Source organism: Arthrobacter sp. NPDC055138 (genome assembly GCF_053607305.1).
The window spans coordinates 1-56,714 of record NZ_JBSGTH010000005.1 but is presented as its reverse complement, the minus strand read 5'-3'; the positions used below and the strand labels follow the sequence as shown (position 1 = coordinate 56,714).

At 67.1% G+C, this 56,714-nt stretch carries 51 protein-coding genes and 2 tRNA genes (1 of these 53 running past the window's edge); 20 read left to right on the top strand and 33 right to left on the bottom strand.

All coding sequences use genetic code 11. The annotated features are described in order from the left end of the window. A protein-coding gene (locus ACWF5H_RS13360) for a TetR/AcrR family transcriptional regulator (protein ID WP_452037440.1) crosses the window boundary here: on the top strand, positions 1-106 show its 3' end. 560 nt of this gene lie to the left of the window's left edge; the window shows 106 of its 666 coding nt (coding positions 561-666); the start codon falls outside the window, past its left edge; its stop codon occupies positions 104-106. Positions 107-110: 4 nt separating this feature from the next. On the opposite strand, the gene ACWF5H_RS13355 is transcribed toward ACWF5H_RS13360, so the two are convergent. Together ACWF5H_RS13355 and ACWF5H_RS13350 are read right to left on the bottom strand one after the other, a co-directional pair. Continuing rightward, positions 111-1,067, bottom strand: coding sequence for an AraC-like ligand-binding domain-containing protein (locus ACWF5H_RS13355; protein WP_452037769.1), 957 nt, complete (start codon positions 1,065-1,067; stop codon positions 111-113). 168 nt (positions 1,068-1,235) lie between these two features. Further along, positions 1,236-1,832 carry a TetR/AcrR family transcriptional regulator gene (locus ACWF5H_RS13350; RefSeq protein WP_452037438.1) on the bottom strand — a complete coding sequence of 199 codons (597 nt, stop codon included), beginning with the start codon at positions 1,830-1,832 and terminating at the stop codon, positions 1,236-1,238. A gap of 152 nt (positions 1,833-1,984) precedes the next feature. On the opposite strand from ACWF5H_RS13350, the gene ACWF5H_RS13345 reads away from it, so the two are divergent. From ACWF5H_RS13345 to ACWF5H_RS13335, 3 genes are all read left to right on the top strand, one after another. Next, positions 1,985-3,901: a primary-amine oxidase gene (locus ACWF5H_RS13345; RefSeq protein WP_452037436.1), complete on the top strand. Its 1,917-nt coding sequence runs from the start codon at positions 1,985-1,987 to the stop codon at positions 3,899-3,901. Between the two features lie 15 nt (positions 3,902-3,916). Next, a complete protein-coding gene (locus ACWF5H_RS13340; RefSeq protein ID WP_452037434.1) occupies positions 3,917-4,453 on the top strand; it encodes a hypothetical protein in 537 nt (178 codons plus the stop codon). A 122-nt stretch (positions 4,454-4,575) separates the two neighbouring features. Further along, entirely contained in the window at positions 4,576-6,048 is a 1,473-nt protein-coding gene (locus ACWF5H_RS13335; RefSeq protein WP_452037768.1) for an MFS transporter, read from the top strand. A gap of 1 nt (position 6,049) precedes the next feature. Here the strand turns inward: ACWF5H_RS13335 and ACWF5H_RS13330 are convergent, their stop codons facing one another. The 11 genes from ACWF5H_RS13330 to ACWF5H_RS13280 all read right to left on the bottom strand — a co-directional run bounded on the left by ACWF5H_RS13330 (position 6,050) and on the right by ACWF5H_RS13280 (position 18,011). Continuing rightward, positions 6,050-6,898, bottom strand: coding sequence for a Rieske 2Fe-2S domain-containing protein (locus ACWF5H_RS13330; RefSeq protein ID WP_452037432.1), 849 nt, complete (start codon positions 6,896-6,898; stop codon positions 6,050-6,052). Positions 6,899-7,081: 183 nt separating this feature from the next. Then, complete coding sequence (gene hpaD / locus ACWF5H_RS13325; protein WP_364650218.1) at positions 7,082-8,179, bottom strand: 3,4-dihydroxyphenylacetate 2,3-dioxygenase; 1,098 nt, start codon at positions 8,177-8,179, stop codon at positions 7,082-7,084. Positions 8,180-8,210: 31 nt separating this feature from the next. Next, positions 8,211-9,740 (bottom strand): 5-carboxymethyl-2-hydroxymuconate semialdehyde dehydrogenase, encoded by a 1,530-nt coding sequence (gene hpaE / locus ACWF5H_RS13320; RefSeq protein ID WP_452037430.1) that lies wholly within the window; start codon positions 9,738-9,740, stop codon positions 8,211-8,213. Between the two features lie 47 nt (positions 9,741-9,787). Beyond that, on the bottom strand, positions 9,788-10,477 hold the full coding sequence (locus tag ACWF5H_RS13315; RefSeq protein WP_364650224.1) for a GntR family transcriptional regulator: 690 nt from the start codon (positions 10,475-10,477) through the stop codon (positions 9,788-9,790). Then, entirely contained in the window at positions 10,453-11,925 is a 1,473-nt protein-coding gene (locus ACWF5H_RS13310; RefSeq protein ID WP_452037766.1) for a fumarylacetoacetate hydrolase family protein, read from the bottom strand. The genes ACWF5H_RS13315 and ACWF5H_RS13310 overlap by 25 nt, the downstream gene beginning before the upstream one ends. A gap of 166 nt (positions 11,926-12,091) precedes the next feature. After that, on the bottom strand, positions 12,092-13,135 hold the full coding sequence (locus tag ACWF5H_RS13305) for a serine/threonine-protein kinase (RefSeq protein ID WP_452037428.1): 1,044 nt from the start codon (positions 13,133-13,135) through the stop codon (positions 12,092-12,094). A gap of 88 nt (positions 13,136-13,223) precedes the next feature. Then, a complete protein-coding gene (locus tag ACWF5H_RS13300; protein ID WP_364650233.1) occupies positions 13,224-14,030 on the bottom strand; it encodes an alpha/beta fold hydrolase in 807 nt (268 codons plus the stop codon). Between the two features lie 2 nt (positions 14,031-14,032). After that, entirely contained in the window at positions 14,033-14,365 is a 333-nt protein-coding gene (locus tag ACWF5H_RS13295) for a biotin/lipoyl-containing protein (protein ID WP_353917098.1), read from the bottom strand. Continuing rightward, positions 14,358-15,326: an alpha-ketoacid dehydrogenase subunit beta gene (locus ACWF5H_RS13290; RefSeq protein ID WP_452037765.1), complete on the bottom strand. Its 969-nt coding sequence runs from the start codon at positions 15,324-15,326 to the stop codon at positions 14,358-14,360. Before ACWF5H_RS13290 ends, ACWF5H_RS13295 begins: the two co-directional genes overlap by 8 nt. Before the next feature lie 118 nt (positions 15,327-15,444). Next, positions 15,445-16,491 carry a thiamine pyrophosphate-dependent enzyme gene (locus tag ACWF5H_RS13285; RefSeq protein WP_452037425.1) on the bottom strand — a complete coding sequence of 349 codons (1,047 nt, stop codon included), beginning with the start codon at positions 16,489-16,491 and terminating at the stop codon, positions 15,445-15,447. 185 nt (positions 16,492-16,676) lie between these two features. After that, positions 16,677-18,011, bottom strand: a complete 1,335-nt coding sequence (locus ACWF5H_RS13280) for an amino acid permease (RefSeq protein ID WP_452037423.1) — start codon at positions 18,009-18,011, stop codon at positions 16,677-16,679. Between the two features lie 174 nt (positions 18,012-18,185). Here ACWF5H_RS13280 and ACWF5H_RS13275 point away from each other — a divergent pair, with 174 nt between their 5' ends. After that, entirely contained in the window at positions 18,186-18,659 is a 474-nt protein-coding gene (locus ACWF5H_RS13275) for an Lrp/AsnC family transcriptional regulator (RefSeq protein ID WP_353917095.1), read from the top strand. Here ACWF5H_RS13275 and ACWF5H_RS13270 read toward each other — a convergent pair. Together ACWF5H_RS13270 and ACWF5H_RS13265 are read right to left on the bottom strand one after the other, a co-directional pair. Continuing rightward, entirely contained in the window at positions 18,634-19,185 is a 552-nt protein-coding gene (locus tag ACWF5H_RS13270; RefSeq protein WP_452037421.1) for a hypothetical protein, read from the bottom strand. The two genes, ACWF5H_RS13275 and ACWF5H_RS13270, sit on opposite strands and share 26 nt — an antisense overlap. Before the next feature lie 9 nt (positions 19,186-19,194). Further along, the gene (locus tag ACWF5H_RS13265; protein WP_452037420.1) at positions 19,195-20,004 is read right to left on the bottom strand and encodes a formylglycine-generating enzyme family protein; all 810 of its coding nucleotides are present in this window, start codon (positions 20,002-20,004) and stop codon (positions 19,195-19,197) included. A gap of 191 nt (positions 20,005-20,195) precedes the next feature. Between ACWF5H_RS13265 and ACWF5H_RS13260 the strand changes: the two genes are divergently transcribed. The 6 genes from ACWF5H_RS13260 (at position 20,196) to ACWF5H_RS13235 (ending at position 27,024) form a co-directional block, all read left to right on the top strand. Continuing rightward, on the top strand, positions 20,196-20,903 hold the full coding sequence (locus ACWF5H_RS13260; RefSeq protein WP_452037418.1) for an NUDIX hydrolase: 708 nt from the start codon (positions 20,196-20,198) through the stop codon (positions 20,901-20,903). A gap of 67 nt (positions 20,904-20,970) precedes the next feature. Further along, entirely contained in the window at positions 20,971-22,299 is a 1,329-nt protein-coding gene (nadA, locus tag ACWF5H_RS13255; protein ID WP_452037416.1) for a quinolinate synthase NadA, read from the top strand. Beyond that, positions 22,296-23,948, top strand: a complete 1,653-nt coding sequence (nadB, locus tag ACWF5H_RS13250) for an L-aspartate oxidase (protein WP_452037415.1) — start codon at positions 22,296-22,298, stop codon at positions 23,946-23,948. Before nadA ends, nadB begins: the two co-directional genes overlap by 4 nt. Beyond that, on the top strand, positions 23,945-24,883 hold the full coding sequence (nadC, locus tag ACWF5H_RS13245) for a carboxylating nicotinate-nucleotide diphosphorylase (RefSeq protein WP_452037413.1): 939 nt from the start codon (positions 23,945-23,947) through the stop codon (positions 24,881-24,883). Before nadB ends, nadC begins: the two co-directional genes overlap by 4 nt. Continuing rightward, positions 24,880-26,022: a cysteine desulfurase family protein gene (locus ACWF5H_RS13240; protein WP_452037411.1), complete on the top strand. Its 1,143-nt coding sequence runs from the start codon at positions 24,880-24,882 to the stop codon at positions 26,020-26,022. Before nadC ends, ACWF5H_RS13240 begins: the two co-directional genes overlap by 4 nt. Before the next feature lie 222 nt (positions 26,023-26,244). Then, positions 26,245-27,024 carry a hypothetical protein gene (locus tag ACWF5H_RS13235; protein ID WP_452037410.1) on the top strand — a complete coding sequence of 260 codons (780 nt, stop codon included), beginning with the start codon at positions 26,245-26,247 and terminating at the stop codon, positions 27,022-27,024. Between the two features lie 361 nt (positions 27,025-27,385). Here the strand turns inward: ACWF5H_RS13235 and ACWF5H_RS13230 are convergent, their stop codons facing one another. The 6 genes from ACWF5H_RS13230 to ACWF5H_RS13205 all read right to left on the bottom strand — a co-directional run bounded on the left by ACWF5H_RS13230 (position 27,386) and on the right by ACWF5H_RS13205 (position 36,998). Next, a complete protein-coding gene (locus tag ACWF5H_RS13230) occupies positions 27,386-27,844 on the bottom strand; it encodes a MarR family winged helix-turn-helix transcriptional regulator (protein WP_364650268.1) in 459 nt (152 codons plus the stop codon). Then, entirely contained in the window at positions 27,837-28,946 is a 1,110-nt protein-coding gene (locus ACWF5H_RS13225; protein ID WP_452037409.1) for an LLM class flavin-dependent oxidoreductase, read from the bottom strand. The genes ACWF5H_RS13230 and ACWF5H_RS13225 overlap by 8 nt, the downstream gene beginning before the upstream one ends. A 172-nt stretch (positions 28,947-29,118) precedes the next feature. Then, positions 29,119-30,261 carry an FUSC family protein gene (locus tag ACWF5H_RS13220; RefSeq protein WP_452037407.1) on the bottom strand — a complete coding sequence of 381 codons (1,143 nt, stop codon included), beginning with the start codon at positions 30,259-30,261 and terminating at the stop codon, positions 29,119-29,121. A 38-nt stretch (positions 30,262-30,299) separates the two neighbouring features. After that, a complete protein-coding gene (locus tag ACWF5H_RS13215) occupies positions 30,300-33,605 on the bottom strand; it encodes an efflux RND transporter permease subunit (RefSeq protein WP_452037405.1) in 3,306 nt (1,101 codons plus the stop codon). 48 nt (positions 33,606-33,653) lie between these two features. Beyond that, entirely contained in the window at positions 33,654-35,147 is a 1,494-nt protein-coding gene (locus tag ACWF5H_RS13210; RefSeq protein ID WP_452037404.1) for a malate:quinone oxidoreductase, read from the bottom strand. 174 nt (positions 35,148-35,321) lie between these two features. Further along, complete coding sequence (locus ACWF5H_RS13205; protein WP_452037402.1) at positions 35,322-36,998, bottom strand: ABC transporter substrate-binding protein; 1,677 nt, start codon at positions 36,996-36,998, stop codon at positions 35,322-35,324. 127 nt (positions 36,999-37,125) lie between these two features. Between ACWF5H_RS13205 and ACWF5H_RS13200 the strand changes: the two genes are divergently transcribed. Both ACWF5H_RS13200 and ACWF5H_RS13195 read left to right on the top strand, forming a co-directional pair. Beyond that, positions 37,126-38,862 carry a dipeptide ABC transporter ATP-binding protein gene (locus tag ACWF5H_RS13200; protein WP_452037401.1) on the top strand — a complete coding sequence of 579 codons (1,737 nt, stop codon included), beginning with the start codon at positions 37,126-37,128 and terminating at the stop codon, positions 38,860-38,862. Further along, the gene (locus ACWF5H_RS13195; RefSeq protein ID WP_452037399.1) at positions 38,852-39,160 is read left to right on the top strand and encodes a hypothetical protein; all 309 of its coding nucleotides are present in this window, start codon (positions 38,852-38,854) and stop codon (positions 39,158-39,160) included. Before ACWF5H_RS13200 ends, ACWF5H_RS13195 begins: the two co-directional genes overlap by 11 nt. Before the next feature lie 35 nt (positions 39,161-39,195). On the opposite strand, the gene ACWF5H_RS13190 is transcribed toward ACWF5H_RS13195, so the two are convergent. The 5 genes from ACWF5H_RS13190 to bcp all read right to left on the bottom strand — a co-directional run bounded on the left by ACWF5H_RS13190 (position 39,196) and on the right by bcp (position 43,887). Then, positions 39,196-40,143: an ABC transporter permease gene (locus tag ACWF5H_RS13190; protein ID WP_452037397.1), complete on the bottom strand. Its 948-nt coding sequence runs from the start codon at positions 40,141-40,143 to the stop codon at positions 39,196-39,198. Next, positions 40,143-41,144, bottom strand: a complete 1,002-nt coding sequence (locus ACWF5H_RS13185) for an ABC transporter permease (protein ID WP_127511529.1) — start codon at positions 41,142-41,144, stop codon at positions 40,143-40,145. Before ACWF5H_RS13185 ends, ACWF5H_RS13190 begins: the two co-directional genes overlap by 1 nt. Before the next feature lie 94 nt (positions 41,145-41,238). After that, positions 41,239-42,933: an ABC transporter substrate-binding protein gene (locus ACWF5H_RS13180; RefSeq protein WP_364650293.1), complete on the bottom strand. Its 1,695-nt coding sequence runs from the start codon at positions 42,931-42,933 to the stop codon at positions 41,239-41,241. Between the two features lie 297 nt (positions 42,934-43,230). Then, positions 43,231-43,315 (bottom strand) — tRNA-Leu (locus ACWF5H_RS13175). A gap of 98 nt (positions 43,316-43,413) precedes the next feature. Next, on the bottom strand, positions 43,414-43,887 hold the full coding sequence (gene bcp / locus ACWF5H_RS13170) for a thioredoxin-dependent thiol peroxidase (RefSeq protein ID WP_452037394.1): 474 nt from the start codon (positions 43,885-43,887) through the stop codon (positions 43,414-43,416). Positions 43,888-44,000: 113 nt separating this feature from the next. Here bcp and ACWF5H_RS13165 point away from each other — a divergent pair, with 113 nt between their 5' ends. Further along, positions 44,001-44,459, top strand: a complete 459-nt coding sequence (locus ACWF5H_RS13165; protein ID WP_452037393.1) for a MarR family winged helix-turn-helix transcriptional regulator — start codon at positions 44,001-44,003, stop codon at positions 44,457-44,459. Positions 44,460-44,508: 49 nt separating this feature from the next. On the opposite strand, the gene ACWF5H_RS13160 is transcribed toward ACWF5H_RS13165, so the two are convergent. The 6 genes from ACWF5H_RS13160 to ACWF5H_RS13135 form a co-directional block, all read right to left on the bottom strand. Then, positions 44,509-45,492 carry an NAD(P)H-dependent flavin oxidoreductase gene (locus ACWF5H_RS13160; protein ID WP_452037392.1) on the bottom strand — a complete coding sequence of 328 codons (984 nt, stop codon included), beginning with the start codon at positions 45,490-45,492 and terminating at the stop codon, positions 44,509-44,511. A gap of 272 nt (positions 45,493-45,764) precedes the next feature. Beyond that, a tRNA-Lys gene (locus ACWF5H_RS13155) sits at positions 45,765-45,837 on the bottom strand. Positions 45,838-45,948: 111 nt separating this feature from the next. Then, on the bottom strand, positions 45,949-47,028 hold the full coding sequence (locus ACWF5H_RS13150) for a PQQ-dependent sugar dehydrogenase (protein ID WP_452037391.1): 1,080 nt from the start codon (positions 47,026-47,028) through the stop codon (positions 45,949-45,951). A gap of 3 nt (positions 47,029-47,031) precedes the next feature. Beyond that, complete coding sequence (locus tag ACWF5H_RS13145; protein ID WP_452037389.1) at positions 47,032-47,712, bottom strand: hypothetical protein; 681 nt, start codon at positions 47,710-47,712, stop codon at positions 47,032-47,034. A gap of 171 nt (positions 47,713-47,883) precedes the next feature. After that, positions 47,884-48,312, bottom strand: a complete 429-nt coding sequence (locus ACWF5H_RS13140; RefSeq protein ID WP_452037388.1) for a hypothetical protein — start codon at positions 48,310-48,312, stop codon at positions 47,884-47,886. A gap of 147 nt (positions 48,313-48,459) precedes the next feature. Beyond that, positions 48,460-48,615, bottom strand: a complete 156-nt coding sequence (locus ACWF5H_RS13135) for a hypothetical protein (RefSeq protein WP_452037387.1) — start codon at positions 48,613-48,615, stop codon at positions 48,460-48,462. A gap of 72 nt (positions 48,616-48,687) precedes the next feature. On the opposite strand from ACWF5H_RS13135, the gene ACWF5H_RS13130 reads away from it, so the two are divergent. After that, the gene (locus ACWF5H_RS13130; protein ID WP_452037386.1) at positions 48,688-49,605 is read left to right on the top strand and encodes a LysR family transcriptional regulator; all 918 of its coding nucleotides are present in this window, start codon (positions 48,688-48,690) and stop codon (positions 49,603-49,605) included. 13 nt (positions 49,606-49,618) lie between these two features. Next, positions 49,619-50,218: a nucleotidyltransferase family protein gene (locus ACWF5H_RS13125; protein ID WP_452037385.1), complete on the top strand. Its 600-nt coding sequence runs from the start codon at positions 49,619-49,621 to the stop codon at positions 50,216-50,218. Between the two features lie 108 nt (positions 50,219-50,326). Here ACWF5H_RS13125 and ACWF5H_RS13120 read toward each other — a convergent pair whose 3' ends face one another. Continuing rightward, entirely contained in the window at positions 50,327-50,803 is a 477-nt protein-coding gene (locus ACWF5H_RS13120; RefSeq protein ID WP_452037384.1) for a nucleoside deaminase, read from the bottom strand. Positions 50,804-50,936: 133 nt separating this feature from the next. Here ACWF5H_RS13120 and ilvD point away from each other — a divergent pair, with 133 nt between their 5' ends. The 4 genes from ilvD to ilvC all read left to right on the top strand — a co-directional run bounded on the left by ilvD (position 50,937) and on the right by ilvC (position 56,518). After that, entirely contained in the window at positions 50,937-52,640 is a 1,704-nt protein-coding gene (gene ilvD, locus ACWF5H_RS13115; protein ID WP_452037382.1) for a dihydroxy-acid dehydratase, read from the top strand. 398 nt (positions 52,641-53,038) lie between these two features. Next, entirely contained in the window at positions 53,039-54,940 is a 1,902-nt protein-coding gene (locus ACWF5H_RS13110; RefSeq protein ID WP_452037380.1) for an acetolactate synthase large subunit, read from the top strand. A gap of 2 nt (positions 54,941-54,942) precedes the next feature. After that, positions 54,943-55,455, top strand: coding sequence for an acetolactate synthase small subunit (gene ilvN / locus ACWF5H_RS13105; RefSeq protein ID WP_136786644.1), 513 nt, complete (start codon positions 54,943-54,945; stop codon positions 55,453-55,455). Between the two features lie 37 nt (positions 55,456-55,492). Then, positions 55,493-56,518: a ketol-acid reductoisomerase gene (ilvC, locus tag ACWF5H_RS13100; RefSeq protein ID WP_127511544.1), complete on the top strand. Its 1,026-nt coding sequence runs from the start codon at positions 55,493-55,495 to the stop codon at positions 56,516-56,518. The last annotated feature ends 196 nt before the right edge of the window (positions 56,519-56,714 follow it).

Here is a 56,714-nt window from a genome sequence, read left to right as displayed (position 1 = left end):
CGGCGCCATCCGTGAAGCCGGAATCGACGCTTCCCGTGAACCAGCAACAGCGTCCCGGAACCTCACAGCGTTCCGTCAGCTTCTGCTTGCCATCGCCGGCCGCTGACTGGCTAGCCGCGCCGGTATGTGCTCGGCGGGACGCCGAAGGCGCTGCGAAAGACCCGGCTGAAATGGGCTGCATCGGTGAAGCCCCAGCGGGTGGCGATGGCGCCGACGGCGCGGTCGGCCTGCAGCGGATCGCGCAGGTCGCGGCGGCAGCGTTCGAGCCGGCGGGCGCGGATCCACCCGGCTACTGTGGTGCCGGCGTCGTGGAAAATGCTGTGCAGGTGCCGGGTGGAGATGAAGTGAGCTGCGGCGATGGCTGCCGGAGACAATTCCGGGTCGCCCAGATTCGCTTCGATGTGCTGGCGGATCCGTGCCAGCAATTCGCCATGGTGGCCGCGCTGGGGCGGGCCGTCCCCGCTGTGCAGTTCGCTGTCGAACAGGGTTGCCAGCAGGTCTACGGCGTTATGCGCCAGACGGTGGCCGCTGGGGCCCGAGAGCAGCTCGAGGTTGTCCGCCAGCTGCACCATGAACGGGCTGATCATCCGGCCGATGCCGGCATCCCCGGCCATCCGGACGGCCGTCAGCGCGGCCACCGAATCGGCCGGTAGATCCAGAGCGTCGTGCGGGAACATCAAGACCAGGGTGCGGAAGTCGTCGTCGAACTCCAAGGTGTAGGGCCGGTGGGTGTCGTAGACGGCCAGATCGCCCGGGCGCAGGGCCGCCTCGCGGTTGTCCTGGATGAGGATGCCGGTGCCGGAGAGTTGCAGGTTGAGCTTGTAGTAAAGGCGGTCGGACCGGGTGATCAGCGCCGGCGTGCGCAGCACCTTGTGGCTGTTCGCGGTCACTTCCACCACCGACAGTTCGTCGAGGACGCGGGATCGCAGGCGGCCGCGGAAACCGGTGGGGGAGCTGGTCCGGGCCTGCAGGGGTACGAAGGACTCGGAAATCAACGTGTTCCACTCGGAGAATGAGTGGGCTTCGGCAACCTGCACGGCGGACGACGCGGAGCCATTGGAGTCAATGGCGGTGCCGGATTGGCTGTGGGTGCTGCGCTCGGGATAGGTAATCGTCACGGTGGCCCCTTCGCTTGGAACCTGGATGCGGTGTGTCTCGCGACACATTCCCCATACCTTAGCGCCTGCGCAGCCGCCTTGTCATCTATTTTCCACAACCGGCGAAAAAAGAAGCGATCAGGAATCGGCCGCGACCATTCGGAGCCAGCTGTCCAGATGTTCGGTCAATTGTTCGGGGGAGTGGTGGTCCGGGGTGAGGGAGGCGGTGATCTGCGCACCGAGCAGGAAGGACATGAGCTGCCCTGCCAGGACGTCGTCGCTGGCCTGGCTGTGGACTTCGCCGGCCTCCCGCGCCTCGGCGAGGAAGCGCATGAAGTCCACGCGCCAGCGTTCCATCGAGTTGGCGTGCAGCGCGGCCTTGTCCGGGTCGGTGAGGGCCTTTTGCCAGAAGGGGATGACCAGTCGGGCCTCGCTGATGGTCACGTCCGTCACGGGGAGGACTTCCATGCAGTAGCGGCGCAGGGCGTCCAGGCCGCTGTGCCCGCGGATGGAGTCGGCCACCCGGCGGTTTGTCTGATCGAAAACGTAGCCGAAGGCAAAAGCCAGCAGATCGTCCTTGGTGGGGAAGTAGGGCTTGAGGGCGCCGTTGGCAAAGCCTGCTTCCGCGGCAATTTCCCGCATGGTGGCGCCGTCGATGCCGTGCCGGGCGACGATCCGCCAGGTGGCCTGGACCAGTTCGATCCTGCGTTGGTCGTGGTCGACGATCTTCGGCACCGGCCGCCTCCTGATAAAACGTGTGTAGAAAAAACCCTTGCCATAGAATCCTACTGAGGGTTATTCTCTACGAACATAGAAAAAAGAACGTGGTGTCGATCACAGATGCACTCCGGCCCGCGTTTCCTCTAGTCGTTCGTGAAAGGGCCGCTATGACCACCGCTGCTGCCGCCACTGTTTCCTCCTACGCTTTGGCCTCCGCCGAAGAAGTCACCGCTGTCCGCACCATCCTGGCCGAGGCGGGACTGGCGGGGGAGAACACCCGGTTCGCCTACCTCGGACTGCTGGACCCGCCGCGCCGCGGCGGCGGAGCGACCGAAGACCGGCGTTTCCGGGCTTTCCTGCTCGATGTCACCGGTGCCGCGCCGAAGGACGTGACCGTCTCCGTTACTTCCCGCAAGGTCCTGACGGTGGCCGACCTGGACACCTCGGTGACCGGTGAACTGCCGGTGCTGGAGGAGGAGTTCGAGGTTGTTGAAGCGATCCTCTCCACCGATGAGCGCTGGCTGAAGGCCATTGACGACCGCGGCCTGGAGATCGACAAGGTGCGGGTCGCTCCGCTCTCTGCCGGCGTGTTCGAGTATCCGGAAGAGAAGGGCAGACGGATCCTGCGCGGCCTGGCGTTCTACCAGAACTTCCCCGAGGACAGTGCCTGGGCGCACCCGATCGACGGACTTGTGGCCTACGTGGACATCGTGAACAAGACCGTGGACCAGGTGCTGGACTTCGGCGCGATGCCTGTCCCGGCCGAGCATGGAAACTACACGGATCCGGAGCTCACCGGCGAGCTCCGCACCACGCAGAAGCCCATCGAGATCACCCAGCCCGAGGGCCCCAGCTTCACGGTCACCGGCGGCAACCACATTGAGTGGGAGAAGTGGTCCTTCGACGTCGGCTTCGACGTCCGCGAGGGCGTGGTGCTGCACAACATTGGCTTCCAGGACGGGGACCGCACCCGCTCCATCATCAAGCGTGCCTCCATCGCGGAAATGGTGGTTCCTTACGGCGACCCGTCGCCGGTGCGCTCCTGGCAGAACTACTTCGACACCGGCGAATACCTGGTGGGCCAGTACGCCAACTCGCTGGAACTTGGCTGCGACTGCCTCGGCGAGATCACCTACCTCTCGCCCGTGATCGCCGACGGCTTCGGCAACCCGCGCGAGATCCGCAACGGCATCTGCATGCACGAAGAGGACTACTCCATCCTGGCCAAGCACTCCGACCTGTGGACCGGGATCAACTACACCCGCCGCAACCGGCGCATGGTGGTCTCCTTCTTCACCACCATCGGCAACTATGACTACGGCTTCTACTGGTACCTCTACCTGGACGGCACCATCGAGTTCGAGGCCAAGGCCACCGGCATCGTGTTCACCAGTGCCTACCCGGGCAAGGGCTACGGGTACGCCTCCGAAATGGCCCCGGGCCTGGGCGCGCCGTTCCACCAGCACCTGTTCTCCGCCCGGTTGGACATGGCGCTGGACGGCTTCACCAACCGGGTCGAGGAAGAAGAAGCCGTGCGGGTTCCCCTCGGCAAGGGCAACGAGCGAGGCAACGCCTTCAGCCGCCGTCGCACGCTGCTGGCGACCGAGTCCGAGGGCGTCCGCGAAGCCAACATGCAAGCCGGCCGGACCTGGCACATCTCCAACCCGGAATCCACCAACCGGCTGGGCGAGCCGGTGGCCTACAAACTGCTGCCGCAGGGCCAGCCCATGCTGCTGGCCGACCCGGAGTCGTCGGTGGCCAAACGTGCCGCCTTCGCCGCCAAGGACCTCTGGGTCACCCAGTACGCCGAGGATGAGCGCTACCCGACCGGCGACTTCGTGAACCAGCATGCCGGCGGCGCCGGGCTGCCGGCCTACGTGGCGCAGGACCGCAAGATTGACGGCGAGGACATTGTGCTCTGGCATACCTTCGGCCTGACCCACTACCCGCGGGTGGAGGACTGGCCTATTATGCCGGTAGACACGGCCGGATTCAGGCTCCGTCCGGATGGTTTCTTCGACCGCAGCCCCGTGCTGGACGTGCCGGCAAGCGCGCCTGCCACCGGCGGGCACTGCCACCGCTGACCAGGGGGTGTGGAGATGACCGCGGTTGCGCAGCTGAGATCCACGGCACCGCACGACGGCGGGGCATGGCTTGTGCCGCTGGCCCGGCTGTGCGCCGTGGTCGCCTTCCTATCCATCGCCGCCCACCTGTGGATGGCCTGGCAGCATCAGGACACGCCGTGGCAGGGCCTGCTGATGCTGGCCATGGCCGCGTTCTGCCTGCCGTGCGCAGTGAAAACCTGGCGCCACGGCGGGGCCGGACCTGCCCGTATGCTGATGTTCGCGGCACTGGCCATGGCAGCCTTCCACACCCTGCTGCTCACCGGGGCCGGCTCGCATGCCGGCGGCCATGCCGGGGCCCACGCCGGGCACGGCATGGCGGCAGTCGCTGGCAGCACGGTGATGGCCGGAGGCCACGCCGGGACCGCCGTGGGGTCCGCGCCGCTGACACCAGCCCTTCCGCACACCGAAATGATGCTGGGCGTCATTTTGCTGGAGTTGGTGGCGGCCATGTCCGCAGCCATCTACCTGCACCGGCTGCGCCAGCGTCAGCAGAAGCTTACGCCTGCCTGACGTTTTCGCCCGTGTGGCGGCACCAAGGTCCCCCGGCGTTTGGCAGCGTCGTGCTCCCGGCGTATGAATAAGGGGTGACCCCAGACTCCGACTCCGTTCCAGAGAACCGTCCCGCCGCCAGCATTACGGTCGGCCCGGACGGTCCTGACGGCGCCGAAGAAGGCTTCGTTCCGGATCCCGGCCGTTGGCGGATCCTGACCGTGCTGCTGGTGGCCATCTTCATGTCGCTGGTGAGCGTCAGCATCGTCAACGTGGTGTTGCCGTCCATTCAGGTCGGGCTGGGGGCCTCCGACTCGGACCTGCAGTGGGTGCTTTCCGGTTACGCCTTGACCTTCGGTGTGGTGCTGGTGGCCGCCGGGCGGGCGGGCGACATCCTGGGCCGCGGGCCGTTGTTCATCGCGGGCGTCGCGCTCTTCACGCTCTCCTCGGTGGCCGCCGGACTGGCGCCCGACCCGCTCAGCCTGAACATCACCCGCTTTCTGCAAGGGCTGGGTTCCGGGCTGTTGAATCCGCAGGCCGTGGGCATGATCCAGCAGTACTTCCGCGGCGCCGAACGCGGCCGGGCCTACGGCGCACTCGGCAGTGTGATTGGCATTTCGGTGGCCATCGGGCCGTTGCTCGGCGGGATGATCATTGAGCTTGTCGGCGTGCAGGAGGGGTGGCGCTGGACGTTCCTGGTGAATGTCCCGGTCGGGATCCTGGCCATCGTGCTGGCTTTGATGTGGTTCAAGCCGCAGCGCGCCGGCGCCCGCTCCGAAACCGCCACTGCCGATCGGGACCTGGATCCGCTCGGCGCGGTGCTCCTGGGCCTGGCGGTGCTGGCGCTGCTGCTGCCTTTCGTGGAACGCGGGACCGGGCCCTGGATCTGGCTGCTGCTCCCCGGCGGCGCGGCACTGCTGGCGTTGTGGGCGTGGTGGGAACATGCCTACCGAGGCCGCGGCCGGAGCCCGATGGTGGACCTGCGGATCTTCCGCACGCACAGCTTTTCGAATGGCTCCGTGATCGCCGGCCTGTACTTCATGGGCGTGACCAGCGTGTGGGTGCTGGTGGCGCTCTATATCCAGCAAGGGCTGGGCGGTACCGCGCTCGAGGCCGGGCTGATCGGTCTGCCCGCCGCCCTGCTCGGCGCGTACGCTTCGCACTGGTCCGGCAGGCGAGTGCTGGAGCAAGGGCGGCAGTCGATCGTCGTCGGAATCCTCTGCGCGCTGCTGGGGCTGGGCCTGACCATCGCCGTCATCCAACTGGAGGCGGCCGGCGTGCTCAGCATCTGGTGGATGCTGCTGACGTTGTCCTTCATCGGTATGGCACAGGGACTGATCATCACCCCCAACCAGACGCTGACTCTGGCCGAGGTGCCGTTGGAGTATTCCGGCAGCGCCGGGGGAGTGCTGCAGACGTCGCAGCGGATTGGCACCGCGGTGGGCATCGCGGTGATCACCGCCGTCGCCTTTTCCGTCCAGGCTCAGGCGGGCTGGACCGCCGCGATCACCACGGGACTCTGTGTCACTGCTGTCTCCGTGATGGCCACGCTGGTAATTGCCGTCTCGGACGCCCGCCGCGGCTCGAGGGTGGCCCTGCTGCGCTCCGGCAGCTGATTCAGCGCCGGCGGACTTCGATGTTTCCCTCGCGGACGCGGGTCTCGTAGGCAGGTTGCTCGGAACTGGCAGGGCCTCTGACGACGCTGCCGTCCGCCAGGCGGAACGTGCTGCCGTGCCAGGGGCAGGTGATGCATCCGTCGTCCACCGTTCCCTCGTCCAGCGGCCCGCCCATGTGGCTGCAGACGCTGTCCAGGGCCCGGACCGTGCCGCCGCTTCGGTACAGGACCAGCGACAGGTCGCCGACCTGCGCCGGCTGCGGCGTGCCATCGGCCAGGTCGCTCGCGGCCATCACGCCCGTCCAGTCGGCCGGCCCCTCCCGCCACGCCGTGTGGTTGACGTTCACCCCGCGTGAATAGCTCAGGTGGCCGCCCAGATAGCCGCCGGACATCAACAGGCCGAACCCGCCCAAGGCGATCACTTTGGCGATTCCGCGGCGGCCGCAGCGGCGGGCCACCAATGATGCAGTGAAGCAGACCAGTGCCGACGCGTTGGCGGCGGCATGCACGAGTCCCACGCGGCGGTCCTCGCCCTGAGTGTCCGACCAGTCGTTGAGCCCGGCCCAGGCAGTGGGCGCGGCCGTCAGGATTCCGGCCGTGACCAGCAGATCGGCGGCGGGTTCGGCGCGGCGGCCGCCCACCGTGTCCAGCAGCGTGGCCATGGTCCATGCGCCGATGGGCAGGTCGGTCATCAGCGGGTGCAGCGGATGCCCCAGATAGCTGCCGCTGAGAATGTTCCGGACCGGCCGCGGTTTGACCAGGCGGCCCACCAGCCCGGCCACCGGCTGGGCGACCCTGTCCAGGGCCTCGGTTTGTTCGATCCGTGCCATCAGCTTGTGCAGAGCAGACATGGGCGTTCCCTCTTCCCCATAGAGCGGTGGCCAACGGGCAGCCCCGCTGGCCGCTGACCGGCCCCCCAGTAGCTGCCAGTGTTCCATCGGCGGGCGGAAGCGGCAAGGGCGCGGATACGCCGGTGGGCGGCCTCCGTACGGAAGCCGCCCACCGGCGTCGTTGTTCAAGCGGGCCTGAAGGAACTAGACCTGGTTGCCGATCTTGAAGCCCTTGGCGGCCTGGCCGCGGAAGGTGCCGTCCTCATCGTCTTCGCGGGTGAAGGAGAATCCGTCGGCGCCGATGGTCACCGCCATCTCGGAGCTGTCGGTGCGCTCGACGACTTCCTGCGGGTTGCCGTCAAGGTCCAGCACCAGGGAGGCCTCGGTGTACCAGGACGGGACCACCGGGTTGCCCCACCAGTCGCGGCGCTGGTTGTCGTGCACGTCCCAGGTGATGACGGGGTTGTCCGGATCGCCGGTGTAGTAGTCCTGGGTGTAGATCTCCACACGGTGGCCGTCCGGATCCAGGATGTACAGGTAGAACGCGTTGGAGACGCCGTGGCGGCCCGGGCCGCGCTCGATCCGGTCGGACATGCGCAGGGCGCCCATCTTGTCGCAGATCTGGATGATGTTGTGCTTCTCATGCGTGGAGAAGGCAACGTGGTGCATGCGCGGGCCGTTGCCGCCGGTCAGGGCGGTGTCGTGCACGGTGCCCTTGCGGTGCATCCAGGCCGCGTAGGTCACGCCGTCGGAGTCCTTGATGTCCTCGGTGACGCGGAAGCCCAGGTCCTCCAGGTACTTGCGGCCGCGCGGGACGTCCGGGGTGACCTGGTTGAAGTGGTCCAGGCGCACCAGTTCGCCGGCGGAGTAGAGGTCGTAGCGCATGTGCAGGCGCTCCACGTGCTCCACCTCGTGGAAGAACTCGTACGGGAAGCCCAGCGGGTCCTCCACCCGCAGCGAGTCTCCGATGCCCTTGACGAAGCCTTCCTTGCGGCGCTCGGTGCGGCAGCCCAGCTCCTTGTAGTAGGCCTCGGCGCGGTCCACATCCTCCGGGCTCCGGACCCGGTAGGCGAAGGCGGCGACGGCGGCGATGGGGCCCTTGCGCAGCACCAGGTTGTGGTGGATGAACTCTTCGAACGAGCGCAGGTAGATCGCCTCGTCGTCTTCGTGGGTCACGTGCAGGCCCAGCAGGTCCACGTAGAACGCGCGGGACTTGGCCAGATCGGTTACTACGATCTCCATGTAGGCGCAGCGCAGGATGTCCGGAGCCGGGACGGAGGGCTTGGGGATGACGTTGCTCATGATTCTCTCCTTCGAGCGGTAGGGATAAGGGTTAGGCGTCCGTCACGGCGGCGGCGTCTTCGGCCTTGCCGAAGACCGGGTTGTGTACCTCGCCGAGGTTGATGTGGACGGCCTGCTGGTCGGTGTAGAAGTCGATGGAGCGGTAGCCGCCCTCGTGGCCCAGACCGGACGCCTTCACGCCGCCGAAGGGGGTGCGCAGGTCGCGGACGTTGTTGGAGTTCAGCCAGACCATGCCGGCCTCGACGTTCTGGGCGAAGTTGTGCGACCGCTTGAGGTCATTCGTCCAGATGTAGGCGGCCAGCCCGTACTTGGTGTTGTTGGCCAGTTCCAGGGCCTCTTCGTCCGTGTCGAACGGAGTGATGGCCACGACCGGCCCGAAGATTTCCTCCTGGAAGATGCGGGCGTCCGGGGCCACGTCGGCGAAGACGGTGGGCTGGATGAAGTTGCCCTCCGGGAACTCCTCGGGACGGCCGCCGCCGGCGGTCAGACGGGCCTCCTGCTTGCCGATCTCCACGTAGGACATGACCTTCTCGAAGTGCTCCGGGTGGACCAGGGCGCCGACCTCGGTGGCTTGATCATGGGGGTAGCCCACCTTGACGCGCTTAGCCTGGGCCGAGTAGCGCTCCACGAATTCGTCGTAAATGCTCCGCTCCACCAGAATGCGCGAGCCGGCGGTGCAGCGCTCGCCGTTGAGGGAGAAGACGCCGAAGATGGTGGCGTCGATGGCTGCCTCCAGATCGGCATCGGCGAAGACGACGGCGGGGGACTTGCCGCCCAGCTCCATCGACAGGCCCTTCAGGTACGGGGCCGCGTTGCCGAAGATGATCTGGCCCGTGCGCGACTCGCCGGTGAAGGAGATCAGCGGGACGTCCGGGTGCTTGACCAGGGAGTCGCCGGCGAAGCCTTCTTCGCCGAAGCCGTGGACGATGTTGAAGACGCCCGCGGGCAGGCCGGCTTCCTCGAAGATTCCCGGCCACAGGGACGCGGAGAGCGGGGTGAACTCGGCCGGCTTCAGGACCACGGTGTTGCCGGTGGCCAGCGCCGGTCCCAGCTTCCAGGACTCAAGCATGAACGGGGTGTTCCACGGCGTGATCAGGCCGGCAACGCCGATGGGCTTGCGGTTGACGTAGTTCGCCTGGCGGCCGGGGACCTTGAAGGCGTCGTCGTGCTGGGAAACGATCAGGTCGGCGAAGAAGCGGAAGTTCTCCGCAGCGCGCTGGGCCTGGCCCAGGGCCTGCTTGATCGGCAGCCCGGTGTCGAAGCACTCCATTTCGGCCAACTCCTGGCCGCGGGACTCGACGATGTCGGCGATCTTGTGCAGCACGCGGGAGCGCTGGCGCGGAAGCATGGTCGGCCAGGGGCCGTTCTCGAACGCGTCCTTGGCGGCGGCGACGGCCGCGGCGACGTCGGCGACCTTGCCGGAAGCTGCCTTGATGTACGGCTTGTTGGTGACGGGGTCCAGCACGTCGAAGGTATCGCCGTCGATCGAGTCGACGAGCTTGCCGCCGATGTAGTGCTGCAGGTGGGTGGGCAGGTTGTCCGGAACAAAGTGCTCGGCCATGATGGTCCTTTCCATTCGGGATTGCGGTCTTGGGTAGTCGGTCGGATCTAGAGGGGCGAGGGCGGCATGCCGTCCGCGGCCAGGTAGGCGTTCAGCGTGTTGGTCCGGTGGGCCCGGGCCGCCTTCTCCACCTCGCTGGTGCTGGCACCGGCGTCGATCAAATCCAGCAGGTGTTCGTGTTCCTCCACGGAGGAGCGGGCACGGCCGGGGATGTGGCTGAAGCTGGAGGCCCGCATTGCGTTGAGCCGGTTCCAGCCCCGGTGGACCAAATCCAGGATGTGCGGATTGGGGCAGCGCTCGTACAACACGGCGTGGAACCTGTCGTTGAGCTGGGTGAAGCGGGGTGGATCGAAGTCCTCCAGGCAGCGGCGCAACTCTGCGTTGATCGCCCGCGCCTCCGCCATGTCCACCGCGGAGAGCAGCGGCGCGGCCAGGGCCGTGGCGGCTCCCTCGATCACCGCCAGCGTCTCCATCGTGTGCAGGTACAACTCGGCGTCAACGGCTGCGACCGTCGCCCCGATGTTGCGCTCGAAGGTCACCAGGCCCTCGGCCTCCAGCCGGCGGATCGCCTCGCGGACCGGCACCGTGCTGCAGCCCAGTTCCGCGGCGATGGTGCCGAGGACCAGCCGGTACCCGGGCACCAGCTCGCCCTTGGCGATCCGCTCGTGCAGCAGCTCGTAAGCCTGCTGCGATTTGCTGGGGGCCAGGGTGGTCACTTCGGCTGCTCCGCGACCCATGCGTTGTAACGGGCGCGCCAGTCGGCGTTCATCGGGAACAGGCCCTCGATCTTGTTGCCTTCCTTGACCATCTCGAAGACAAACGTGTCCTGGCGTTCCTGCTCCACGACCTCGTCGGCGACCTCCGCGGCCAGCGCCGGCGGGATGACCAGGATGCCGTTGTCGTCGGCCACAATGATGTCGCCGGGCTGGATGGTGGTGCCGCCGCAGGCGACGGTCACGTCGGTGTCCCACGGCACGTGCTTGCGGCCGAGGACCGCCGGGTGGGCACCGTTGTAGAAGGTGGGGATGTCCAGCGCCGCCACCTCGGACAGGTCGCGGACGCCGCCGTCGGTAATGATGGCTTCCGCGCCGCGCACCTGGGAGCGCAGGGCCAGGATGTCGCCGAGTGTGCCGGAGCCCTTCTCGCCGCGGGCCTCCATGACCAGGATTTCGCCCGGGCCGATGGCGTCGATGATGCGCTTCTGGGCGTTGTAGCCTCCGCCGTGGGACTTGAACAGGTCCTCACGGTTGGGCACGTAGCGCAGCGTACGCGCGGTGCCGATGACCTTTTGGCCGGGCTTGGTGGCCAGCAGGCCGTCAACGCTGACATTGTTTAGCCCGCGCTTGCGCAGTGCGCCGGAGATGGTGGCCGTGGCAACCGAGAGCAGCTTGGCCTTGACCTCCTCGGTCAGCGCGGACTTGCCGGTGACAGCCGGGGCCAGGCCTGCCGCTTCTTCGCTGCCGAAGGCATCGATCCGGTCCTGGTCGGTGATCTTTGGGGTGTTGCCGAAGGAGGCGAATTCCGCTTCGCCCTGGGTGACCGTGGTGGACAGGCGGCCGGTGCTCAGGCCGGCGGCTTCATCTGCTACCTCCACCTCGACGACGTCGCCCGGGACGATCACGGACGATCCGGCCGGCGTGCCGGTGAGGATGACATCCCCTGGGTGCAGGGTCATCAGCTGGGACAGATCGGCCACAATCCGCGCGAAGGAGAAGATCAGTCCGGCGGTGGTGTCGTCCTGGACAACCTCGCCGTTGACCCAGGTGCGGATCCGCAGCGCGTCCGGGTTGACCGATGCCGCCGGCAGCAGGGCCGGGCCGATCGGAGTGAAGCCGTCGCCGGACTTGGAACGGATGTTGGAGCCCTTGTCCGCGTACTTGATGTCGTAGACGCCCAGATCGTTGCTGGCGGTCACCTGGCCCACGTAATCCCAGGCTTCCTCGACGGAGACGCGGCGGGCGGGCTTGCCGATGATCAGGGCGATTTCACCCTCGAAGGCCAGCAGTTCGGTGTCGGCGGGACGCTCCACGGTGCCGCCCGACAGCGCCAGCGAGGAGGAAGCCTTCATGAAGTAGGACGGGTTGGCGGGAACCCGTCCGCGCTGTGCTGCCCGGGAATTGTAGGAGAGGTGTACGGCCAGCACCTTGCCGGCGTCCTCCAGGATCTTGCTATCCACCGCCTGCAAGGTGGCGGCGGGCTGGGTGACGTTGCCTTCGGACAAAGCATCCTCCTGTGAAGTACGAAATCGTATACGATCCATCATCGCGTGTGGCGGAAGCCACGTCAAGAGGATGGCGCAACATTTCTCGAACGATCGGTCAGGAAGATGAAAATCCGGAAGGTGCTGGGTGTCAGCCCACGCTGGGGGCGCGGTTCGGCGGCGAGGGAATGGCCAGGTTGCCGGTGGTATTGCCGCCGGTTCGCTCTCCGGGCGACCCGGCGGAGGGGGCCCCGGCCGTGGGCAGCCCGGTAACGGGGGACACCGGCGCGGCGGATGCGGCAGCGTCGCCGGCCGAGTCGGCCCGGCTGGATTCGATCGAGGGCGCAAACAGGGCTGACTGCTCGGGCAGTGGGGCTTCCGCCAGGTTTCGCAGGCTCACCGCAACCTGGTGCGCGGTGGGACGCGCGTCCGGGTTGCGGTTGGTCATCCGCGTCAGCAGGTCTTTCCAGTGATCGGGGAGCGAGTCCGGCACCTCGGGATCGCGCAGCAGCCGGGCCAAGGCGGCCTCCATCGGCGTGCCGGAAAAGGCCTTCTCGCTGGTGAGGCATTCGAGCAGCACCAGAGCCAGCGAATACACATCGCTGGCTCCGGTGACCGGATGGCCCAAGGCTTGTTCCGGGCTGAGGTAGTTGGCGGTTCCGATGGTTGCGCCCTGGGCGGTGGCCATGCTGGCTTCGACCATCCGGGCGATGCCGAAATCGGACAACTTGGGGTGGTGGCGGGTGTCTTCGGCGTGGCCGTTCGCCAAAAGGATGTTGGCGGGCTTCACGTCGCGGTGAATCACGCCTTTGTCGTGGATATAGTTCAGCGCGTCGGCCAGATCGGCGCCAATCTGCGCAGTTTCCACGGAGGTCAGCGGGTGGCCGCGCAATCGGCGGCGGAGGTCGGCTCCTTCAATCAGTTCCATCACCAGGAAACTGGTGGTGGCGCCGTCGTCGGCGATGTGCAGGCCGGCATCCAGCAGAGTGACCAAACCGGGGTGGTTCAGGGTGGCCAGCAGCAGGGTTTCGGTGTGCTGCCGCCGGTATTCGTCGTCATCGGGGGTCGTCGGCGCGAACATCTTGACGGCCACGTCGCGGCCCAAGGATTCATCTACCGCCCGGTATACGGACGCTGCCCCACCGGTGCCGATCAGCTCCAGGGTCCTGTAGCGCCCGCCCAGGATTGTCTCCATTAAGCCTCCACGCCCCAGGATTTTACTGTCGTCGGTAATTGTACCGATCATCAGCCTGCTTCACGTCTATGGTTGCACGCGAAAAGGGTTATCCGGCGAGGAATTCGATGGCTGCGGTCTTAAAGGTGCGGGAAGTCACCGCGTTGGCGTGCGTCCGGGCCGGCAACCACATCAATTCCGCCCCTGCGGCAAGCTCGGCCAGTTCCGGAGCGGTGGCCGCCAGATCGTCCCTGTCGCCGGCCACCAGCAGGACCGGCATCTTCGGCACGGCTTCGGCGGGGACGAACGGTTCGGTCTTGATCGCTTCGATCATGGTCATCAGCGCGAAGATGTCGTTGGACGGCACCAGCTTGGCCATCCGCAGCAATTCGGCGGTATTGACGTCCTCGATCGGGGTCCCGTCGGCCAGGAAGCGCTGCGCGGCACGTAGGTCGAAGTCGGCCAGCGGGTCCGCGCTGCCCGGGCCGCCGAGCACCATCCGCCGGACCAGTTCCGGTTGGGTGGCGCCGAATTCCCAGGCCAGCCGTGCTCCCAAGGAGTAGCCGATCAGGTCAACCCCGGTGTCGCCGTCGTCCTCTTTCAACAGACGGACCTTGGCGTCCTGGATCAGTTGCAACAGGTCGGCGCGGATCCGGCTGGGCGCGTAGGCATCCATTTCTTCGGGAGCCGTGCTTTCGCCGTGCCCGGGAAGGTCCACCGTGACCACCCGCCGGCCCGCCTGGGTCAGCGCGGTGATCCAGCCGGCGTCCGCCCAGTTGAGCTTGGCGGAGGAGGCAAAACCGTGGAGCAGGATGACTGGCCGGCGGGGACCTTCGGTGCCCTCGGCCGCCTCGTACACCTGCACGTGCAGGTGCGGGTCGACGCCTTCTACGGTGTGCTCCCGGTGGGTCTTCATGCTTAGTCCTCGTCGTCGAGCGCCGCGGTCAGGCGGACGCGGCGCTTGGGCGCTTCTTCCTTCGGTACAGTGCCCACAATACCGGCGGTGTCGTCGGGGACCTCGAAGACGATCAGCGGTTCGCCCACCTTGATGGTGTCGCCCGGTCCGCCGTAGATTTTCACTACTTTGCCGGCCTGCGGCGACGGCAGTTCAACGGCGGACTTGGTGGTCTCCACTTCCACCAGCGGGTGGTTGCGTTCGATCTGCTCGCCCTCGGCCACCAGCCACTCCAGCACGGTTGCCTCGATCAGTCCTTCGCCCAGATCGGGCAGGGGGAACGAAATTTCAGCCACGGCGATACTCCAATACTCGCTGGATCCCGAACAGGATGCGGTCAATGTTGGGCACGTACTCGTCTTCCAGGTCTCCTGAAGGGTACGGTACGTCGAATCCGGTCACCCGCTCAACTGGTGCTCGCAGGGTGCCGAAGCAGTGCTCGGTGATCAGTGCCGCCACTTCGGCGCCCAGGCCGGAGGTCAGCGGCGCTTCATGCACGACGACGGCGCGCCGCGTCTTGGCCACGGAGGCCGCCAGGCCCTCGGCGTCGATGGGCTTGAGCCAGCGCAGGTCCAGCACCTCGATGTCAATGCCGTCTTCGGCGGCGAGTTCGGCCACCTGCAGGCAGCGGGCCACCATGGCGCCCCAGGCCACCAGCGTCAGGTGCTTGCCTTCGCGGACAACCCTGGAGCCCTCGGGGGAGTAGCCGTCGGCGCTGGTGTCCACCGGGCCCTTCTGCCAGTAGCGGGACTTCGGCTCCATGAAGATCACCGGGTCCGGCCGGGTGGCGGCGTGCTTGAGCAGGTGGTAGGCCTCGTTCGGGCTGGACGGCGAGACCACCTTCAGGCCCGGCACGTGGGCGAACAGCGATTCCAGTGACTCGCCGTGGTGCTCCGGGGCGCGGATGCCGCCGAAGCTGGGAACCCGCAGCGTGATGGGCATCGGCATGGTGCCGCGGCTGCGGTAGTTCATCCGGCCCACCTGGCAGACAATCTGGTTGATCGCCGGGTAGGCGAAGCCGTCGAACTGTACCTCGGGGATGGGATGGTAGCCGGCCATGGCCAAGCCCACCGACATACCGAGGATGCCCGATTCGGCCAGCGGCGTGTCAAAGACCCGGTCCTCGCCGAACTGCTTCTGCAGGCCATCGGTGATCCGGAAGACGCCGCCGAGCAGCCCGACGTCCTCGCCCAGCACCAGTGCCTTGGGGTTGCCCTCCAGCACCTCCGCCAGCGCGCGGTTCAGCGCCTGCTGCATGGAGAGGGTCTCGACGGCGGTGACAATTCCGGGCTCCACCACGTCAACGGATGCCTGCTGGGCATCGGTTGCGAAGGTGTTGTCGATGGCGGCTTCGAGGTCGCTGAGGGTGGTGTGCTCAGACATGCTCGGACTCCTCTCGCCAGGCGCGTGCCTGGGCCTTCAAGGCGTGGGTGGGTTCCTGATAGACAAACTCGAACATTTCGGTGCCCGGACGGGAGCCTAGTGCTCCCACGCCGGCGCGGATCCGTTCCTCTTCGGCCTGCGCCGCTTCGAGGGCTTCGGCGAAGAAGTCCTCGCCGGCGACGCCCTCGGCCAGCAGCCGGCTGCGCATCCGGGCCAGCGGATCCTCGCCGCCGTCCGCGCGTTCCTCGGCCAGCGTGCGGTAGCGGCCGGGATCATCACTGGTGGAGTGCGGTCCGCGGCGGTAGGTCATGGCTTCCACGATGGCCGGGCCGTTGCCCGAGCGGGCGTGGGCCAGGGCGGCAGCCGTGGCCTGATGGACGGCCACCACGTCGTTGCCGTCCACCTGCAGGGACGGCATGGCGTAGCCGGCGGCGCGGGCGGCCACCGAGCCGCCGGCCACCTGGCGCTCGGTGGGCACCGAGATGGCGAAACCGTTGTTCTGGATGAAGAAGACCACCGGGGCCTTCATGACGGCGGCGAAGTTCATGGCTTCATGCACGTCGCCCTGCGAGCTGGCGCCGTCGCCGAAGTAGGTGATGGCGACGCCGAGCTCTCCGGCAGGGGTGCCGGAGAGGGTCTGGCCGTGGGCCCAGCCGACGGCGTGCAGCACGGAACCAGCCACTACCGCCTGGATCGGCGCGAAGCGGGCGGCTTGCGGATCATAGAGTCCGCCGTGCCAGCTGGCCTTGTGGGTGGACATGTACTCGACCATGTCCACACCCACGGTCCGGGCCACGCCCATTTCCCGGTAGGTGGGAAAGACGAAGTCCCGGGTCATGTCCAGCGCGGAGCCGCTGCCGACCTGCGCGGCTTCCTGGCCCAGTTCCGGCGCATAGCCGGGAATCAGGCCCTGGCGCTGCCAGCGGATGGCTGATTCGTCCAGATGGCGCACCGCCACCATCAGTCGGTAGAGCTCCTTGAGGTCTTCGGCGGACAGGTCGGGCTGGGCCGACGGGTCCAGGGCAAGAGTGTCGCTCATGCCTGCTCCTCCACGTAGTTTCGGTGCCGCCGGCCCACCGCTCAGGTGGCGGCCGACGGCGTCGGTTGCTAACCGTGACGATAGTCACCCGGGGAGGGGGTGCGCAATATGCAATTGATTCACCGCACAACGTGTGCAGTTCGTCTGTCTTGTGGTGCAATAGCGTGGGCAAATTGCCATAAATTTTAAAATAGGTGGGAACTTTTTGCAGATCTGCGGGCGTTGAATTTCGCCGCCGCGGCGATGCCGGCGATGAGTACCAAGGTGGAGAGCAGCTGGACGCCGGTCGCGGGGGAGAAGAAGCCCAGCACCAGAATGACGGCCAGCAGGGCCAGACCGATGTAGGTAACGGCGGGAAAGCCGCGCATCCGGAACGGCAATTCGGTGCCGTCCCGGTCCGCCCGGCGGCGCAGCACCAGTTGGGACAGCAGCACCATCGCCCAGACCACCAGGCAGGTGGAGCCGACCACGTTCAGCAGCACCGGCAGGACCCTTTCCGGGAAGATCAGTTCCAGCACGGTGGCAATAAAACCGAACGCCACCGAGGCCAGCACCGCCCGGACCGGAACCCGCCTGCGGCTGAGCCGGCGGAGGGCGCCGGGCGCCTCGTCCCGCTCCGAGAGCGAGAAGATCATCCGCGAAGCGCCGTACAAGTTGGCGTTCAGGGCAGAGAGCAGGGCGACGGCGGCGACCAGCGTGATGGCCGCATCCGCCCCGGGAATCTGCGCGGCCGACAGCACTGCGGCAAACGGTGATGCCAGCTCCTCCGAATCCCACGGCACGGTCAGGGCGATCACCAGCACAGAACCGAAGTAGAACACCAGGATGCGCCAGACCACCGTGCGGATGGCCTTGGCGACGCTGGAGCCCGGGTTTTCCGTTTCCGCGGCGGCCACGGCCACGATCTCGGTGCCGCCGAAGGCGAAGATCACCACCAGCAGCCCGGCACCGATTCCGGCAATTCCGTTGGGGGCGAAGCCGTCACCGCCGAAGATCACGCCCAGTCCGGGGGAGGGGACGTCCGGCAACCAGCCGAAGATCAGGGCGGCGCCGACGGCGAGGAAGGCCAGGATGGCGATGACCTTGAAGATGGCGAACCAGAACTCGAATTCACCGTAGTTCCGCACCCCGAACAAGTTGACCACGGTGAAAACCACCATGAACACCAGCGCCAGCAGCCAGACCGGCAACGCCGGCCAAATGGTGGCCAAGAGTCCGGCGGCGCCGACCGCCTCGGCGGCGATGACCACCACCAGTTGCAGCCACCAAAGCCAGCCGATGGTGGCGCCGGCGGTACGGCCCATCGCCTTCTCTGCATAGGTGGAGAAGGCGCCGCTGCTGGGGTTGGCCGCCGCCATTTCGCCCAGCGCCCACATCACGATGATCACCAGCGTGCCGGCCAGCAGATAGGAAACCAGCACGGCCGGTCCGGCAGCCTGGATCCCCGCCCCCGAGCCGAGGAAGAGGCCGGCGCCAATGGCGCTGCCCAGGCCCATCATGATCAGCTGTCGCTGTTTCATGGCGTGGCCGAGGCCGGCGGGCGCCGGACCGCTGGGGTCGCGGTGGTGGGTGCTGGCGGGTCGCGGTCGCGGCATCGACTGTCCTGTTGTTTGGTGAAATCAGCCCGGGGGTTGACAATTTGTCTAGCAGTTTCCGCACCTGGCGGTTACCGATGCGAAAGGACGCCCAGCGTCATGCAGATCGACTCTCTTGATGCGGACATCGTCACGCTGTTCACGGAGGACCCGCGGATGTCCGTGCTTGAAGCCTCCCGGGTACTGAAAGTAGCGCGTGCCACAGTACAGGCCCGGTTGGACAAGATGCAACGCGCCGGCGTGACCTCGGGATGGGGGCCCCGGCTTTCGCCGGAAGCGCTGGGCTACGTGGTCCGCGCGTATTGTTCATTCGTGATCCGGCAGGAGTCCGGCCACGACGCTGTGGCCGCGGCGCTCGCCGACATTCCGGAGGTGTTGGAACTGCACACCGTGTCCGGCGAAAGCGACCTGCTGGCTTGTGTGGTTGCCCGTTCGAACGCCGATCTGCAGCGCGTGCTCGATCAGGTGATGGCGACCAATACGGTGCTGCGCTCTTCCTCCGTGATCGTGCTCAACAGCCATTTCCAAGAGCGGACGCTCCCGTTGGTCAAAGCTGCTGCGGATCCTCGCTGACCGCAGCCGGCCCGGCGGAGCCAGCAGCGCCGTCGTCGTGGATTTCGACATCGGGAATCACCGCCGCCCGGCCAAGGCCGGCAGCGATTCCGGCGATCGCGGCGATGACGGCAGGCAACGCTCCCGTATCCGGAGCGAGGCCCGCGAAAACTGCCCAGGTGAACCCGCCGATGCCGGCTGTGAAGACCAGGACGTGGATCCACTGCCGCCGAACCGGACGCAGCAGAGCCGCCAGGATGAGGGCAACGGGAGCGCCGAGGAGTGCAGCAAAAAAGAAGCTGCCCATCAGCACCAGGCCCCATAAGCTCAGGGCGGCCGAGCCGGGCGAGATTACCGTATCGATAATGCTGACGGTCAGGGAAATAACGAACCACGAGCCGAAGGCCAGCAGCCAGCCCTTGAAGAACGCGTAGCGGTTGAGCACTGCCCGGTGGTTCGCCGGACGGGGTTTGGCACCGTAGCGACGACGCAGGATCTCCTCGTTGTTCGGCCACTCGAACCCACGGCGCTGCTCCATTGGCTGCATGGCTGAAGCCTAGTGCCCGACGACCGTGCCGCTGTCCGGATCATCCGGAGGCAACGGCACTAGCGGTGTCCAGCCCACTGGCAAAGGCCAGATGGCCCGGGCCCGCGCCCGGTCGGCCGCTGCCGACCAGCCTTGAGCGGCAGCGGAGCCTTTGTCGCCGACTGCTCCGCGTGCAACTCTGAAGCCAACATCCTCCAAGACCGCATCGGGGGCGCTGGCGCGGCGGACGGACGCGCGGCAACTCCACGAACGGTCGGACCAGCCGCCGCCCCGCAGGCTCCGGTAGTCGGCATAGCGAGCCGTATCGGCGTAATCCCAGCACCACTCCCAAACATTCCCGAGCGTGTCGAAGAGTCCGAAGTTGTTGGGCCGTTTGAGCCCCACCTCCTGCGGCCCTTCCAGATGATCGGCAGCTGTCCAGGCAATGTCCGGCAGGGCTCCGTAGGCAGGGCCGGAGGTGCCCGCCCGGCAGGCCCATTCCCACTCCGCCTCGGTGGGCAGCCGGAAGCCGTCGGCGCTGACGTCCCAATGCACCTCGCGGCCACGGAGGGTGTAGGCGGGGTCGATCCCCTCCTGACGGGATGCTGCATTGCACCACCGGACCGCTTCGAACCACGTGGCGGGATGGGCAGGCTGTTGCGGTGATCCGGTGACGGCCTCGGCAGAGCCGAAGGCGGCTGCGTGCTGGGCGCGGGTGACCTGGGTGGCACTCATCCTGAACCGTGCCAGGCTGACTTCGCGGGAGCTCTCCGAGCGGGCGTCCCGCAGCAGGACGCTGCCGGCGGGGACCGCAACCAGTTGCGGCAACGAAGGGGGCATGGACCGTACTCTAGCTGCCGCTGATTGGCCGCGGTGCCACTCGCCTGCGCGGAATGGCCGCTGCCGTGGCGCAGCAATGGCTCCGTCACATTTCCGTGGGCGGGCAAATTGATTGGGTCAAAATGACCTAAACACGCTATTATCTGTTCTAGTCATTATGACTTTTACTCAATTCACGGAGGGAGGCGGCCATGCCGGTCTATTCGGCCAACGTGTCCGAGCGCGCGCAGCAGCCGCCGGAGCTGGCCATCTCCACCGTGATCTTCGCCCTCCGTCCGGACCCGGAGGCAGGGGTCCCGACTCTGTGGCTGCCGCTCGTTCGCCGCACCCGCCAGCCGTTCCGGGACCGCTGGGCGTTGCCGGGCGGCCCGCTCAGCTCGGACGAATCGCTGCAGGATGCGGCGGCACGGAACCTGCAGGAGACCACGGGGTTGCAGCCGAGTTATCTGGAGCAGCTCTACGCTTTCGGCGGCCTGGACCGGTCACCGGTCCAGCGGGTGGTCTCGATTGTCTACTGGGCGCTGGTGAAGCCGGACGAGGCGGCGCTGGCCCGCGAAACAGAGAACGTCCGCTGGGTGCGTGCCGACGACCTCGGGCAGCTGGCGTTCGACCACAACCGGATCGTGGAGTACGCGCTGTGGCGACTGCGGAACAAGGTGGAATACAGCTCCATCGCCTACGCCTTTTTGGGCTCCACGTTCACCGTGGCCCAGGTCCGCGAAGTCTATGAGGCCGTGTTGGGCAAGCAACTGGATCCGGCCAACTTTCGCCGCCAGTTGCGCGCCACCCCGGACATTGAACCCACCGACGAGTACCTGCAAGGCGGCCGGCACCGGCCGCCGCGGCTCTACCGCTACACCGGCAGCACCGCCCAGCTCAGCGGCAGCCCGCCCGCCTAGCGGGGCCGCGAGAACATTCCCACCGGCTCCCAGACGTGACCAACTGCCCAGAACAACGGAGAACACCATGCCATCGGTCAACAGCACCATTCAGCTGATCACCCGCGAGGAAGCGCGGGCCGCCGGCTCCGGCGCGCCCGCGTCCACCTGCACGCCCGGCCTGGCCAAGGGGCCGTGGTCCTTCGATACCGCGTCGGCCAGCGGGGCGTGGGCGCCGTCGTACGGGCCGGGCGCGTCGTTGGCCGACCCGGCACCGCCCGCCACCCCGCGGCAGGGGGAGATTCCGGCCGAATACCGGCTGGCCAGCGACGCCGAGCTGGATGCGCGGATCCTGGCCGCCAAGGAAAAGCTCGGGAACAAGCTGGTGATCCTGGGCCACTTCTACCAGCGCGATGAAGTGGTCGAGTACGCCGACTTCGTGGGCGATTCCTTCCAGCTGGCGCGGGCCGCCAAGGAGAAGCCGGAGGCCGAGGTCATCGTCTTCTGCGGCGTGCACTTCATGGCCGAAACCGCGGACATGCTCTCCGGCCCCGGCCAGGCTGTGATCCTGCCGAATCTGGCGGCCGGCTGCTCGATGGCGGACATGGCGGACATCGACTCGGTGCAGGCCTGCTGGGATCAGCTCGCCGGCGTGCTCGGCACCGGGCCGGACGCGGACGGCAAGGTCCCGGTCATCCCGGTCACGTACATGAACTCGTCGGCCGCCCTCAAGGGGTTCTGCGGCGAGAACGGCGGGATCGTCTGCACCTCCTCGAACGCCGAGACCGTGCTGGAATGGGCCTTCGAGCGCGCCCACCGCGTGCTCTTCTTCCCGGACCAGCACCTGGGCCGCAACACCGCCAAGGCCATGGGAGTGCCGCTGGAGCAGATGCCCATGTGGAACCCGCGCCAGGCACTCGGCGGCAACGACGAAGCCGCGCTGCTCGACTCCCGGGTGATCCTCTGGCACGGCTTCTGCTCGGTGCACAAGCGCTTCACGGTGGACCAGATCGACAAGGCCCGTGCCGACCACCCCGGCGTCCGGGTGATCGTGCACCCCGAATGCCCCATGCCGGTCGTGGACGCTGCGGACGAGGCCGGTTCCACCGACTACATCCGCAAGGCAGTGGCCGCGGCCACCGAACCGACGGTCTTCGCGATCGGCACCGAGATCAACATGGTCAACCGGCTGGCCGCCGAGTACCCGCAGCACACCATCTTCTGCCTGGATCCGGTGATCTGCCCGTGCTCCACCATGTACCGGATCCACCCGGGCTACCTGGCCTGGGTGCTCGAGGCCTACGCCGGCACCGGCGAGCTGCCTGGCGGTGAGGTGCTCAACCGCATCACCGTGCCCGACTCCGTGGCCGTCCCCGCCCGCGTGGCGCTGGAACGGATGCTGGCAGCCAAGCCGTGAACGGCGCACCGGCCCGGCGCATCGCGGTGGTGGGGTCCGGCATCGCCGGGCTCTACGCCGCCGCGCTCGCCGCGGAACGGGCGGACACCGCCGTCACCCTGATCACCAAGGGCGCGCTCGCCGAGTCCAACACCTGGCACGCGCAGGGCGGCATCACCGCGGTGACCGCGCAGGGCATCGCTGCCGGGGATTCCGTGGCGGCCCACGCGGCGGACACGCTCACCGCGGGCGCACGGCTGAACGACGACGGCGCCGTCCGCCTTTTGTGCGAAGGCGCGGCTCAAGAGATCTCCACCTTGGAAGACTGGGGCGTGGCCTTCGACCGGCACGGCGGCACATTCTCGCTGGGGCTGGAGGGCGCGCACTCGGCGGCGCGGATCCTGCGTGCCGGCGGCGACCGGACCGGAGCGGGCATCGCCGAAGTCCTGATCCGGGTGGCCCGCGGCTTGGCCAATGCCGGCCGGCTGGAGATCCTCGAACACACCATGGTGCGGCGGCTGCTGACGAACGGCAACTGCGTCACCGGCGTGGAGCTGATGGAAATGCTGGCCGAAGGCGACGGTGCGCTGCCCGCGCAACTGGACACCGACGTCGTGATTCTGGCAACCGGCGGTGCGGGGCAGCTGTTCCCGGCCACCACCAACCCGGCGACGGCCACCGGCGACGGCGTGGCGCTGGCCTGGGCGGCCGGCGCGGTACTGGCCGACCTGGAATTCATCCAGTTCCATCCCACCCTGCTGGACCCTGCGGCGACCGGCGGCAGGCCATTCATGATCTCGGAGGCGGTGCGCGGCGAGGGTGCCGTGCTGGTGGACGCGGCGGGGGAGCGGTTCATGCCGGCGCTTCACCCGGCGGCCGAGTTGGCGCCCCGGGACGTGGTCTCGCGGTGCATCCACCAGCAGCTGCGGCTGCAGGAGGAAAGCGGCCTGGTGCCGCAGGTCTTCCTGGACGCCACGGCGGTGGAGCGGGAGAAGGGCCCCGGCTTCCTGGCCTCGCGGTTCCCGCTGATCGATGCCACGGTCCGCTCGCTCGGCTTCGACTGGACCCGCCAGCCGCTGCCCGTGCGTCCGGCCTCGCATTACTGGATGGGCGGCGTCCAGACCGATACGGAAGGGCGGACCTCGGTGCCCGGCCTCTTCGCGGTGGGCGAGGTGGCCTGCACCGGAGTGCACGGCGCCAACCGGCTGGCCTCGAACTCGCTGCTGGAGGGACTGGTCTTCGCCCGCCGCGCCGTGGCCGCGCTGGACCGGCCGGAGCATACGCCCGAGTTCGACGCGGTGCCGATCGATGCCGACGGCCCGGCCAACGGAACAACGTCGTGCACGCGGAAACAGATCCAGACCGTAATGGCGGCCGCCGCCGGCGTGGTCCGCGACGGTGAGGCGCTCCGGGAGGCGGCCCGGCAGCTGAGGCAATGGCACATCCCCGTCACCGCCGCCGCGCCGGCCGAAGACGTGACCCTGCTGACGCTGGCCCGGCTGGTGGTGGCGGCCGCCGCCGCACGGCAGAACAGCATCGGCGCGCACTTCCGCAGCGACCACAGCCAGGCACCGGTCGACCGAACGCGGCTGGCCTTCGTGAACGCCCACACGCTTGCCGCGCACGACCACTACCCCACGTCCCAGCGAATCCTGCAGGAGCAGCCATGAATCCTATCCAGCCGATCGAGATCCAGCCGGTCGACGGCACAGCCCTGGAGCGGATTGTCGCCGGGGCGCTCGCCGAGGATGCGCCCTGGGGCGACATCACGTCCGCCACGCTGATTCCTGCCGATGCGACGGCCACCGCCGAGCTCGCTGCCCGCGAACCCGGCGTCTTTTCCGGAGGCCCGGTGCTGGCCGAAGTGTTCCGCCAAGTGGACCCGTCAGTGCAGGTGGATCTGAAAACCGACGACGGTGCGGCGTTCGAAGCCGGTGATGTGCTGGCGGTGCTGTCCGGAAACGCCCGGGCCATCCTGCTGGGCGAGCGGGTGGCCCTAAACCTGCTGCAGCGGCTGAGCGGGATCGCCACCCAGACGGCGGCCTTCGTCGCCGAAGCCGCCGGTACCGGCGCCCAGGTGGTGGACACGCGCAAGACCACGCCGGGGCTGCGGGCGCTGGAGCGCTACGCGGTGCGCTGCGGCGGAGGGCAGAACCACCGCTATTCGCTCTCCGACGCGGTAATGGCTAAGGACAACCATCTGGCAGTTCTCACGGCGGACGGCACCCGCGACCTGACCGAGGCGCTACGGGCGGCGAAGGCCAAGCTGCCGCACACCGTGCACTTCGAGGTGGAGGTGGACCGGGCCGAGCAGATCGAGCCGGTCCTTGCCGCGGGCGTGGACACCATCATGCTGGACAACTTCAGTCTGGACGGGCTCCGCGCCGGCGTCCAGCAGGTGGCCGGCCGGGCGCTGGTCGAGGCCAGCGGCAATGTCCGGCTGGAAACCGTGGCCGCGATCGCACGGACCGGGGTGGACATCATCTCCTCCGGCGCGCTGACCCACAGCGTCCGGTCGCTGGACCTGGGCCTGGACATCCGTATTGCTGTGGCCCCAGCGGAGCCAGAGGCAGCTCCCGCGGCCGGTGAGGCAGCGTCGTCGTGATTTATCTAGATGCCGCGGCCACAGCGCCGGTGCGCCGCGAGGTACTGGAGGCCATGTGGCCGGCGTTGACACAGGACTTTGGCAATCCGTCCAGCCACCACACCGTGGGCGAGGCGGCGCTGCGGGCGCTGGACTATGCCCGCGGCAAGGCGGCGGAGGCCCTGGGCTGCCGGCCCGGAGAGATCATCTTCACATCCGGCGGGACCGAATCCAACAACCTGGCGATCAAGGGGATCGCGCTCGCTGCCCCGCGCGGCAGGCACATCGTCACCAGCGCGGTGGAGCATCCGTCGGTGCTGGAGGCGGTGGACTACCTCGTCCGGTTCCACGGCTTCGAGGCCGCCAAGGTGCCGGTGGACGCCGCGGGCATGGTCCGGGTGGAGGCATTGGAGGCGGCGCTGCGCCAAGACACCACGCTGTGCACGGTGATGTACGCGAACAACGAGGTGGGCACCATCCAGCCGATCACCCGGATCGGCGCACTCTGCCGGGCCGCGGGCGTGCCGTTCCACACCGACGCCGTGCAGGCCGCCGGTTGGCTGGACCTGGACGTCTCGGCGCTGGGCGTGGACGCGCTCAGCGTGTCCGGCCACAAGCTGGGCGCGCCCAAGGGTTGCGGCCTGCTCTACGTTGCCGGCAGGATTCCGCTGGAGCCGGTGCTGCACGGCGGGGGACAGGAACGAGGCCGGCGGTCCGGCACCGAGAACGTTGCCGGCGCGGTCGCCGTGGCCACGGCGCTGTCGCTGGCGGACGGCGACCGGGTGGCGGATGTGCCACGGCTCACCGGTTACCGCGACTACCTGATCGACACGGTGCTGCGCGAACTGCCGGGCACGGTGCTGACCGGACACCCGACCGAGCGGCTGCCAGCCAGCGCCTCCTTCTGCTTCCCCGGGACATCCGGCGAGGCGGTGCTGCTGGAGCTGGAACGCCGCGGCGTGGTCTGCTCCAGCGGTTCCGCCTGCGCGGCCGGCTCCGACGAGGCCTCGGCGGTGCTGCTGGCGATGGGCATCGACCGGGCCGTGGCGCAGACCGCGGTGCGGCTGACCTTTACCGCCGGCGTGAAGGAAGCCGAGATCGCGCTGGCGGCCCGGTCGGTCGTCGCCGCGGTCAAAGAGGTCCAGGCACTGCGGCGCTGAACCGGTGCCGGCGCCGGTCCCGGAGCACGGTGAAGGGAACCCCGAACCGGGTATCGCCGTCCGGCGTTGAGGCGGGGTAGGCTCCAGTCACGGCTGCGTGTGGGCCCCGAATGGACCCCAGACGGGTTTGGGATGGGGCATCGGATGGGACACGGCGTGGTGCTCTACCATAGCGGACCACACAATGGCTACGGTAGGAACCTGACGGAGGGGGAGCGGGCCATGAGGACAGCGAATCTACTGGGCCGTGGTGCTGCTGCAGCCCTCTGCATGGCGCTGGTCTCCGGCTGCAATCTGCTGCCAGCCGATGGCGGCGGTACCTCGGCCAGCGCGGGCGCATCACCGGCGACGGTGGCGGGCGGGGGCGGTTCCGCCGGAACCACGACGCCGCTCGGCAAAGCGCCCGTGCGCAAAGCCACCATCGACGGCTGGAAAGTCTACACCGACCCCGACCGGGTGCTCAGTTTCGAGATCCCCGCCGATTGGGTTGTGCAGCGGCAGGTCAAGCCCAGCCAGCCCTCGGATAAAGGACTGCATCTGGATATTCGCGACTCTGACGGCAAGTTGGCCGCCCAACTGCACACCCGGCTGAAGCTGCCGAAGGCCAACTGTGCGGGCGGCGTGACCGAACTGCGGGTGCTGCTCAGTAAACCGGCCAAGGTGCCCGCGGTGGCATCCGCCGACACCATCGAGCCGGTGTTCGCTTACCGGACGCTGCTGGGCTACAAGTACTTCGGCTCCTACGGGCTGACCGACAAGCCGGCTGGCAACGGCTTCCAGGCCTGCACGGTGGAAAACACCGTCAACGGCCCCAAATCCGTGGGCACCTACTCCTTTGGCACGGCCGTGCGCCACGGAACGCCGGCGCCGGGGGAGAAGACCGGTCTGCTGGATAAGTACGGGCTGATCTCCGAGGCGGAGCGCTTCATCACCACCAAGCGCTTCAAGACGGTGCAGCAGGTCATCATGACTTTGCAGATCAGCGGAGACGCGCCGGCCTAAGGCGGAGGCGGCGGCTTCAGGCGGAGGTGGCACCGGCGGCCGCCACCTGATCGTGCCGGCCTTAGCCCGGCCAAGGCGTGCATCTGTACGCTATACGCCACATTGGCCCCACCAAGGCCGGGGTCCTTCCGCATCTGCGGAGAGACCTCGACCTCCTAGGTGCATCTGCGGAGTGGCACAGCCGAGTCGACGGACAATGTGGCGTATCCCGTACATCGGCCAGCCGCCTACGGCCTCGGGCTGCGGCCCAAACCGTCGACGCCGGCCGGTTCGCGTACACCCGGCCCACAGAGTCAAGCACAAGGCCCGGCTGCTACCGCATTCGCGGAAGCAACCGGGCCCTGTGGACTGCAGCTGCGGGTCAGTCGTTCTTCAGGCCCGCGTGCAGCTTGTCGGTCAGCCCCTGGAGCTGGCCGAATTCATCCTCGGTGAGCAGCGGCGCCAGCATGGCGTGCAGGTGCTTCACATGCTCCCGGCCGATGGTCTTCTGCAGCTCGCGGCCTTCGTCGGTCAGCGAGATTTCGATGCCGCGCTGGTCGTTCTGGGCCGTGCGGCGGAGAACCAGGCCTTTCTTTTCCAACCGGTCAACCATCCGGCTGAGGCTCGGCTGGCTGATCAGCAGTGCCTCATTCAGCTCGTTCAGCCGGCTCCAGCCGCCCGGACACAGACTCAGGTTGAAGAGCACGTCGTACTCCCGCATCGCGAGCTTCTTGAACTCGGGCAGCTGCTGCATCCGGCGCATGACCGCCACCTGGGTGCGGAACAGCGATTCCCAGGCCTCCGCCGTCGTCCTGACATCAGGGCTGGAGGAATCAGCCATTGGCCACCGCCTCACCGGCAGCCTGCTTGGCGTCGCGGGCGGCCTTGCGGCTGGCGTGCGTCGGGGCGTCCGGCACGTGTGCCGGTTTGCGCGCGGCGAATTCCCTCTTTAGCACCGGCAGCACCTCCTCGCCGAACAGGTCCAGTTGCTCCAGCACGGTCTTCAACGGCAGGCCTGCGTGGTCAATCAGGAACAGCTGGCGCTGGTAATCGCCGAAGTAGTCGGCGAAGGCCAGGGTCTTTTCGATCACCTGCTGGGGGCTGCCCACGGTCAGCGGGGTCTGCGCGGTGAAGTCCTCCATGGAGGGGCCGTGGCCGTAGACCGGGGCGTTGTCGAAGTAGGGACGGAATTCGTTGACCGCGTCCTGCGAGTTCTTGCGCATGAAGAACTGCCCGCCCAGACCCACAATGGCCTGGTCGGCGGTGCCGTGGCCGTAGTGCTCGTAGCGCTCCCGGTACAGGCCGATGAGCTGCATGTAGTGCTCCTTCGGCCAGAAGATGTTGTTGGCGAAGAAACCGTCACCGTAGTAGGCGGCCAGTTCGGCTACCTGTGGGGTGCGGATGGAGCCGTGCCAGACGAACGGCGCGACGCCGTCCAGCGGCTGCGGCGTGGAGGTGTAGTTGTGCAGCGGCGTGCGGTGCTTGCCCTGCCAGTTGACCACTTCTTCATCCCAGAGCTTGCGCAGCAAGGCGTAGTTCTCCACGGTCAGCTCCAGCGAGTCCTGGATGTTCTTACCGAACCAGGGGTACACCGGGGCAGTGTTGCCGCGGCCCAGAACCAGGTCCACGCGGCCGTCGGCCAGTTGCTGGAGCATGGCGAAGTCCTCGGCGATCTTCACCGGGTCGTTGGTGGTGATCAGCGTGGTGGCGGTGGAGAGCGTGATCCGCTCGGTCTGCGCGGCGATGTAGGCCAGCAGGGTGGTGGGGGAGGATGAGAAGAACGGCGGGTTGTGGTGCTCGCCGACGGCAAAAACGTCCATGCCGATTTCTTCGACCTTCTTGGCAATGGCCACCGCCGCCTTGATCCGCTCGCGCTCGGTGGGCATGCGGTTGGTGGTGGGGTCCAGGGTGACGTCGCTGACGCTGAATACGCCGAGTTCCATAATGTACCTCTCGTTGCTTTGTTCGGAATCAGTTTACATGCATATGCATTCACTGTCTTCAACGGCGCGTCGAGCGGAAAGATTCCCCGCCCCGGGTGTGGGCCGGGGCACGGCGGCATGCCGGGCCGCCATGGAGGCGCGTGACGGGCCGGCTGGGCGGCGTTTCCGGTTGCTAGCCCTTGGAATCGCTCAACTGGCGGCGCATCGTGCTCAGGATTCGGTCCAGGCTGACCACCACATAACCGGCTGCCGTGGCCGGGGTCTCCTCGGTGACGGCTCCGGCCAGCTTCCGTCCAAGCTGCTGCTGGGCGGCGTCGGCGGCGTCGATTTTCTCCTGCAGGTCGTCGGCGGCCAGGCTGCGGACCGCGGCGGCCGAGGCCTTCAGCGCCTCGGACATGGGTTCTAGTACCGGCTCGGGGATACGCAGGTGGTCGTCCCAGATCACCGCGCCGAGCACCTCGGTGATGTCCTGGGTGTTGAATGCCGCGCGTTCCAGCGTGCGCAAATTGGACCAGTCGGCCTCCAGATCCCGGTCGTGGAACCGGCGGCGCGGATTGGCCTTGCGGCTGCGGTCGGCGGTCTGGACGGCCTGCCGCACCTGCTCGCTCAGCCGGACGATGTTTTCGCCGTTGGAGGCCCACTCGTCGCGTTCCGGCGGCCAGTCTTCCAGCAGTGCCTCGGCCATTTCCTCCAGTTGGCCCGCCAGATCGGACTGCAGTTGCTGCAGGCTGCGGCCCACGGCGCTGAAGTTCAGCGGCGGGATCAAAAGAAAGTTCACGGTAATGCCGACGAGGACCCCCACCGCCATCTGTACCGCATACCCCAGCGAGTAGTCGCCGGCATCGGAGCCGCCCACCAGCAGGACGAACAGCGCGGCCATCGGTACCCAGTCCCGCCCGGCACCGAGCCGCGGCAGCCCGGCGACCAATACACCCAGGAACACCAGCAGGCTCACGGTGAGGACGTGCAGGCCCACCGTCAGCAGCAAAACCCAGGCCAGCGCGATGCCCAGCAGCAGCCCGGCCAGCGTCTGCAAGGAGGTCTTCACCGAATCCGCAACGGTGGAATACATGCTGATCAGGGCACCGAGAGGGGCGTAATACGGGTAGTCGGCCACCTCGCCGGGCAGCTGCCGGGCTATCACCCAGGCGATGCCGCACGCCAAGGCTGTCTTGAACGCCAGCTGGATCCGCTGCCAACCGCCGAGCTGCTGGCCGAACTTTCGCACCGGCGCCGGCAGCCCGTCCACGAACCGGCCGATGGATCGGGCCAGCCGGCCGGGCGTGCCCGCTTGCGCTGCGTCAGGCTCTGTCATGCGCGGTACCTCCAAGGCTCGGGGGCACCCGCCGGGATTCAGCGCCCGGCCGGAACCAGTTCTGCCTCGAGTGTATTGCGGTTGACCGTCCGGCGCTCGTGCCGGCCTTCCACCAGCCGGTACAACACCGGCACCAGCACCAGCGTCAGCGCGGTCGAGGAGACCAACCCGCCGATCACCACCACGGCCAGCGGCTGCGATATAAAGCCGCCCTCGCCGGTCAGTCCCAGCGCCATCGGCGTGAGCGCACAGATGGTGGCCAGCGCGGTCATCAGGATGGGCCGCAGCCGGCGCCGCGCACCGTGGGTGATGGCGTCCGCCACGCTCATGCCGGGCTGCCCGTCATGCGGGCGACGGTACTGGTTGATGAGGTCGATCAGCACAATTGCATTCGTCACCACGATGCCCACCAGCATCAGCATGCCGATCAGCGACGGCAGCCCCAGCGGAATCTGCGTGAGGACCAGCAGCCCAATCGCGCCGGTGGCCGCGAACGGAATCGAGACCAGCAGGATCAGCGGCTGCACCAACGACTTGAAGGTCGCCACCATGATCACGTACACAATGGCGACGGCGGCCAGCAGCGCCCAGCCCAGCTGGGCGAAGGATTCGGCCTGCTGGGTGGCCGCGCCGCCCAGGCTCGCGGTGACGCCGGCCGGCAGCTCGGTGCTGTCCAGCACCGCCGCCACCTCGCCGCTGAGCGCACCAAGGTTGTCTCCCTCCGGGGTGACGGAGACGACGGCGGTGCGTTCGCCGCCGCTGGCACTGATCGACGTCGGCACGTCGGTTTCCTTCACCGTGGCCAGATCGGTCAGCGGCACCGGTCCGGCGGCCGTCGGCAGCTCGACGTCGCGCAGTTCCTCGACGCTGGCAAAGTTGCTGCCTTCGCCGATAAGCACAGGGAAGTCGGTGGTGCCGATCCGCACGGTGCCGCCGGGCAGCGGGCTGATCGTTGACGCCAGCAGACCGGCAACCTGTTCCTCGTCCAGGCCGGCGGCCACGGCCTTGGTCCGGTCCACGGACACCTGCACCACCGGTTCGGCCGCGGACAGGTTGCTGGACGCCTCCGCGGCTCCCGGCAGTTCCTGCAGCCGTTCTACCAGGCGGTCCGACGCGTCCTGCAACTGGCCCGGTTCGCTGGCCGAGATCTCCACGTCCACGGTGCTGGAGGTGCCGAAGCCACCACCCTGCGTGCCCAGCGTGAACGTCGCGTCGCCGGGCAGCTGCTCGACGGCGGAGCGCACCTTGTCGCGCAGCGCCGCCTGGTCAATGCCTTCTTCCGTGATCACGGTGTACTGCGCCACCGAGGCGCCGGCGGAAAGGAACGTGCCCACGCCGCCGCCGGCGTTGCCCATGGTGACCTGGACGTCCTTGATGCCGTCCATGCCGGCCAGCAGTTCCTCGACCGGCACCGATGCCTCGTCGGTGGACTCCAGGCTGGACCCGGCCGGCATCTGGAGCCGCAGGCTGAAGCTGTTCTGGCCGCTGTCGCCCAACAGGTTGGTTTGCATCAGCGGGACCATGGCAACGGTGCCGCCCAGCACCAGCAGCGCCGCCACGGTGGTGACCACCGGGTGCCGCTGGGTGCCGGCGAGCACCGGCAGGTAGCCGCGCTGCAGCAGGGACCGGCGTTCCTTCTCAGAAGCCGCTTCGCGCACCGCCAGCGCGTCGGAGCGTGACTGGGGCTCCGGCGACTTGACGAACCAGTACGCCAGCACCGGCACGATCGTCAGCGACACCGCGAGCGAGGCCAGCAAGGCCAGCGCCGTGGTGACGGCGAAGGGGCGGAACAGTTCACCGGCCAGATCGCCGACGAATGCGATCGGCAGGAAGACCGCCACGGTGGTCAGCGTGGAGGCGGTGATCGCGCCGGCCACTTCGCGCACGGCGGCCATGATGGCGTCGCGCTTGGCTTCGCCGTAGTTCAGGTGCCGCCTGATGTTCTCGACCACCACGATCGAATCGTCAACTACCCGGCCGATGGCGATGGTCAGCGCGCCGAGAGTGAGGATGTTCAGCGAGTAGCCCAGCGCATTCAGGCCGATGAACGTGGCCAGCAGTGAGAGCGGGATGGAAATCGCGGTGATCAGCGTGGCGCGCACCGAGAGCAGGAAGACCAGAATGATCAGCACCGCGAAGCCCAGCCCCAGCAGCCCCTCGGTGGTCAGGTCCTTGATGGACTTCTCGATGAAGGGAGCCTGGTCGAACACTGTGGTGATCTGCGCGCCGTTGCCCAGCTCGGCCTCCAGCTCGGGAAGCATGTCCTTGACCGCGTGCGAGATGGCCACCGTGTCGCCGTCCGGCGTCTTGGTGACGGCCAGCGCCAGCGTCAATTCCCCGTTGGTCCGCGTGATTGAGGTTTGGTCGTCGTCGGCAATGGACACCTTGGCCACGTCGCCGATGGTGGCGAGAGCCGCCGGTGCTGCCTCCGGTTGCTGGCCGGGCTGGGCCTGGCCGGGCACTGTGTCAGGGACCGGAACTTGGCCCTGGTCCGCCGGGTTGCCCGGCGGAGCCGGCTGGCCTTGGCCCGGGAACTGTCCCGGTGCCTGGCCCGCCGTCCCCGGTGAGGCAGGGGCGGAAGGCTGCTCCGCCGTCGTTGTGTCAGCGGGGGAGAGCGGCAGGTTCTCGATGGCTTTCAGGCTGTCCAGCGGACTCCCGATCTGCACCGAGAGGCTCTTGCCGTCCTGTTGCACGGCCCCGGCGGGGACCAGTCCGCCGCTGCTGGCGAGGCTGTCCACCACAGCGGAAACGCCGACGCCTGCCTCCGCCATGGCATCGTCGTCCGGCAGGATGGCGATGTGCCGGCCGGGGCCGCCGGAGACTTCGGCGCCGCGCACGCCGGCGATGTTCTGCAGCCGGGGCACGGTCAGCCGGTTCAGCTCGGTGCTCAGCTCGCTCAGGTCCACATTGGAGCCGACAGCCATGAAAACGATCGGGAAATCGTCGATGCTGCCGGCCAGCGACAGCGGCGAGACGTCGTCGGGCAGCTGCTGGCGGACGTTGGAAATGGCGCGGTCCACCTGGCTCCGGGCACGGTCCAGGTTGGTGCCGTAGACGAAGGTCAGGTTGACGGTGGAGAACCCCGTGCGTGACACCGCCGAGGAGGATTCCAGACCCTCCACGGCGGTGAGTGCGCGTTCCAGCGGTTCGCTGACCTGCTTGTCCACCACTTCCGGGGACGCGCCGGGCATGGAACTGACCACAGTGACCCGCGGAAATTCCAGCGAGGGGATCAGTTCCTGCTTGAGCGAGCCCATGGTGATCACGCCGAAAACGGCCACGAAGACCGTAATCAGCGCGATCAGCGCCCGGTTCGCCAAGGACAGCGTTGCCAGCTTGTGCATGGGATGTAGCTTAGTTTGTCAGGGCCGGACCGCCGCAACGGACCGGTGTCAGGCCAGCTCGAGCACCTTGTTGGTCTCGGCGGTGATTTCGGCCAGCAGCGATTGGTTCTCGTTCAGCTTGGCGCCGTAGCCGGGGATCATTTCCTTCAGCTTGGGCTCCCAGCCCTTGAACTCCAGCGGGAAGCAGCGTTCCAGCAGGCTGATCATGATCGGGGCCGCGGTGGAAGCGCCGGGGGAGGCACCCAAGAGGGCGGAAATGCTGCCGTCGGCGGAGGCGATCATCTCGGTGCCGAACTGCAGGGCGCCGCCCTTCTTCGGGTCCTTCTTGATGACCTGGACCCGCTGGCCGGCGGTGATCAGTTCCCACTGGTCGCCCGCAACCTCCGGGTGGAAGGCACGCAAGGCCTTGTTCTTGCCCTCGCGGGTCTTGAGCACCTCGGTGACCAGGTACTTGACCAGGCCGAAGTTGTCCTTGGCCACGGCCAGCATGGGGATCAGGTTGGACGGGCGCACGGACAGCGGCAGGTCCAGCAGCGATCCGGTTTTGAGGAACTTCGGCGAGAACCCGCCGTACGGGCCGAAGAGCAGGGAGCGCTTGCCGTTGACGAAGCGGGTGTCCAGGTGCGGCACGGACATCGGCGGGGCGCCCACGGAAGCCTGTCCGTACACCTTGGCGTTGTGGGCGGCAATGACGGTTTCGTCCGTGCTGCGCAGGAACTGGCCGGACACCGGGAAACCGCCGAAGCCCTTGGACTCGGGGATGCCCGAGCGCTGCAGCAGGTGCAGCGCGCCGCCGCCTGCGCCGATGAACACGAAGCGGGCGTTGACCTTGGTCTTTTCCCCGGTGGCGTTGTTCTTGACTTCCAGCGTCCAGCGGCCATCCGTGTTGCGGGAGACGTCCAGCACCCGGTGGCCGTAGTTCAGTTCGACGCCGTTGGCGGTCAGGTAGCTGGCCAGCTTGCGGGAGAGCGAGCCGAAGTCCACATCGGTGCCGCCGGTGACGCGGGACGCCGCCACGCGCTGCTGCGGGTCGCGGCCAGCCATGATCAGCGGGGTCCACTCGTTGATGGTGGCGTGGTCTTCGGTGAACTCGATCTGTTCGAACAGCGGTTCGTTCTTCAGTGCCTCGTACCGGCGCTTGAGGTAGTTCGCGTGGTCATCGCCCCAGACAAAACTCATGTGCGGGAGCGGGTTGACGAATTCCTTGGGCGAGGAGATGTGGCCCTCGCGGATCATGTGCGACCAGAACTGGCGCGACACATGGAACTTCTCGTTGATGCCCACAGCCTTGCCGGTGGCAACGGATCCATCGGCGGCGGCTGGGGTGTAGTTCAGTTCGCAGAGCGCGGCGTGCCCGGTTCCGGCGTTGTTCCAGGGGTCGGAGGCTTCCATGCCAACCTCGTCCAGGTTCTCGAACAGGCTGATGCTCCAGTCCGGCTGCAGCTGCTTGATGAAGGAGCCGAGGGTGGTGCTCATAATGCCGCCGCCAATCAGCGCGACGTCGACGTTGTTGGATGATCCCGAGGGGGTGTTTGCAGTCAACTTCAATCTCCAATAGCAGCTTTGCCAGCATTCAGAAGCCTAGCGCGATGCCACAGCGAGACTAAAATTTGTTGTCTCCGTTGTGACCCAATAGACAGACGCAGCCGGGGGTGGCGTAGTAAGGCAGCGGTAAAACTGCGCGGTAAGCCGCTGCGGCAGCAGCCTCACCCCAGTTTAGGCCGGGCCCAGCTGAATCAGATTGTAGACCTCGTCCAGCAGCGGGCTGGCCGGGTAACTCTCCACCCGGGGCCCCATGGCCAGCGCCGAAATCGGGAACGCCAGCGGCACGGCGGGGACCGCTCGGGCCAGCTGCTCGTTGATGCTGTAATAAGCCTCGACGCGGTCTTCGCCCTCCGGCAGGGTTTTGGCACGGGCAATCTTGCTGCGGACCTGCGCGCTGTCGTAGCCGAACTCCAGCGACTTGCTGCCGAACAGCGGACCCACAAAGTTGTCAGGGTCGCGGTAGCTGCCGCTGAGGCCGGCCAGATGCAGGGCATGGTCGTCGCTGCCTTGGACCGCCTCCAGATAGCCTTCATCCCACGGAACCGGCATCGGTTTGATATTGATTCCGACGGCGGTGAGCTGCCGGCTCAGTTCCCCGTACACCTTTTCGGGGGTGGGCAGGTAAGCCCGCGTCACGTCGAGCGGATAGTAAAAGGTGAGTTCGGCGCCGTCGTACCCGGCCTCTGCCAGCAGTTGCCGCGAACGTTCCGGGTTGTACTCGTAGTAGGTGATGGTCTCGTTGGTCACGCCCAGGCTGCGCGGGATGAATTGCTTGGCCTCGGTGGTGCCTTGCAGGTAGAAACTGTCGATCAGCGTCTTCCGGTCGATGGCGTGGGCGATGGCTTGGCGCATGGTGATGTCTTTCAGCCCGTCGGCAGCCTGGTTCATGCCCAGGTACGCCACCGAGAACGGGTCGCGCTGGAGGACCTGCATGCCGGCCCGGACCAAGTCCGCATAGGTGGCCGGGGTGACCAGATCGTAGCCGTCGATCTCCCCGGCCTGCAGCGCCCGCAGCCGGGCGGCCGGGTGCGGCAGTGTCTTGAACACCACGGTGCGCACGGCGCCGGCCGCTCCCCAGTACGCGTCGTAGGCGGAGAGCACCACGCGGTCCTGCTCCCAATTGGCGAAGGCGAACGGTCCGGTGCCCACCGGCGCCAGTCCGTAGCGGGAGACCTTGTTGCCGCTGCGTTCCTCGGTCAACCGGTCGGCCCGCCCGGCCTTGAGCGCGGCGGGCGATGAGATGGCGAAGGCCGGCATGGCCAGCGAAGCCACCAGCCCGGTGAACCGGCGCCTGAGGTTCAGCTGGACCTCCAGTTCGCCCACCACCTCGCAGCTTTCGTAAAGCGACTCGGCCTCATCGCTGGCCAGCGCGCCGAAGACGGAGCGGAAGGCCAGTCCGCCTTCCACCGGCTGGGCGTCCTCCGGGAGCCGATACCAGCGTTCGAAGTTGGTGCGGACCGCTTCGGCGTTGAACGCGGTGCCGTCGTGGAAGGTGACGCCTCCACGCAGCCGGAAGCGATAGGAGCGGCCGTCATCGGACTCGGTCCATTCGACGGCCAGCCGCGGTGCCGGCACACCGGTGGCCGGATCCACGCCGATCAGGGTTTCCAGCATCTGCCGGGTCACCCGGTACGACTCGGTGTCCAGTGCCAGCGCGGGATCCAGCGTCACTGGAGCGGCGGCGATTCCCATCGAAAAGGTGGTGTCCTCGGGCGATGCCGTCGGCGCGGCAGCCGCCGTCGAGGAGGGGGCGGGCCGGCTGGGTTCCGAGGTGCAGCCGGCGAGCAACACAGCCGCTGCCGCTGCGCCGGCCTGCAGCACAGTGCGGCGCGCGGGAAGTGGTGTCACGCTTCGGGCTCCTCGGGGCAGGCTTGGATGATCCTCAAGTCTAAGCGACGCCTGTCCGGGGCCCCGAGCAGCGAAATCCCGATGAGAGATAGGCCACATCCGGTGTGGGATGGGGCAGGATGGACACATGACCGAACATGTCGACGACGCCGCGCTGCTCGAAGTCAGGGATCTGGCCGTTTCGTTCCGCACGACCTACGGGGAAGTCGCCGCGGTGGAGGGCGCCTCGCTGCGCTTGGAACAGGGCCAGACGCTGGCGATCGTGGGTGAATCCGGTTCCGGGAAGTCGACCACGGCCATGTCATTGATCGGCCTCCTGCCGGGCAACGGCCGGGTGACCGCGGGGAGCATCCGGTTTGACGGCCAGGAGCTGGTGGGGCTGCCGGAGCAGCGGATGCGGGCCATCCGCGGTCGCCAGATCGGCCTGGTCCCGCAGGATCCAATGTCCAACCTGAACCCGGTCACCAGAATCGGCTCGCAGGTGGCGGAGACGCTGCTGGTGCACGGGATGGCGACCAAGCGTGACGTGGACCGGAAGGTAGTCGAGGTGCTGGAGGCGGCGGGACTGCCCAACGCCAAGGAACGCGCCAAGCAGTACCCGCATGAGTTCTCCGGCGGCATGCGCCAGCGTGCCCTGATCGCCATTGGCCTGGCCTGCCGGCCGCGGCTGCTGATCGCCGATGAGCCGACCTCGGCCCTGGACGTGACCGTGCAGCGCACCATCCTGGACCAGATCGACTCGATGACCCAGGAATTGGGCACGGCCGTGCTGCTGATTACCCACGATTTGGGACTGGCAGCCGAACGCGCCTCCGAACTGGTGGTGATGCACCGGGGCACGGTGGTGGAGGCCGGGCCGGCGCGGCAGTTGCTGGAGGACCCGCAGCACCCCTACACCCGGTCGTTGGTGAAGGCGGCGCCCAGCGTGGCTGCCGTCCGCCTAATGCCGGGCGCCTATACGTCCAGCCCCGAGGCACGGGCCGACCGCGCCGAAAAGGTGTTTCAAAACCACGAGCACAACCACGACGCCGGGGCCACCTCCCACCGGACGGCTCCGGACAACATCGTGGAACTGCGCGACCTGACCAAGGTGTACAAGATCCGCGGCCAGACCGAGGATTTCTACGCCGCAAGGAACGTCACCCTGGACGTTCCGCGCGGACACACCGTGGCGATCGTCGGCGAATCGGGCTCCGGCAAGACCACTACGGCACGGATGCTGCTGAAGCTGATCGAACCGACCAGCGGCACCATGTCCTTCGACGGCATGGACGTGGCCACCCTGACCAAGCCGCAGCTGCGGGAGTTCCGGCAGCGGGTGCAGCCGGTGTTCCAGGATCCGTATTCGTCGCTGAACCCGATGTTCACGGTCGAACGGATCGTGGACGAGCCGCTGTCCACCTACAAGCGCGGCAACTCCAGGGAACGCGCCGCCCGGGTCCGCGAACTGATGGACCAGGTGGCCCTGCCGCAGAGCATGCTGCGCCGCTATCCGTCCGAGCTCTCCGGCGGCCAGCGCCAGCGCGTCGCGATTGCCCGGGCGCTGGCGCTGAAGCCGGATTTGATTGTCTGCGACGAGCCGGTGTCCGCCTTGGACGTGCTGGTCCAGGCGCAGATCTTGAAGCTGCTCGGCGACCTTCAGTCGGAGCTGGGGCTGAGCTACCTCTTCATCTCGCATGACCTGGCCGTGGTGCGGCTGATCTCCGACTTCGTCTGCGTGATGAAGGACGGCGAACTCGTGGAGGCGGCCAGTTCGGAGGAAGTCTTCACCAATCCGCGGCACCCCTATACCCGGCGGCTGCTGGCCTCCATCCCGAGCAACGAGCTGGACATCGAGGCGGAGGATCCGGAGATTGCGTCCTAAGCCAGCCGGACCCGGTTCCACTCCGGAGCCTGAGGATCACCGCCCGGAAGGTTTTGGCTTCCGGACCGGGGTGCGGAGCGCTGCCGTCGCCACCGGCTTCGCAGTCTTCGTGCTGGTGATCGGCACCGTGCTGGTGGCCTTCGGTGCCATCATCTTCGCGGGGGAAGGCCAATGGGGCGCCGTCTGGCTGCTGGTGCTGCTGGAACTGTTCTTTATCGCGGGCTTTGCGGCCATGCTGCACATGGCCCGCCAGCGCCGCCGCGACGGCGGGCAGCCGCCGGCCACGCGGACCCGCTGAATGCATTCAGCCGGCCCGCGTCGTCTTCGCGGCGGCTACCTGGCCCGGGTCTTCGGATCCAGCGCTTCGCGCAGCGATTCACCCAGCAGGGTGAAGCCCAGCGCCGTGATGGCGATGCAGAGGCCGGGCAAGAAGGCCAGCTGCGGGGCGATGCCGAGTTCGGCCTGGGCGTAGGTGAGCATCCGGCCCCATTCGGCGGTTTGCGGCCGTCCGCCGCCCAGACCCAGGAAGGACAGTGCGGCGGCGTCGATCACGGCGGTGGCCAGCGTCAGCGTGGCCTGCACGATCACCGGGCCCAGGCTGTTGGGCAGCTGGTGGTTGATGATGATGGCGCCTCGGCTGAGGCCCAGCGTTTGCGCGGCCAGCATGTAGTCGGCGCTGCGTTGCGAAATCATCGACGAGCGCAACAGCCGGGCGAAGATCGGCACCTGCGCCACGCCGATGGCGATCATGACCGCGAAGGCCCCTTGGCCCAGGATGGCCGCAATCGACACGGCCAGCAGCAGGTTCGGCACGGAGAGCAGGATGTCCACGCAACGCATGATCGCGTTGTCGATCTTGCCGCCGAAGCCGCCGGCAATGATGCCCAGGAGCATGCCGCCGATCAGCCCGATGGCCGTGGACATGACGCCGATGACCAGCGACGCCTGGGCGCCCCAGATCAGCTTGCTCAGCAGGTCGCCGCCAAAGCGGTCCAGCCCCAGCGGGAAGCCGTCCACCTCGCCGAAGCCCGGAATGTGGGTGGGCGTGATGTAGGTGCGGCCGGGCAGCTCTTCGCCGCCGTAGCGGGCCAGCAGCGGGGCCAGCAGCGCCACCAGCAGGAACAGTCCCACAATGACCGCGCCGGCGATGGCCTGGGGGTTCTTGCGCAGCCGACGGAAGGCGTCCTTCCAGAGGCTGGTGCCGCCGGTGTCCCGGACAACGGGCGCCGGTGCGGCCACGTCGGTATCGCCGCCGGGCTGGGGAGGAAGAGTAGTGCTCATCAGACACGCACCCTCGGGTCGATGACGCTGTAGGAAACGTCCACCAGCAAATTGATCAGCGAATAGATTAAGGCAATGAAAATAATGAACCCCTGCAGTACCGGATAGTCCAGGTTGAAGATGGCGTCGCGCAGGAACCTGCCGATCCCGCTGAAGGCGAAGACCGTCTCGGTCAGCACCGCACCGGAGACCAGTAGCCCCAATTGCAGCCCAATCGTGGTGGTCACCGGCAGCATGGCATTGCGCAGCACAAAGCGGTTGCGGATGGTTTTCTCTTGCAGCCCCTTGGCTCTGGCCGTGCGGACGTAGTCCGCGTTCTGGACCTCCAGCACAGAGGCCCTGGTAATGCGGACAATGATGGCCAGCGGAATGGTGCCCAGCGCGATGCCTGGCAAAACCAAATGCATGAACGCGTCCCATGCCGCGTCCCATTCGCGGGTGAGGATGCCGTCCAACACGTAGAAGTCGGTCACGTGCGTTGCGTCGATGCGCGGATTCTGCCGCCCGTCGGTGGGGAACCAGGGCAGCTTGATGGCGAACATCCATTTGAGGATGAAGGCGAGGAAGAAAACCGGAACGGTGATGCCGATCAGCGACAGGACCACCGAGGAGTGGTCCGGCCATCTCCCGTAGTTCTTCGCTGCCTGGTACCCCAGCGGAATCCCGATTCCGACGGCGAAGATCAACGCCACGATGGTCAGCTCGAGCGTTGCCGGGAAGCGGGTGCCGAATTCTTCAAGCACCGGCCGGCCGGTCAGGATCGAGGTGCCGAAATCGCCTTGGAGCAGCTTGCCCATGTAGACGAAGTACTGTTCGATCAGCGGCCGGTCGAAGCCGTAAAGCTCGTTAATCCGTGCCACGGCATCGGGAGTGGCACGGTCGCCTAACAATGCGGTGGCCGGGCCGCCGGGCAGGCTGCGCACCCAGAGGAAGAGCAGCAGCGAGAGCCCGATGAGCGTCGGGATGAGCAACGCGATGCGTTTGCCAATAACTCTGAGCACAGTATCCTTCCGGCGCCCGGGGGAGGCACCTCGTCCTGTTGCTGTGGGGGTGGAAACGCCGGGACCCGCACTGGGCGGGCCCCGGCGGCGGGACTTACTCGGTCAGTTTGATCGTGTTGAACACCTCGTCATTGACCGGGCTGGCCGGGTAGGACTCCACCCGGGGCGCGAAGGCGAGTGACGGGGCCGGGTGCGCCAGCGGAATGGCCGGGACGTACTCGGCGATGTCCGCGTTGATCTCCTCGTACAGCGGCGTCTGCTCTTCCACCTTGCTGGTGCCGCGGGCCTCGGCCAGCTTGTCGAACAGTTCCTTGTTCTCGAACCCGAACTCCGGCTTCTCCTGTCCGAAGAACACGCCGACGAAGTTGTCGGTGTCGTTGTAGTCGCCGGTCCAGCCCAGCAGGTGGATGCCGTGGTCGTCGCTGGCCTGGACCTTGTCCAGGTAGTCCGGCGCCCACTTGTCCGGCTGTGCCTTGATGGTGATGCCCACTTCCTCCAGCTGGGCGCTCACATTGGTGAACACCTGCTCCGGCGTCGGCATGTACGGGCGCGAGACGCCCGTCGGGTAGTTGAACTGGAGCTCCAGTCCGTCCGCGTAGCCGGCCTCGGCCAGCAGTTCCTTGGCCTTCGCCGGGTCATAGGGGTAGGTGGTGACGTCCTCGTTGTAGCCGTTGACCATGTCCGGCACAAACTGCGAGGCAACCTTGGTTCCCTCGGGTAGCGTCTGCTTGACCAGCGCGTCCTTGTCGATCGCGTAGGAGATTGCCTGGCGGACCTTGAGGTCGGAGAGCGCCTTCACCTTCTGGTTGAGGCCCAGGTAGAGGATGGTGAACGGATCGCGCGGAACAATCTTGAAGCCGGCGTCCGCCAGCGCCTGGGTGTCGGCCGGGGCCACTAGATCATAACCGTCGATCTGTCCGGCCTCCAGGGCCTGGCGCCGGGCGTTCGGGTCGTCGATGATCCGGAAGATGATCTTGTCGATCTGTCCGCGGTCGCCCCAGTAGCCGTCGAAGTAGGAGAGCTCCAGCGACTGTCCGGCCTCCCAGCTGTCGAACTTGAACGGTCCGGTGCCCACCGGATGTCCCTCGGCGTATTCGCTCAGTACCGGAGCCTCGGCCGAGCCGCCCACCTCATCGGCCTTGAACTCTTCCATCGCGGCGGGGCTCTGCATGGCGAAGGCGGGCAGTGACAGTGCCGCAATGAAGCCGGCGAACGGCTTGGCCAGCTTGACGGTCACTTCCGTGTCGCTTGCGGCTTCGCAGGAGTCGTAGACGGCGGTTTCGGGGGAGTCGGAGTAGCCCTTGAAGAGCGACCCATAGTAGTAGCTGACCGCCTGGGACTGCTGGACGCCGGTGAAGTTGTACCAGCGGTCGAAGTTGAAGCACACCGCATCGGCGTTGAAAGCGGTGTCGTCGTGGAACTTCACGCCTTCCTTCAGCTGGAAGGTGTAGGACAGCCCGTCGTCGGACGCTTCCCAGGACTCGGCCAGCAGCGGTGCGGGATCGGCCGTGCCGGGCTCCACGCCCACCAGGCCCTCGAAGATCTGGCGGCTCACGCGAAACGATTCGCCGTCGCTCGCGTACGCCGGATCCAGCGATTTCGGATCGGAGGATGCGGCGAAGACAAACGTCGAGTTGACCCCGCCCTCGCTTTCGGCGTCCGTTCCGCCGCCGCGCTCGCTTGCGGCACAGCCGGACAGGAAGAGTGCGCCGGCGGCCAGACCGGCTATAGCGGCTGCGGTGCGCCGGCCTCGGCGCGGGCCACCTGAAGTGGTGCCAGTGAATGACATGGACTGCTCCTCGTGGACGTGAGGTGGGGCGCCGACCGTGTGTGCGGCGACCGGCGGAGCCGCGCTATGGCACGGCTCCGCTTGATGAGAGCTTAGTCACATGAAAGATCGAAAGCATCGGTTTCACGTTCTGGCGCGGGACAAAAGCATCACAATTTGGTGACAGTGCCCCTTAAGTACGACGGCGGTGCGCACCTTCCGTCCGGCCGGCGCCGGCGCGGGGGCGGGCACCTGAGCGGCAGCGGCGAAAAAACCGAAGAGCCCCGCAGCGTTTGGGCTGCAGGGCTCTTCGGAAGGTGGTGCGCAAGGCGGGACTTGAACCCGCACGTCCGAAGACACTGGAACCTAAATCCAGCGCGTCTACCAATTCCGCCACTCGCGCATCTGCTCCGGGCCTGACTCCGGCCGATCTGGAACAGCCATTAGTCTACCGGCATCCAGCCAGGCCTTCGGCAGGCGCCCGGCCGTCTAGAAGCGGGCCTAGTTGTCCAGGCCGAGGTCGCGGCGCAATTTGGCCACGTGTCCGGTAGCGCGCACGTTGTACTGGGCCAGCGACACCTTGCCCGCGGGATCCACCACGATCGTGGAACGGATCAGGCCCTCGTAGACCTTGCCGTAGTTCTTCTTTTCTCCCCAGGCCGCGTAGGCCTCGGCCACGGCATGGTCTTCATCGGAGAGCAAGGGGAAATTCAGTTGCTCGTTGTCCGCGAATTTCACCAGCTTGGGAAGCGGGTCGGGCGAAACACCCAGCACTGCGTAACCGGCGCTCTTTAAGGACTCGAGGCTGTCGCGGAAATCGCAGGCTTCCTTTGTGCAGCCCGGTGTGGAGGCGGCCGGATAGAAGTAGACCACAACGTTTTGGCCACGATAGTCGGCCAGCGAGACATTGTTGCCCGCCGAGTCCTGAAGCGTGAATTCCGGGGCGATGTCGCCGGTAGACAGTCGTTCGGCCATAGGGCAGCTCCTTAGCAATTCGGGTTCCAGCACCAGCATAGCCAAGTCGGCCCTCGGCCTGCCCGGACATCGTACGTATACTTGTGGGCATGCCGGATTTGAAAAATTGGCCGATGCCACGGTTGCTCTCCACCGCCGCGCGGTTGGTGGAGCATGAGTGGAACGACAAACTGGCCGGCCTCGGACTAACCCATGCCGGTGTCATCGCCCTAGAGGTGCTGGCAGCTGACGGCGAAATGACCCAGGCGCAATTGGCGAACCGGGTGCGCGTTCAGGCTCAGACCATGGGTAAGACTCTGGGCCGGCTCGAAGTGCACGGGCACATTGTCCGGGCACGCAGCGAGGTGGACCGGCGGCGGCAGATCGTCCAGATCAGCGACGAGGGGCATCTGGCACTCAAGCAGGCCGCCGAGCTCGAGCGGCTGCTCAGCAGTGGCAACGGCGACCAGATGGAAGAGCTCAAGGAACGGCTGACCGTCATCATCCGCAGGCTGGGCAACACCCGTTTTGGCATCGGCGCGGGCGAACCCATCGACGTCGTCGAACTTGAGAAGTTTGAGGACGGCGACTAATCCGCCGCATAACCTACGGCTTGGTTGTTCACCAGCGCTGGCTCTGGCTTTACCAGCGGGACACCGACGCCCTCAGGTAGGTCCGGAACCCGGCTAGATCCGCCACTACGTCGGCGGCAGATTCCCCGCCGTGCGTGAGGCCTGCAGATTGGCCGGCATAAACGGGAGCCTGGGCCACATCCGCATCACGGCGTGCGGCCTCGACCGTCTCCGTGATCGAGGGCGATGCAGCTACCTCGCCCTGCAGCGATTCAAGGTCGTCGGCCCAACGCTCGCTGAACCGGTTGCGTAACGCGCGGCCGCCGAACTCGGCGGGCCACGCCAGATGCTGGGCAATGTCGAACGCGCGGGTGTAGACCGTGTCATCCGTGCCCGCGCTGGCGATGGCTTCCTTGACCTTGGCGGGGCTGATGGATTCGGTGCAGGCCGCGAACCGGGTGCCGATCCACGCCCCCTGCGCGCCGGCCGCCAGCACAGCCGCCACCCCGCGCGCCGTGGCGATCCCGCCGGCGGCCAGTACGGGCTTGTCGGTCTGATCCAGCGCCAGCTGCAGCAGCGGCAGGGTCGCCACTTCGTTGCGGCCGTGCCCGCCGCCTTCGCTGCCGCGGACCACAACGACGTCGATGTCCCCTTCCAGCGAACGCCGCAGATCCGCGGCGTTCCCCACCTGCATGGCCACCAGCGAACCGGCGTCGCGGGCCATCGTCGCGGCCGCACCGGGATCGCCGAAGCTGACACAGACCAGATCCGGACGGTGTTCCAGCACCACGCGCAGTGGCTCCAGCGACTCCTCCAGTACCCACGCCATCAGCCCCGCACCCCACGGCTTGCCCGAAGCGGCTGCCAAGGCCAGTTCGCGCTCCAGCCAGTCGGAGGCCACGCCGCCGCCGATGCCCACCATGCCCAGTCCACCGGCCGAGGAAACCGCCGCAGCCAGGCGGCCGCCGGCGGCCCCTGCCATCGGGGCATTGAGCAGCGGTTGGGCCAGGCCAAGGCGGCCGCATAAATCATCTGAAGCTGGGGAGGGGCTCATGCTTTCGGATTCACGTCGGTGCCAACCGTTCCGGATGTGAGCACCGGCTCCGGAATGTCCTCGGTCCTGATGTCCTTCTGGTCGTAGTAGCGGGCAGCTTTCATGACAGACTCCTCCAACGCAGGCTGGACCTTCATCCTAGTGACGATGGGCAGCTTATTGAATGGCGATCGTCCTACCGCGAGAGCGAGGGCAACTTTCCCTGGGCGCCTCGGGGCAAAAAGAAACCCCGCCCGACTCAGCTTTTCGCTAAGTCGGACGGGGTTAGTCTGTGCACCCCCCGGGACTCGAACCCGGAACCCATTGATTAAGAGTCAATTGCTCTGCCAGTTGAGCTAGAGGTGCATCTGTTGGTGAAGGTTTCAGCATCGGTTTCCCTCTGCTTTTTCCCTCGCAACGACATGTAACTCTAGCAGGACATTTCCGCGAAAGTGAAATCGAGAGGGCCTTTGTAGCCTACTTCACAGGAACGGACAGCATCCGGTCGTTCTGGGTGCCGTTGGTCAGCACCCAGAGCCCCCCGTCCGGAGCCGCCGCAACGTCGCGCAGCCGACCATAGGTGCCCTCATAAAACGCTTCGGGCTCGCCGGCATCGGTGCCGTCCAACTCCACCTGCCACAGCCGCTGGCCGCGCAGCGCCGCGACCCACGCCGTGCCGTCCATCAGAGCCATGCCGCTGGGGGACGCGTCCGCAGTGGACGGCCAGACCACCTTGGCGTCGATGAAGCGATCGTCGCCCGGGGCACCGGTCACCTCCGGCCAGCCGTAGTTGCCGCCCGCCTCGATCAGGTTCAGTTCGTCGTCCCGGTCCGGACCGAACTCCGTGGCCCACAGCCGGCCGTCCTCATCCCATGCCAACCCTTGCACGTTGCGGTGGCCGTAGCTGTACACCGGGCTGTCGCCGAACGGGTTGCCGGGCGCGGGGTCTCCCTCGGGAGTGACGCGAAGGATTTTGCCGCCGAGCGAGGAGCGATCCTGGGACCGGGAGGACACAGCGGCGTCTCCGGTGGCGATGTAGAGGTAGCCGTCAGGGCCAAACTTGATTCTGCCTCCGTTGTGGTTCCCGGCTTTGGGAATTCCCGTCACAACCTCCCGCCCGTCGCTTAGCTGGCCGTCTTTCCAGCGGTAGCTGACCACGCGGTTGTCCTCGGGGGAGGTGAGGTAGACGTAAAGCCGCGCATCGGCGTCGAAGTCCGGGCTGGGCTCCAGCCCCAGTAAACCTCCCTCACCGGTGGTTTCCAGCGGCGACTCCACGGGCACGGCGCTCACGGTTTCGCCGTCCACCACGTGCTTGATCAGGCCGGTGTCGTTCTCCGAGATGAGGGCGCTGCCGTCGGGAAGCACCGCGATGGACCACGGCTCGTCCAGTCCCGAAGCAGCCGTGCCCACCTCCGGGGCGGACGCTGCGCCGCCGTCGGTGTTCGGCGCTCCATTGACGCCGCCGGTGCACCCGGCCAGGACGGTGGCCAGCACCACCGCCAGCCCAAGCCCGGCGTATCGCGGCCGCTCGGCGCTGTCTTTCCTATCGGCGTCCACGCGTCATCCCCTTCGCCGGTCCGGCCCATCTCCGTTCTCAGCCGCGACGGACGGTTCGATGACCGCTTCGCCCGCATAGCCGAGCCATTCGGTTTCATCGTAGAGCGGTTCAGCCGTAGGCGGCGCCTGCTCGGCCACCGCGTCCTCGACCTCGGCCGGCGGCGGTTCCTCCGCCCCGGTGCCCTGCGCGGTGATAGCGCCGCTGGCGCCCGGGGAGTCGGGCATCGTCTCTTCCACCATCATGTCTTCGTCGGCAGCTGCGCCGCCGACCTCTTCCTCATACATGGCGTCGGCGACGTGCTCCTGACGGTTGCCCGAGTCCCCGAGCGGACGGTCGGCGTCCGTGTCGCGTGCCTGCCGCACCCGGTCACGAGCCGCGTCCGCGGGGCCCGCCGGTGAACTGTGCGACGGCGGCGCCTGGCTCGCCTGGGCGGTCGCGGCCGTCGCTGCGGCCAGCTGCTCGGCTGCGGGGAGTTCGGGCTCTCCAGCGGACCCTCGATCAGCCGCCGGCTGGCTGCCCGCCACGGGATTCTGGCTGGCTGCATCGGAAGTGCCGTGCGGGGGATTGGTCGCGTGGGCCAGTGCCCCGGCCTCAGTGGAACTGGAGTTGCGGGAGAACAGCCACCACAGCAGGGCGGCAACGATCATGACGACGACGACCCCGATGACCCATATCCAGTCCACGGACTTCACCTTCCAGTTGATGGTTATGGTGCAACTGGTTTCGACGTTACGTGCGGGGGAGAGCGGTGTCCATAGAGCCGGCAGTGCGGTCCGGAGGGCTGGTCCGGGTCGAGTCCAGCCCGGAAAAATGAGGTCCCGAGCGCCGCAACTTACGCGCTGGGAACGGCGGGGCTAGGCCCGGAAGATCAGCTCCGCCATGAAGCTGTGGAAGTCGGGCTGGTCCTCGGACTGGTCGATGATGCGCCCCTCGCCGGGCAGTTTGCCTTCGGCCTGCACGCCGAAGCGGAACGTCTTGCCGGTGCTGGTGCCGACTTCGTATTCGCCACCACCCAGCTGGACGGCGTGGGACAGGTTGGTCATGTTGATGGCCACGGGAATTCCGTCGGCCGTCAGGCCGGTGCCGTCGAACGGGGCGATGACCAGTTCCTGCGGCCGCCAACGGTAGCCAATCACGTAGCAGTGCCCGGTGCCGCCGCCCGGTGCCTCCTGCAGGTTGTCTTGGCGGGTGCTGCCGAAGACCAGGTTGTAGTCGCCGTAGTTGGGAATCTGGGAGTCAAAGATGGCGCTGAGCGCGTCTTTGAGTTCGTCGCTGGTGGGCATAGTGGCCTTCGGATCTGCGGAATGGCTGGTCGGCGGCGCCTGCGGCCGCGGAAGCGAATATTGCTCCCGGCCAGCCTAGGGGGCCGGACCCACAAAAAAGCGCCTGGCCCTTGTGGTGCCCGGCGCTCGGTTGCGGTGGTGGAAAGGTCAGACGGCGTCGACTGCTTTCACCGGCATGGCCGCGTGATCGGTCTCCCACCCGTGGCTGCGAGGGACCGGCCCCAGGTCACGGCGAACAACGACGGCGAGGCGCGCCAAGACGGCGGCCATCCCCATTACGATCATGGCTGTTGAGACTGTCATGCCACTATTCTCAACTGCGCGGACCGTCAAGTTCAATCTAACGTTACTAAGCACACTATGTAGGATCGCTTTATGGACATCAAGCGGCTCCAGATTCTGCGGGAACTCGGCGACCGGGGGTCGGTCGTTGCGACGGCGGCTGCGATGAAGGTCACAGCTTCGGCGGTGTCCCAGCAGCTCAAGGTGCTGCAGGAGGAAGTCGGCGTCACGCTGGTGGAAAAAGCCGGCAGGGGAGTGCGCCTGACCGAAGCCGGACTGGCGATGGCGGCGGCTGCCTCGGACGTGTCTGCCGCGATGGAGCGGGCGCAGGCCACCGTGGACGGCTACCGCAGCGGCTGGCAGAACCAGATCCGTGCCGCGTTTTTTCCCAGCGCGGCGGAGATGTTCCTGCCAGGCTTGATGTACCGGCTGCAGGAAATCGAGGGGCTGCACTTCGAGCCCTGCATGGAGGACCCCTCCGTGGACGGCTTCTTGCGGCTGGCGGCCGACTATGACCTGGTGCTGGCGCACAGCCAGCAGGGCGTGGAGGCCTTTGCCCGGAGCGGCATCACCGTGCTGCCCCTGCTGGATGAGCCGCTGGATGTGGCGATGCCCGCCGGGCATCCGTTGGCCGCATTTGACGCCCTCAAGCCCGAGGACGTGGTGGCCTATCCGTGGATCGGCGTGCCCCCGGGTTTTCCTTTTGAACAGGTGTTGCGGCAGATCGAAGCACGCACCGGCCGGCTGGCCAAGCGGACCACGCGCTACGCGGATCTGCGCGTCATGGAGGCCATGGTCGCGGCCGGACACGGGCTGGCCATCGTGCCGCGGTTCACCGCCCGCAAGGCGCAGACGGCCCGCGGCTTCGTGATGCGGCCGCTGGAGGGAATCCGCGCCAGCCGAAGCATTGTGGTGTTGGCCCGCAGCGATGTGGCCGAACGCAGCAGCGTGCACCGGGTCATCGGCATGCTGCAGCAGGAAGCCGCGGCGATTGCCAGCCAGCAGGGCTGAGGGAGCGGACCAGATGGAGGCGCCTGTCCTTGGGGTGCTCTTGGCAGCCGGCGCCGGGCGGCGGTTGGGCCGCGGACCAAAAGCGCTGCTGGCTGGCTCCGACGGCGTGCCGCTGGTCCGGAAGATCGCGGACGTGCTCCGGCACGGCGGCTGCGCCAGCGTGGCGGTGGTCTTGGGCGCCGGCGCGGCCGAGGTGCAAAGGGCCACGGATCTGGCCGGCTGCGCGGTTCTGGTCAACGAGCAGTGGAGCGAAGGCATGGCACGTTCATTCCGACTCGGCGTGCAGAACGCGCAGCCGGAGCAAGCGGTGCTCGTGGCGCTGGTGGACCAGCCCGGCATCGGCCCGGAACTGGTGGCCCGCCTGATTCACGCGGGGACCCCGGGCCGGATCACCGCCGCAGGCTATTCCGGCCAGGACGGAAAGCTGCACCGCGGGCATCCGGTGCTTTTCGCGCCCGGCTTGGCGGTCCAGGCAGCAGAGCAGGCAACGGGAGACGCCGGTGCGCGGCCCTTCTTGTCGGCGCACCCCGAGCTGGTAGACCTAGTGGACTGCTCGGATCTGACCGACGGCGGCGACATCGATACGCCGTCGGAGCTCGGCCGGCTCGGTTAGCTCCCGCCGCGGCTAGATCTCGGGGACCGGATCTCGATGCGGCCGCAAGCGGCCTTACTCGATCACCGGAGTGCGGTCCACGGGCGGTGTTGCTCGATCACCGGCGGGTCAGTACTCCACTTTGTTGGGCAGCCGGTCCCAGAGCCGGAACGGTGCCAGGTAGTCGGTCGTTTCGTAGCCGTCGCGGACCACCGGCATGAGCTTCTTATCGCCCTCGGGGCCGAAGTAGTCGTAGAACAAAGCATCGTCAAAGCCGGAGCTGGCGGCGTCGTCGCGGTCCGCGGCATAAACAACCCGCTCGATTCGCGCCCACAGCGCGGCGGCCAGGCACATAGGACATGGCTCGCAGCTGGAATACAGCACCGCACCGGACAGGTTGAACCCGGTCTCCGCGGCGGCACGGCGGATCGCCACCACTTCCGCATGCGCCGTCGGATCGTTCGTGGCGGTCACGCGGTTGACCCCGTCGAAGACCTGGCCGTCCCGCGTGACCACCGTGGCGCCGAAGGGGCCGCCGGACTTGCCGACGTTCTCCACGGCGATTTCAACGGCGCGGGCCAAGTACTCGTTGCTTCCGGCATTCATGGGCGCAGACTAACAGGCCAGCGTGGCCAACACCACAGATAGTGGCACGCCGAGGGTGTCTAGGCCGCGGCGGTGAGGCACCGCCGTCGTAATATGCCCTGAACACTGCGGCGCGGGTCATAGAATCAAACCCATGAGCGCGGACGTAACCCCTGATATCAAGCCCCGTAGCCGGGTAGTCACCGATGGCATCCACGCCGCTCCGGCGCGCGGAATGTTCCGAGCAGTGGGAATGGGGGACGACGACTTTGCCAAGCCGCAGATCGGCGTCGCCAGCTCCTGGAACGAGATCACCCCCTGCAACCTTTCCCTGAACCGCCTGGCCCAGGGCGCCAAGGAAGGCGTGCACGCCGGCGGCGGCTTCCCGATGCAGTTCGGCACCATCTCCGTCTCCGACGGCATTTCGATGGGCCACGAAGGCATGCACTTCTCGCTGGTCTCCCGCGAGGTCATCGCGGACTCGGTTGAAACCGTCATGCAGGCGGAGCGTATCGACGGATCGGTGCTGCTGGCAGGCTGCGACAAGTCGCTGCCCGGCATGCTGATGGCTGCGGCCCGGCTGGATCTGGCTTCCGTCTTCCTCTACGCCGGTTCCATCATGCCCGGCTGGGTCAAGCTTGAGGACGGCTCCGAAAAGGAAGTCACCCTCATCGACGCGTTCGAAGCCGTCGGGGCGTGCGCTGCCGGCAAGATGAGCATGGAAGACCTCACCCGCATCGAAAAGGCGATCTGTCCCGGCGAAGGTGCCTGTGGCGGCATGTACACCGCCAATACCATGGCGTGCATCGGCGAGGCGCTGGGTATGTCCCTGCCCGGCTCGGCCGCGCCGCCCTCCGCCGATCGCCGGCGTGACGAATTTGCCCGCAAGTCCGGCGAGGCGGTGGTAAACCTGCTCCGCTTGGGCATCACGGCCCGCGACATCATGACCAAGAAGGCGTTCGAGAACGCGATCGCCGTCACCATGGCCTTCGGCGGCTCCACGAACGCCGTGCTGCACCTGCTGGCGATCGCCCGCGAAGCGGAGGTGGACCTGACGCTCGAGGACTTCAACCGGATCGGCGACAAGATCCCACACCTGGGTGACCTCAAGCCGTTCGGCCGCTACGTCATGACCGACGTGGACAAGATCGGCGGCGTGCCGGTCATTATGAAGGCGCTGCTCGACGCGGGCCTGCTGCACGGCGACTGCCTGACCGTCACCGGCAAGACCGTCGCCGAAAACCTCGAGGCGATCAACCCGCCGGATGTCGACGGCAAGATCCTGCGCGCGCTGGACAACCCGATCCACAAGACCGGCGGCATCACCATCCTGCACGGCTCCATGGCCCCGGAGGGCGCCGTGGTCAAGAGCGCCGGCTTCGACGCCGACGTCTTCGAAGGCACCGCCCGCGTGTTCGAACGCGAGCAGGGTGCGCTGGACGCGCTGGACAACGGCCAGATCAAGGCCGGTGACGTGGTGGTGATCCGCTACGAAGGTCCCAAGGGCGGTCCGGGCATGCGCGAAATGCTGGCCATCACCGGTGCGATCAAGGGTGCCGGGCTGGGCAAGGACGTGCTGCTGCTCACCGACGGCCGGTTCTCCGGCGGCACCACCGGCCTCTGCATCGGCCACGTGGCGCCGGAAGCGGTCGACGGCGGTCCGATCGCCTTTGTGCGCGACGGCGACCGGATCCGCGTGGACATCGCGGCCCGCAGCTTCGACCTGCTGGTGGACGAGGACGAGCTGGAAACCCGCAGGGTGGGCTGGGAGCCGCTGGCACCCAAGTTCACCACCGGCGTGCTGGCCAAGTACGCCAAGCTGGTCAAGTCCGCCTCCACCGGCGCGTACTGCGGCTAAATCGCGTAAGTTCAGCGGCAGTACGGCATCCCAAAGATGCCGTACTGCCGCAGAACCACGACGGCGGTGCGCGCCCAGCGCGGGCCGCGCACCGCCGTCGCAATCAGGGGGAGTCCATGTTTTGGACGCAATTGCCCAAATAATGAGACGCTGATGTCTCAGGTTGACACTGGTATCCGCGTGGCAGAAACTGAAGCCATGCAAAGCGTATCCGTGGTCGTCCTTATCAAGCGCGTGGCGTAACGCCCGTCTGGTTCGACCACGTCACGCGCTAAACCCCATCGGAGCCAACCGGCTCGACGGGGTTTTTTTATTTGCAGAAGAGCACAGGGCCTTCTTCCGCTCGCGGAAGACGGCAAGCACATCGCCAGAACGTAAGATCCGCAAAGGAAAATCCGATGACTAAGGGATCGCCAATCAGCCCCTCGCTGATGGCCAACAAGGCGCCGGCCGTGGCCGACGCCGCCAAAACTAAAGATGTAGCTGCCTCTGTCTCTTCCGTCGTGGACGGACTCAGCCCGGTAGTCGGGCCGAACAACATCGTGCCGCCCACGGAAATGACCGGCTCACAAGCCGTTGTCCGTTCGCTGGAAGAACTGGGCGTCGATGACGTCTTCGGGTTGCCAGGCGGGGCCATCCTCCCCACCTACGACCCGCTCATGGATTCGGCCAAGATCAACCACATCTTGGTCCGTCATGAACAGGGTGCAGGCCACGCCGCACAGGGATATGCCATGGTCACCGGCCGCGCCGGCGTCTGCATTGCCACCTCCGGTCCGGGTGCCACCAACCTGGTCACCGCCATTGCCGACGCGCACATGGATTCGGTGCCGATGGTGGCGATCACCGGGCAGGTGTCCTCGGCCGTGATCGGCTCGGACGCGTTCCAGGAAGCGGACATCGTCGGCATCACTATGCCGGTCACCAAGCACTCCTACCTGGTCACCAAGGCGCAGGACATTCCGCGCGTTCTGGCCGAAGCGTTCCACATTGCCACCACCGGCCGCCCCGGCCCGGTGCTGGTGGACATCGCCAAGGACGCCCAGCAGTCCATGATGACGTTCTCCTGGCCGCCGAAGATCGACCTCCCCGGCTACCGCACGGTGGTGCGCGGGCATTCCAAGCAGGTCCGCGAGGCGGCCAAGCTGATCGCCGCGGCCGAGCGCCCGGTGTTCTATGTGGGCGGCGGCGTCATCAAGGCCCACGCCTCGCAGGAGCTGCGTGAATTGGCCGAGCTGGTGGGTGCCCCGGTGGCCACTACGCTGATGGCCCGCGGCGTGTTCCCGGATTCGCATCCGCAGCATGTGGGCATGCCCGGCATGCACGGCTCCGTCTCCGCGGTGACCGCGCTGCAGCAGGCCGACCTGCTGATCACTCTGGGCGCCCGCTTCGACGACCGCGTCACCGGCGTGCTGAGCACCTTCGCCCCGGGCGCCAAGGTGATCCACGCGGACATTGACCCGGCGGAAATCTCCAAGAACCGCCCCGCCGATGTGCCGATCGTTGGCTCCGTCAAGGAGATCATCCCGGAGCTGGCCGACGCCTGCCGCGAGCGGTTCGCCGCCGAAGGCACGCCGGACCTCTCCGCCTGGTGGGCCATGCTGGACCGGCTCCGCGAAACCTACCCGCTGGGCTTCGCCGAACCGGACGACGGCCTGGTGGCCCCGCAGCAGGTGATCCAGCGGATCGGCGAGCTGACCGGGCCGGAAGCCGTCTATGTTGCCGGCGTGGGCCAGCACCAGATGTGGAGCGCCCAGTTCATCAAGTACGAACGCCCGCACGCCTGGCTGAACTCAGGCGGCCTGGGCACCATGGGCTATTCGGTGCCGGCCGCGATGGGCGCCAAGGTGGGCAATCCGGACCGGGTGGTCTGGGCGATCGACGGCGACGGCTGCTTCCAAATGACCAACCAGGAACTGGCCACCTGCCGGCTGAACAACATCCCCATCAAGGTGGCGGTGATTAACAACTCCTCGCTGGGCATGGTCCGCCAGTGGCAGACCCTGTTCTACGACGGCCGGTACTCCAATACCGACCTGAACACCGGCCACGACACCGTGCGCGTGCCGGACTTCGTCAAGATGGCCGACGCCTACGACTGCGTGGGCCTGCGCTGCGAACGAGTGGAGGACATCGACGCCACCATCCAACAGGCGCTGGCGATCAACGACCGTCCGGTGGTGATCGACTTCGTGGTCAGCCCCAACGCGATGGTGTGGCCGATGGTCCCCTCCGGCGTGAGCAACGACCTCATCCAGATTGCCCGCGACATGACCCCCGAGTGGGAAGAGGAGGACTAGGCATGGCCCGCCATACCCTTTCAGTGCTGGTGGAGGACGTCCCGGGTGTGCTCACCCGCGTCGCCAGCCTCTTCGCCCGCCGCGCGTTCAACATCCATTCTCTGGCCGTCGGCCCCACGGAAGCAGACGGGTTCTCCCGCATCACCGTGGTGGTCGAGGCCGAGGGTGACCTGCTGGAGCAGGTCACCAAACAGCTGAACAAGCTCGTCAACGTCATCAAGATCGTCGAGCTGGTTCCCGAAACTTCCGTGCAACGCGACCACATCCTGGTCAAGGTCCGCGCGGATGCCGCAACACGGCTGCAGGTAACCCAGGCAGCAGATCTGTTCCGTGCCTCCGTGGTCGACGTGTCTACCGACTCGTTGGTTGTGGAGGCCACCGGCACCGCCGATAAGCTCGAGGCCCTGCTTGCAGTGCTGGAGCCGTTTGGCATCCGCGAAATAGTCCAATCCGGAACGCTGGCCATTGGCCGCGGCTCCCGCTCCATGAGCGACCGCGCCCTGCGTTCCGCCTGATTCCCTTCCACGAAACCCCCAACAGGAGAAACCCAAAGTGACTGAGCTGTATTACGACGACGACGCCGACCTCTCGATCATCCAGGGCCGCAAGGTCGCTGTCATCGGTTACGGCAGCCAGGGCCATGCCCACGCCCTGAGCCTGCGCGATTCCGGCGTGGACGTCCGCGTTGGCCTGGCCGAGGGCTCCAAGTCCCGCGCCAAGGCCGAGGCCGAGGGCCTCAAGGTCCTCTCCGTGGCAGACGCTGCCGCCGAGGCCGATGTGATCATGATCCTCACCCCGGACCAGGTCCAGGCCAAGGTCTACGCCGACTCCATCGCGGACAAGCTCGAAGAGGGCAACGCCCTGTTCTTCGGCCACGGCTTCAACATCCGCTTCGGCTTCATCCAGCCGCCGGCCAACGTCGACGTCGCCCTGGTTGCGCCGAAGGGCCCGGGCCACATCGTGCGCCGCGAGTTCGAAGCCGGCCGCGGCGTGCCGGACCTGATCGCCATCGAGCAGGACTTCACCGGCGGCGCCAAGGCGCTGGCCCTGTCCTACGCGAAGGGCATCGGCGGCACCCGCGCCGGCGTCATCGAGACCACCTTCACCGAAGAGACCGAGACCGATCTGTTCGGCGAGCAGGCAGTGCTCTGCGGCGGCGCCTCGCAGCTGGTGCAGTACGGTTTCGAGACCCTGACCGAAGCCGGCTACAAGCCGGAGATCGCCTACTTCGAGGTGCTGCACGAACTGAAGCTGATCGTCGACCTGATGGTCGAGGGCGGCATCGCCAAGCAGCGCTGGTCGGTCTCCGACACCGCCGAGTTCGGCGACTACGTCTCCGGCCCCCGCGTGATCACCCCGGAGGTGAAGGAAAACATGAAGGCCGTCCTGGCCGACATCCAGAACGGTTCCTTCGCCAAGCGCTTCATGGACGACCAGGCCAACGGCGCCAAGGAATTCCTGGAACTGCGCCAGAAGGGTGAGGACCACCCGATCGAGGCCACCGGCCGCGAACTGCGCAAGCTGTTCTCCTGGATCAAGTCCGACGACGACTACACCGAGGGCGTCGCAGCCCGCTAGTCCGTGCCACGGCCGGCGCCCGCTGAGGGCGCCGGCCGTCACTTTTTTGCCTTCCCGGGGGGGCCGGGGGGGGGGGGGAGGTTAGGCGGGGGGGGGGGGAGGGAAACGATGTAAGGTGAGCCCGAAATGTCGGGGGTGGCATAGGGTGGCGCGTCGGCACAGGCCGGGGCGCGCGCAGAGCCGGGGTCGACGGCAT

Coding starts and splice junctions, on each gene's coding strand:
- ACWF5H_RS13120 (WP_452037384.1), bottom strand. CDS start 50,803: ATGAATGCCGGAAGCAACGAGTACTTGGCCCGCGCCGTTGAAATCGCC.
- ACWF5H_RS13315 (WP_364650224.1), bottom strand. CDS start 10,477: ATGGGTCGCGGAGCAGCCGAAGTGACCACCCTGGCCCCCAGCAAATCG.
- ACWF5H_RS13270 (WP_452037421.1), bottom strand. CDS start 19,185: ATGCAGCCAATGGAGCAGCGCCGTGGGTTCGAGTGGCCGAACAACGAG.
- ACWF5H_RS13340 (WP_452037434.1), top strand. CDS start 3,917: ATGACCGCGGTTGCGCAGCTGAGATCCACGGCACCGCACGACGGCGGG.
- ACWF5H_RS13280 (WP_452037423.1), bottom strand. CDS start 18,011: ATGAAACAGCGACAGCTGATCATGATGGGCCTGGGCAGCGCCATTGGC.
- ACWF5H_RS13305 (WP_452037428.1), bottom strand. CDS start 13,135: ATGGAGACAATCCTGGGCGGGCGCTACAGGACCCTGGAGCTGATCGGC.
- ACWF5H_RS13220 (WP_452037407.1), bottom strand. CDS start 30,261: ATGACAGAGCCTGACGCAGCGCAAGCGGGCACGCCCGGCCGGCTGGCC.
- ACWF5H_RS13160 (WP_452037392.1), bottom strand. CDS start 45,492: ATGAGCCCCTCCCCAGCTTCAGATGATTTATGCGGCCGCCTTGGCCTG.
- ACWF5H_RS13275 (WP_353917095.1), top strand. CDS start 18,186: ATGCAGATCGACTCTCTTGATGCGGACATCGTCACGCTGTTCACGGAG.
- hpaE (WP_452037430.1), bottom strand. CDS start 9,740: ATGGCCGAGCACTTTGTTCCGGACAACCTGCCCACCCACCTGCAGCAC.
- ACWF5H_RS13165 (WP_452037393.1), top strand. CDS start 44,001: ATGCCACGGTTGCTCTCCACCGCCGCGCGGTTGGTGGAGCATGAGTGG.
- ACWF5H_RS13285 (WP_452037425.1), bottom strand. CDS start 16,491: ATGAGCGACACTCTTGCCCTGGACCCGTCGGCCCAGCCCGACCTGTCC.
- hpaD (WP_364650218.1), bottom strand. CDS start 8,179: ATGAGCAACGTCATCCCCAAGCCCTCCGTCCCGGCTCCGGACATCCTG.
- ACWF5H_RS13125 (WP_452037385.1), top strand. CDS start 49,619: ATGGAGGCGCCTGTCCTTGGGGTGCTCTTGGCAGCCGGCGCCGGGCGG.
- ACWF5H_RS13265 (WP_452037420.1), bottom strand. CDS start 20,004: ATGCCCCCTTCGTTGCCGCAACTGGTTGCGGTCCCCGCCGGCAGCGTC.
- ACWF5H_RS13215 (WP_452037405.1), bottom strand. CDS start 33,605: ATGCACAAGCTGGCAACGCTGTCCTTGGCGAACCGGGCGCTGATCGCG.
- ACWF5H_RS13135 (WP_452037387.1), bottom strand. CDS start 48,615: ATGACAGTCTCAACAGCCATGATCGTAATGGGGATGGCCGCCGTCTTG.
- ACWF5H_RS13330 (WP_452037432.1), bottom strand. CDS start 6,898: ATGTCTGCTCTGCACAAGCTGATGGCACGGATCGAACAAACCGAGGCC.
- ACWF5H_RS13140 (WP_452037388.1), bottom strand. CDS start 48,312: ATGCCCACCAGCGACGAACTCAAAGACGCGCTCAGCGCCATCTTTGAC.
- ACWF5H_RS13260 (WP_452037418.1), top strand. CDS start 20,196: ATGCCGGTCTATTCGGCCAACGTGTCCGAGCGCGCGCAGCAGCCGCCG.
- ACWF5H_RS13235 (WP_452037410.1), top strand. CDS start 26,245: ATGAGGACAGCGAATCTACTGGGCCGTGGTGCTGCTGCAGCCCTCTGC.
- bcp (WP_452037394.1), bottom strand. CDS start 43,887: ATGGCCGAACGACTGTCTACCGGCGACATCGCCCCGGAATTCACGCTT.
- ACWF5H_RS13290 (WP_452037765.1), bottom strand. CDS start 15,326: ATGCAGCAGGCGCTGAACCGCGCGCTGGCGGAGGTGCTGGAGGGCAAC.
- ACWF5H_RS13180 (WP_364650293.1), bottom strand. CDS start 42,933: ATGTCATTCACTGGCACCACTTCAGGTGGCCCGCGCCGAGGCCGGCGC.
- ACWF5H_RS13190 (WP_452037397.1), bottom strand. CDS start 40,143: ATGAGCACTACTCTTCCTCCCCAGCCCGGCGGCGATACCGACGTGGCC.
- ACWF5H_RS13130 (WP_452037386.1), top strand. CDS start 48,688: ATGGACATCAAGCGGCTCCAGATTCTGCGGGAACTCGGCGACCGGGGG.
- nadC (WP_452037413.1), top strand. CDS start 23,945: ATGAATCCTATCCAGCCGATCGAGATCCAGCCGGTCGACGGCACAGCC.
- ACWF5H_RS13300 (WP_364650233.1), bottom strand. CDS start 14,030: ATGAAGACCCACCGGGAGCACACCGTAGAAGGCGTCGACCCGCACCTG.
- ACWF5H_RS13345 (WP_452037436.1), top strand. CDS start 1,985: ATGACCACCGCTGCTGCCGCCACTGTTTCCTCCTACGCTTTGGCCTCC.
- nadA (WP_452037416.1), top strand. CDS start 20,971: ATGCCATCGGTCAACAGCACCATTCAGCTGATCACCCGCGAGGAAGCG.
- ACWF5H_RS13225 (WP_452037409.1), bottom strand. CDS start 28,946: ATGGAACTCGGCGTATTCAGCGTCAGCGACGTCACCCTGGACCCCACC.
- ACWF5H_RS13200 (WP_452037401.1), top strand. CDS start 37,126: ATGACCGAACATGTCGACGACGCCGCGCTGCTCGAAGTCAGGGATCTG.
- ACWF5H_RS13110 (WP_452037380.1), top strand. CDS start 53,039: ATGACTAAGGGATCGCCAATCAGCCCCTCGCTGATGGCCAACAAGGCG.
- ilvN (WP_136786644.1), top strand. CDS start 54,943: ATGGCCCGCCATACCCTTTCAGTGCTGGTGGAGGACGTCCCGGGTGTG.
- ilvD (WP_452037382.1), top strand. CDS start 50,937: ATGAGCGCGGACGTAACCCCTGATATCAAGCCCCGTAGCCGGGTAGTC.
- ACWF5H_RS13230 (WP_364650268.1), bottom strand. CDS start 27,844: ATGGCTGATTCCTCCAGCCCTGATGTCAGGACGACGGCGGAGGCCTGG.